General features: G+C 67.1%; 48 protein-coding genes and 1 other RNA gene (2 of these 49 cut by a window edge). 33 read left to right on the top strand and 16 right to left on the bottom strand.

Annotated elements, in window-relative coordinates:
• The 7 genes from AC1KVE_RS18470 to AC1KVE_RS18500 form a co-directional block, all read left to right on the top strand.
• Positions 1-1125, top strand: the 3' portion of a protein-coding gene (locus AC1KVE_RS18470; RefSeq protein ID WP_481092866.1) for a DcaP family trimeric outer membrane transporter. 258 nt of this gene lie to the left of the window's left edge; only the last 1125 of its 1383 coding nucleotides appear in the window; its start codon lies off the left edge, out of view; the stop codon is at positions 1123-1125.
• A gap of 84 nt (positions 1126-1209) precedes the next feature.
• A complete protein-coding gene (locus tag AC1KVE_RS18475) occupies positions 1210-1527 on the top strand; it encodes a DUF485 domain-containing protein (protein ID WP_039524562.1) in 318 nt (105 codons plus the stop codon).
• Entirely contained in the window at positions 1524-3251 is a 1728-nt protein-coding gene (locus AC1KVE_RS18480; RefSeq protein WP_024937572.1) for a cation acetate symporter, read from the top strand. The genes AC1KVE_RS18475 and AC1KVE_RS18480 overlap by 4 nt, the downstream gene beginning before the upstream one ends.
• 627 nt (positions 3252-3878) lie before the next feature.
• Complete coding sequence (locus tag AC1KVE_RS18485; RefSeq protein ID WP_184633048.1) at positions 3879-4886, top strand: glycerophosphodiester phosphodiesterase family protein; 1008 nt, start codon at positions 3879-3881, stop codon at positions 4884-4886.
• A 61-nt stretch (positions 4887-4947) separates the two neighbouring features.
• Positions 4948-5023, top strand: a non-coding RNA gene (locus AC1KVE_RS18490) — sX9 sRNA.
• A 90-nt stretch (positions 5024-5113) separates the two neighbouring features.
• Positions 5114-6004, top strand: a complete 891-nt coding sequence (locus AC1KVE_RS18495; RefSeq protein ID WP_481092867.1) for a peptidylprolyl isomerase — start codon at positions 5114-5116, stop codon at positions 6002-6004.
• A gap of 92 nt (positions 6005-6096) precedes the next feature.
• Complete coding sequence (locus AC1KVE_RS18500) at positions 6097-6810, top strand: hypothetical protein (protein ID WP_481092868.1); 714 nt, start codon at positions 6097-6099, stop codon at positions 6808-6810.
• 85 nt (positions 6811-6895) lie between these two features.
• On the opposite strand, the gene AC1KVE_RS18505 is transcribed toward AC1KVE_RS18500, so the two are convergent.
• Positions 6896-8044 carry an ROK family protein gene (locus AC1KVE_RS18505; RefSeq protein ID WP_481092869.1) on the bottom strand — a complete coding sequence of 383 codons (1149 nt, stop codon included), beginning with the start codon at positions 8042-8044 and terminating at the stop codon, positions 6896-6898.
• Positions 8045-8330: 286 nt separating this feature from the next.
• On the opposite strand from AC1KVE_RS18505, the gene AC1KVE_RS18510 reads away from it, so the two are divergent.
• Genes AC1KVE_RS18510 through AC1KVE_RS18520 form a run of 3 tightly spaced genes read left to right on the top strand, consistent with a single transcriptional unit; the run spans position 8331 to position 9750 of the window.
• Positions 8331-8480, top strand: coding sequence for a hypothetical protein (locus AC1KVE_RS18510; RefSeq protein WP_481092870.1), 150 nt, complete (start codon positions 8331-8333; stop codon positions 8478-8480).
• A 56-nt stretch (positions 8481-8536) separates the two neighbouring features.
• A complete protein-coding gene (gene xth, locus AC1KVE_RS18515) occupies positions 8537-9316 on the top strand; it encodes an exodeoxyribonuclease III (protein WP_054591821.1) in 780 nt (259 codons plus the stop codon).
• A complete protein-coding gene (locus AC1KVE_RS18520; protein WP_054591822.1) occupies positions 9313-9750 on the top strand; it encodes a GFA family protein in 438 nt (145 codons plus the stop codon). Before xth ends, AC1KVE_RS18520 begins: the two co-directional genes overlap by 4 nt.
• Positions 9751-9805: 55 nt before the next feature.
• Here AC1KVE_RS18520 and AC1KVE_RS18525 read toward each other — a convergent pair whose 3' ends face one another.
• On the bottom strand, positions 9806-10057 hold the full coding sequence (locus AC1KVE_RS18525) for a GlsB/YeaQ/YmgE family stress response membrane protein (RefSeq protein ID WP_016901812.1): 252 nt from the start codon (positions 10055-10057) through the stop codon (positions 9806-9808).
• 126 nt (positions 10058-10183) lie between these two features.
• On the opposite strand from AC1KVE_RS18525, the gene AC1KVE_RS18530 reads away from it, so the two are divergent.
• Positions 10184-10780, top strand: coding sequence for a 4'-phosphopantetheinyl transferase family protein (locus tag AC1KVE_RS18530; RefSeq protein ID WP_024937565.1), 597 nt, complete (start codon positions 10184-10186; stop codon positions 10778-10780).
• A gap of 111 nt (positions 10781-10891) precedes the next feature.
• Here AC1KVE_RS18530 and AC1KVE_RS18535 read toward each other — a convergent pair whose 3' ends face one another.
• On the bottom strand, positions 10892-12478 hold the full coding sequence (locus AC1KVE_RS18535; RefSeq protein ID WP_481092871.1) for an alkaline phosphatase D family protein: 1587 nt from the start codon (positions 12476-12478) through the stop codon (positions 10892-10894).
• A gap of 262 nt (positions 12479-12740) precedes the next feature.
• Positions 12741-14369 (bottom strand): alkaline phosphatase D family protein, encoded by a 1629-nt coding sequence (locus AC1KVE_RS18540; protein WP_481092880.1) that lies wholly within the window; start codon positions 14367-14369, stop codon positions 12741-12743.
• A gap of 345 nt (positions 14370-14714) precedes the next feature.
• Here AC1KVE_RS18540 and rsmG point away from each other — a divergent pair, with 345 nt between their 5' ends.
• From rsmG to rpmG, 8 genes are all read left to right on the top strand, one after another.
• Positions 14715-15356 carry a 16S rRNA (guanine(527)-N(7))-methyltransferase RsmG gene (gene rsmG, locus AC1KVE_RS18545; RefSeq protein ID WP_016901826.1) on the top strand — a complete coding sequence of 214 codons (642 nt, stop codon included), beginning with the start codon at positions 14715-14717 and terminating at the stop codon, positions 15354-15356.
• Between the two features lie 139 nt (positions 15357-15495).
• On the top strand, positions 15496-17316 hold the full coding sequence (locus AC1KVE_RS18550; protein WP_481092872.1) for a DUF885 domain-containing protein: 1821 nt from the start codon (positions 15496-15498) through the stop codon (positions 17314-17316).
• 772 nt (positions 17317-18088) lie between these two features.
• On the top strand, positions 18089-18472 hold the full coding sequence (locus AC1KVE_RS18555; RefSeq protein WP_016902720.1) for a hypothetical protein: 384 nt from the start codon (positions 18089-18091) through the stop codon (positions 18470-18472).
• Between the two features lie 55 nt (positions 18473-18527).
• On the top strand, positions 18528-19799 hold the full coding sequence (locus tag AC1KVE_RS18560) for a TolC family protein (protein WP_481092873.1): 1272 nt from the start codon (positions 18528-18530) through the stop codon (positions 19797-19799).
• A 218-nt stretch (positions 19800-20017) separates the two neighbouring features.
• Positions 20018-21280, top strand: a complete 1263-nt coding sequence (locus tag AC1KVE_RS18565) for an efflux RND transporter periplasmic adaptor subunit (RefSeq protein WP_481092874.1) — start codon at positions 20018-20020, stop codon at positions 21278-21280.
• A gap of 323 nt (positions 21281-21603) precedes the next feature.
• Positions 21604-24783 carry an efflux RND transporter permease subunit gene (locus tag AC1KVE_RS18570; RefSeq protein ID WP_481092875.1) on the top strand — a complete coding sequence of 1060 codons (3180 nt, stop codon included), beginning with the start codon at positions 21604-21606 and terminating at the stop codon, positions 24781-24783.
• A gap of 202 nt (positions 24784-24985) precedes the next feature.
• Complete coding sequence (rpmB, locus tag AC1KVE_RS18575; protein WP_002809459.1) at positions 24986-25222, top strand: 50S ribosomal protein L28; 237 nt, start codon at positions 24986-24988, stop codon at positions 25220-25222.
• Positions 25223-25235: 13 nt separating this feature from the next.
• Entirely contained in the window at positions 25236-25403 is a 168-nt protein-coding gene (gene rpmG, locus AC1KVE_RS18580; RefSeq protein ID WP_002809462.1) for a 50S ribosomal protein L33, read from the top strand.
• Positions 25404-25744: 341 nt separating this feature from the next.
• On the opposite strand, the gene AC1KVE_RS18585 is transcribed toward rpmG, so the two are convergent.
• The 3 genes from AC1KVE_RS18585 to AC1KVE_RS18595 all read right to left on the bottom strand — a co-directional run bounded on the left by AC1KVE_RS18585 (position 25745) and on the right by AC1KVE_RS18595 (position 28853).
• Entirely contained in the window at positions 25745-26767 is a 1023-nt protein-coding gene (locus AC1KVE_RS18585; RefSeq protein ID WP_481092876.1) for an amidohydrolase family protein, read from the bottom strand.
• Positions 26768-27133: 366 nt separating this feature from the next.
• Positions 27134-28189: a 4-oxalomesaconate tautomerase gene (locus tag AC1KVE_RS18590; RefSeq protein WP_481092877.1), complete on the bottom strand. Its 1056-nt coding sequence runs from the start codon at positions 28187-28189 to the stop codon at positions 27134-27136.
• Positions 28182-28853, bottom strand: coding sequence for a 4-carboxy-4-hydroxy-2-oxoadipate aldolase/oxaloacetate decarboxylase (locus tag AC1KVE_RS18595; protein WP_481092878.1), 672 nt, complete (start codon positions 28851-28853; stop codon positions 28182-28184). Before AC1KVE_RS18595 ends, AC1KVE_RS18590 begins: the two co-directional genes overlap by 8 nt.
• 101 nt (positions 28854-28954) lie before the next feature.
• On the opposite strand from AC1KVE_RS18595, the gene AC1KVE_RS18600 reads away from it, so the two are divergent.
• The 6 genes from AC1KVE_RS18600 to AC1KVE_RS18625 all read left to right on the top strand — a co-directional run bounded on the left by AC1KVE_RS18600 (position 28955) and on the right by AC1KVE_RS18625 (position 37097).
• Complete coding sequence (locus AC1KVE_RS18600) at positions 28955-30265, top strand: LysR family transcriptional regulator (protein ID WP_184458353.1); 1311 nt, start codon at positions 28955-28957, stop codon at positions 30263-30265.
• 13 nt (positions 30266-30278) lie between these two features.
• Positions 30279-31697: a cardiolipin synthase gene (gene cls / locus AC1KVE_RS18605; protein ID WP_184381456.1), complete on the top strand. Its 1419-nt coding sequence runs from the start codon at positions 30279-30281 to the stop codon at positions 31695-31697.
• Between the two features lie 262 nt (positions 31698-31959).
• Positions 31960-33351 (top strand): FAD/NAD(P)-binding protein, encoded by a 1392-nt coding sequence (locus AC1KVE_RS18610; protein WP_184458355.1) that lies wholly within the window; start codon positions 31960-31962, stop codon positions 33349-33351.
• A gap of 239 nt (positions 33352-33590) precedes the next feature.
• Positions 33591-35777, top strand: coding sequence for a DNA helicase II (gene uvrD / locus AC1KVE_RS18615; RefSeq protein ID WP_184458357.1), 2187 nt, complete (start codon positions 33591-33593; stop codon positions 35775-35777).
• Positions 35778-35959: 182 nt separating this feature from the next.
• Positions 35960-36541: a sugar O-acetyltransferase gene (locus AC1KVE_RS18620; RefSeq protein WP_126966205.1), complete on the top strand. Its 582-nt coding sequence runs from the start codon at positions 35960-35962 to the stop codon at positions 36539-36541.
• Between the two features lie 109 nt (positions 36542-36650).
• A complete protein-coding gene (locus AC1KVE_RS18625; protein WP_016902734.1) occupies positions 36651-37097 on the top strand; it encodes a universal stress protein in 447 nt (148 codons plus the stop codon).
• Between the two features lie 154 nt (positions 37098-37251).
• Here the strand turns inward: AC1KVE_RS18625 and tagK are convergent, their stop codons facing one another.
• Complete coding sequence (tagK, locus tag AC1KVE_RS18630) at positions 37252-37878, bottom strand: transcriptional regulator TagK (RefSeq protein ID WP_481093083.1); 627 nt, start codon at positions 37876-37878, stop codon at positions 37252-37254.
• Between the two features lie 515 nt (positions 37879-38393).
• Here tagK and AC1KVE_RS18635 point away from each other — a divergent pair.
• Positions 38394-39431, top strand: a complete 1038-nt coding sequence (locus AC1KVE_RS18635; RefSeq protein ID WP_481093084.1) for a patatin-like phospholipase family protein — start codon at positions 38394-38396, stop codon at positions 39429-39431.
• Positions 39432-39509: 78 nt separating this feature from the next.
• On the opposite strand, the gene AC1KVE_RS18640 is transcribed toward AC1KVE_RS18635, so the two are convergent.
• Positions 39510-39683, bottom strand: coding sequence for a hypothetical protein (locus tag AC1KVE_RS18640; protein WP_167709991.1), 174 nt, complete (start codon positions 39681-39683; stop codon positions 39510-39512).
• Here AC1KVE_RS18640 and AC1KVE_RS18645 point away from each other — a divergent pair.
• The 5 genes from AC1KVE_RS18645 to AC1KVE_RS18665 all read left to right on the top strand — a co-directional run bounded on the left by AC1KVE_RS18645 (position 39676) and on the right by AC1KVE_RS18665 (position 44678).
• Positions 39676-40101, top strand: a complete 426-nt coding sequence (locus AC1KVE_RS18645; protein ID WP_024937547.1) for a hypothetical protein — start codon at positions 39676-39678, stop codon at positions 40099-40101. The two genes, AC1KVE_RS18640 and AC1KVE_RS18645, sit on opposite strands and share 8 nt — an antisense overlap.
• A 463-nt stretch (positions 40102-40564) precedes the next feature.
• Positions 40565-41092 (top strand): hypothetical protein, encoded by a 528-nt coding sequence (locus tag AC1KVE_RS18650; RefSeq protein ID WP_481093085.1) that lies wholly within the window; start codon positions 40565-40567, stop codon positions 41090-41092.
• A gap of 259 nt (positions 41093-41351) precedes the next feature.
• Positions 41352-41486 carry a DUF2147 domain-containing protein gene (locus tag AC1KVE_RS18655; protein ID WP_228960521.1) on the top strand — a complete coding sequence of 45 codons (135 nt, stop codon included), beginning with the start codon at positions 41352-41354 and terminating at the stop codon, positions 41484-41486.
• A 145-nt stretch (positions 41487-41631) separates the two neighbouring features.
• The gene (gene ecfK / locus AC1KVE_RS18660) at positions 41632-42171 is read left to right on the top strand and encodes an ECF-type sigma factor EcfK (RefSeq protein WP_046346102.1); all 540 of its coding nucleotides are present in this window, start codon (positions 41632-41634) and stop codon (positions 42169-42171) included.
• Positions 42150-44678, top strand: a complete 2529-nt coding sequence (locus AC1KVE_RS18665) for a serine/threonine-protein kinase (RefSeq protein ID WP_481093086.1) — start codon at positions 42150-42152, stop codon at positions 44676-44678. The genes ecfK and AC1KVE_RS18665 overlap by 22 nt, the downstream gene beginning before the upstream one ends.
• Before the next feature lie 183 nt (positions 44679-44861).
• On the opposite strand, the gene AC1KVE_RS18670 is transcribed toward AC1KVE_RS18665, so the two are convergent.
• The gene (locus AC1KVE_RS18670) at positions 44862-45152 is read right to left on the bottom strand and encodes a DUF2782 domain-containing protein (protein ID WP_026064381.1); all 291 of its coding nucleotides are present in this window, start codon (positions 45150-45152) and stop codon (positions 44862-44864) included.
• Between the two features lie 77 nt (positions 45153-45229).
• On the opposite strand from AC1KVE_RS18670, the gene polA reads away from it, so the two are divergent.
• Positions 45230-48031 carry a DNA polymerase I gene (gene polA, locus AC1KVE_RS18675; RefSeq protein WP_184458364.1) on the top strand — a complete coding sequence of 934 codons (2802 nt, stop codon included), beginning with the start codon at positions 45230-45232 and terminating at the stop codon, positions 48029-48031.
• 429 nt (positions 48032-48460) lie between these two features.
• Here polA and hemF read toward each other — a convergent pair whose 3' ends face one another.
• From hemF to AC1KVE_RS18695, 4 genes are all read right to left on the bottom strand, one after another.
• Positions 48461-49360: an oxygen-dependent coproporphyrinogen oxidase gene (gene hemF, locus AC1KVE_RS18680; protein ID WP_046345059.1), complete on the bottom strand. Its 900-nt coding sequence runs from the start codon at positions 49358-49360 to the stop codon at positions 48461-48463.
• A gap of 594 nt (positions 49361-49954) precedes the next feature.
• The gene (locus tag AC1KVE_RS18685) at positions 49955-50533 is read right to left on the bottom strand and encodes a hypothetical protein (RefSeq protein WP_481093087.1); all 579 of its coding nucleotides are present in this window, start codon (positions 50531-50533) and stop codon (positions 49955-49957) included.
• Positions 50530-51246 carry a hypothetical protein gene (locus tag AC1KVE_RS18690; protein WP_435015189.1) on the bottom strand — a complete coding sequence of 239 codons (717 nt, stop codon included), beginning with the start codon at positions 51244-51246 and terminating at the stop codon, positions 50530-50532. The genes AC1KVE_RS18685 and AC1KVE_RS18690 overlap by 4 nt, the downstream gene beginning before the upstream one ends.
• 310 nt (positions 51247-51556) lie before the next feature.
• Complete coding sequence (locus AC1KVE_RS18695; RefSeq protein ID WP_184611909.1) at positions 51557-53917, bottom strand: S9 family peptidase; 2361 nt, start codon at positions 53915-53917, stop codon at positions 51557-51559.
• A 353-nt stretch (positions 53918-54270) separates the two neighbouring features.
• Here AC1KVE_RS18695 and AC1KVE_RS18700 point away from each other — a divergent pair, with 353 nt between their 5' ends.
• The gene (locus AC1KVE_RS18700) at positions 54271-55614 is read left to right on the top strand and encodes an AMP-binding protein (protein WP_039521168.1); all 1344 of its coding nucleotides are present in this window, start codon (positions 54271-54273) and stop codon (positions 55612-55614) included.
• A 71-nt stretch (positions 55615-55685) separates the two neighbouring features.
• Here the strand turns inward: AC1KVE_RS18700 and AC1KVE_RS18705 are convergent, their stop codons facing one another.
• Together AC1KVE_RS18705 and AC1KVE_RS18710 are read right to left on the bottom strand one after the other, a co-directional pair.
• Positions 55686-56693 carry a chorismate transformation FkbO/Hyg5 family protein gene (locus tag AC1KVE_RS18705; RefSeq protein ID WP_181140995.1) on the bottom strand — a complete coding sequence of 336 codons (1008 nt, stop codon included), beginning with the start codon at positions 56691-56693 and terminating at the stop codon, positions 55686-55688.
• A protein-coding gene (locus tag AC1KVE_RS18710; protein ID WP_481093088.1) for an NAD(P)/FAD-dependent oxidoreductase crosses the window boundary here: on the bottom strand, positions 56690-57671 show its 3' portion. Its footprint extends 401 nt past the window's final position; the window shows 982 of its 1383 coding nt (coding positions 402-1383); the start codon falls outside the window, past its right edge; the stop codon is at positions 56690-56692. The genes AC1KVE_RS18705 and AC1KVE_RS18710 overlap by 4 nt, the downstream gene beginning before the upstream one ends.

The following is a 57671-nucleotide window of genomic DNA, read 5'->3' on the forward strand; positions in this document are numbered from 1 at the left end:
GCCGGCAAGCGGCCGATCCAGCTGACCAGCATCACACCGAACGCAGCGGCGGGGACAACGTTCCGTTACGGTGGTTTCATCAAGGCCGACTTCATGACCACCCGCACCTCCGACGGCGCGTTGCCCGAAGGCGCGGTGGGCCGTTACCTGTACATCCCGACCCAGACCCCGGTCGGTGGCCAGGCCTCGAGCACCGATACCGACTTCCATGCCAAGTTCTCGCGCTTCAACCTGGGCGTGGACACCGTCACCGAAAACGGCGACAAGATCACCGGCTTCATCGAACTGGATTTCTTCGGCAACGCGCTGGCCAACCAGGTCAACAATCTGTACGGCGGCACCTTGCGCCACGCCTACGTGAGCTGGAACAACTGGCTGGCCGGCCAGACCTGGTCCAACTTCATCGATTCCACGATCCTGCCCGAGGCCGCCGACATCGTCGGGCCGACCGACGGCGCGCTGTTCAGCCGTCAGACCCAGATCCGCTACACCCGTGGCGCCTTCAGCGTGTCGGCGGAAAACCCCGAGACGCTGACCACGCCCTACCAGGGCGGCAACACCATCCTGGCCTCCGACCACGGTGCGATGCCGGACCTGACCGCGCGCTACAACTGGAAGGGCACCTGGGGCACGTTCGGCCTGTCGGCGATCGCGCGCCAGTACCGTACGCGCAGTGCGCTGACCAACGACACCGACTTCGGCGGCGCGATTGCCGGCGGCGGCCGCTGGATCATCAATTCCAACAACGATCTGCGCTACCAGCTCAGCTACGGCGAGGGCCTGGGGCGCTATCTGGGCCTGGGCAACGGCTCGGATGTGGAGATCGACATGGACGGCAATATCCAGACCGTCAGCACGATCGCCGGCTGGGTGGCCTGGCGCCACGACTACAACGCCAAGCTGCGCAGCACGGTCATGTACTCGCGCGTGAACTACGACCACGACATCGCCAATACCGGCGCGCTTGCGAGCAAATCGCAGCAGAGCATCCGCGCCAACGTGTTCTATTCGCCGCTGCCCAAGGTCGATGTGGGCGCGGAGCTGATGTATGGCCGTCGCGAAGCCGAGAACGGCGACAGCGGCGACATTTCGCGCCTGCAATTCACCACCAAGTACAGCTTCTAGTTTCTGCCACCGGCGGCTCGTTCCACTGCGGTGGGACGGGCAAGGCCACCGTCGTTTTACCCGCGCTCTACCAGGAGACAGACAATGACCGTCTCGAATGACGCACTGATCGCCAAGATCGATGCCAATCCGAAGTATCACGCACTCAAGCGCCAGCGCAACACGCTGGGCTGGACCCTCACCGTGCTGATGTTGCTTGCCTATTACGGCTACATCGGCCTGATCGCCTTCGACAAGGAATTCCTCGCCAAGCCGATCGGTGCCGGCGTGACCTCGATCGGCATCCCGATCGCGATCGGGGTGATGGTGTTCACCATCGTCATCACCGCCATCTACGTGCGCCGCGCCAACAACACCTACGACCAGCTGACCGCGCAGATCCTCGAGGACGCACGCAAATGAGCAAGTATTCGCGCCTTCTCCTGATCCTGGCCGGGCTGATGCCGGCCGGCATCGCGCTGGCCGCCGGCGGCGACATGGGCCAGGTCGACAAGCAGCCCACCAACTGGGTGGCGATCGGCATGTTCGGCTTCTTCGTGCTGGGCACCTTGTGGATCACCAAGTGGGCGGCGGCCAAGACCAAGTCGGCCTCCGACTTCTATACCGCCGGCGGTGGCATCACCGGCTTCCAGAACGGCCTGGCGATCGCCGGCGACTTCATGTCGGCGGCCTCGTTCCTGGGCATCACCGCGGCGGTGATGGCCAATGGCTACGACGGCCTGATCTATGCGATCGGATTTCTGGTCGGCTGGCCGATCCTGACCTTCCTGATGGCGGAACGGCTGCGCAACCTCGGCAAGTACACCTTCGCCGACGTGGCCGGCTATCGCTTTGCGCCGACCGCCATCCGCAGCTTTGCTGCGTCGGGCACGCTGGTGGTGGTGCTGTTCTATCTGATCGCACAGATGGTCGGTGCCGGCGCCTTGATCAAGCTGCTGTTCGGCCTGGACTACTGGGTGGCGGTGACCCTGGTCGGCGTGCTGATGATGGTCTACGTGCTGTTCGGCGGCATGACCGCCACGACGTGGGTGCAGATCATCAAGGCGGTGCTGCTGCTGACCGGCGTGACCTTCATGGCGGTGGCGATCATGTGGCACTTCAACTTCAGCTTCGAGGCGCTGTTTGCCGAGGGCGTGCGGGTGAAGACCGCGATCGCGGCCAATGGCGGTGCATCGCCGGAGGACGCGGCCAAGGCCGGTCTGTCGATCATGGGCCCGGGCGGCTTCGTGAAGGACCCGATCTCGGCGATCTCGTTCGGCATGGCGCTGATGTTCGGCACCGCCGGCCTGCCGCACATCCTGATGCGCTTCTTCACCGTTCCCGATGCCAAGCAGGCGCGCAAGTCGGTGCTGTGGGCCACCACCTGGATCGGCTACTTCTACATCCTGATCTTCATCATCGGCTTCGGTGCGATCGCGCTGGTGCTGACCAACCCGCAGTTTGCGGACGTCACCACCGGCACCATCCACGGCGGCAAGGGCGCGGCCAACATGGCGGCGGTGCTGGTCGGCAATGCGGTCGGCGGCAACGTGTTCATGGGCTTCATCTCGGCGGTGGCCTTCGCCACCATCCTGGCGGTGGTCGCAGGCCTGACCCTGTCCGGCGCCTCGGCGGTGTCGCATGACCTGTACGCCACGGTGATCAAGAAGGGCAATCCGGCGCCGGGTTCGGAGCTGAAGGTCTCGCGTGCCACCACCCTGGTGCTGGGCGTGATCGCGGTGCTGCTGGGCATCGTGTTCGAGAAGCAGAACGTGGCCTTCATGGTGTCGCTGGCGTTTGCGATCGCGGCCTCGGCCAACTTCCCGGTGCTGATCCTGTCGTTGTTGTGGAAGAACTGCACCACCCGCGGTGCGGTGGTCGGCGGTTTCCTGGGCCTGGTCTCCTCGCTGGTGCTCACCATCCTGTCGCCGTCGGTGTGGGTGGACACGCTGGGCAATGCAGCCGGTTCGGCGCCGTTCCCGTACACCTCGCCGGCGCTGTTCTCGATGACCATTGGTTTTGTCGGCATCTGGCTGTTCTCGATCCTGGATCACAGCCCGCAGGCCGCCAACGAACGTGCCGCGTTCAAGGCCCAGCAGATCCGCGCCGAAACCGGCCTGGGTGCCAGCGGTGCGTCGGGTCACTGACGTACAGTCACTGCGCAGTCGCAGAACGCCGGCCTTGTGCCGGCGTTTTGCGTTTTAGCCAAGGCTGACAGCGGGCAGCGTCTGTGTTGCCACGTCCCTACGATCGTCTTCTGACGCGAAGGCCGAGGGGGTATCGGTCGAGCGCGCGCACCGCGCGGGTGCCGACAGCGATCCAGCATCGTGACGGCCCGGGCGCAACGCCCCATCAGACCTCGGTGCGCGGGCGTGCGACGCGCTGCGCGCGCATGCACGACAGCGCTGCGTCCTTGCGTGGCATCGATGCGATCGCATCGCCCGCTTCGTTTTGCACGCAATGCCTGCGCGATCGCGAACAACCGCAACACCAGCGAAGAAATTAAGTCATCTAGGGTGACTAAATTGGCCGCAAGCCGAACGCTGATCACGCCCGGCTTGGCCTCTCCCCCGGTATCGACCGGTTGGCGAGTGCGCTGCAAGCGAGTCCGCCGATTGCGTCGACCCGTCGGCTCTCGTCCACCTCTTGCCCTTCCTGTACCTACGAACCGGGACACCGAGACCATGCCTATCCTCCTCGCTCCACATCCGCTGGCCCGCGCCTGCCGCCTGTTCGGCGCCTTGGCCCTGCTGGCTGCACTGCCGCAGCTGGCGATGGCCGCCTGCAACGACAGCTCCGATATCAAGATGCAACGCATCCTGTTCAACTCCTCCAATACCGTTGTGCTGGCGCACCGTGGCTTATGGGGCAAATACGCCGGCATCGCCGATATGCCGGAAAACTCGCGCGGCTCGCTGCAGATCGCCAACGACCAGTGCATGGATGGCGTGGAACTGGACGTCAAGCTCACCAGCGATGGCGTGCCGGTATTGCTGCACGACTACAACCTGGGCCGCACCACCACCGTGTGGCAGCAACATCCCGGAGTGAAGTACGACCCGATCACCAACCAGGGCGTCAACCCGTCGATTCTGGTCACCCCGTGGTCGCAGGTCAGCCAGTTGTTCCTGCTGACGCCTGATCGTCGTACCACCACCGGCTATCACGTACCGCGTGTGGATGAGCTGTTTGCCTATTACAAGCAGCACAATCTGCGTACGCCGATGGTGTTCGACATCAAGGATGCGGCCACGGTACGCGCAGTGCGCAAGGCCGCCGAAAGCCAGTTCGGCGCGGCATCGGGCAGCTATGTGGCCGCCAAGGTCAATGCAACGCTGTACACCAGTCGCGATGCCTACCGTGCAGATGGCAGCGGCATGGTCGGCATACCGGTGTTCACCACCAACATGCTGGGCAAGATCAATGTGCGCCAGACGATCTCGGCATGGATGAACAACGGTCACCAGACGATGGAGATCAACGTCAAGCAACTCGGTGGCCTGCTGCAGAGCGATGCCGATTTCATTCGCGAGCGTGGGTATCGCGTGGGCGTCTTCCAGGCGATTCCGGATGGCCCGTCTGCCGGCAAGTTCTATCAAAACAGCGGCGCCTGTTGCTACGCGCTGTCGGATCTGTATTTCGCCTACGGCGGTGGCCGCGACACGGCCGACAATCGCGGCAATCTGGATTTCATCGTACGCGACGAGGCCTTTGGCCTGATCACCAGCGACGACCCGAAAGCGGCCATCGCCTACCTGCGTGCGCGCGGCAAGCACGACTAAGAGCAACTGACAAAACTACTGCGCAGCCGCCAGGCGGGCGCGGCCGGTGCTCGGAGTCCTCATGTACCACTCGTACACGCCGGTCCCTCCGCGTCGCCCACGCCCACCTGACGACTGCTCGCTACGTTTCGTTAGCCGCTCTCAGCAGCTGTTGCCGGCCCGTGCGGGCCGGCGGTCCCGGCGGCGGCACCTGCCGCCGCCGGTTCATGCCATGACGGAGATTGCCCATGTTTTCCACACCGCATTGTTTCAGGCTGCTTTGGTTGAGCCTTGCCTGCTCCACACCGCTGGCGCAGGCCGCCACGCCCGATGCACACCTGCACACTGGCCCGGCTTCCGGAAAGGTGCTGCAGATTGGACACCGGACCTTCAGTGCGCCGGAATATCGCGCGCTGGCCCTGGCCGACCTGCCGCAGAACGCCAATCCGGCCATTGCGGCCGACCCGAGTTTCGTACGCGAATTTGCCGACCGGCTGCTGCTGGTGGACCAGGCCCGTCAGGCGCATCTGCAAGACGACCCGGTGGTGGCCGCGCACATCCGTCAGGCCACCGATGCCATTCTTGCCGAGGCAATGCAGCGGCGCGCGCGCGATGCCGCGTCTATCGACGCCACGCAGGTGCAGGCCCAGTTCGACGCGCATCCGCACGATTACGACGAGGTTCGCCTCAGCCATCTATTCGTGGCGCTGCAGCCCCAAGGCGATGCCCGGCGCGGCACACCGTTGACCGATGCGCAGGCGCTCGCACGCGCACAGCGGCTCAAGCAGCAGCTGGATGGCGGCACGCCCTTCGAAGAACTGGCAATGCGCGAATCCGACGATGCTAGCACTGCGGCCGAGGGCGGCCAGCTGTCATCGATCTTCCTGCGCAACGTGGCCGATGTCTTTGCTGAGCCCGTGCAGGGGCTGGGCGTGGGGCAGGTTTCGGGCCCCGTCCGCGGGCCGGAGGGATATCACCTGATCCGTGTGGATGCGCGCATACCCGCCACGCTGGAGACAGCGCGCGGACAGATCGAAGTGCAATTGCGCGACCAGGCGGCCACCGCTGCGCTGGAACGTCTGCGCCAGGACAACCCGTTGCAGTTCGATCGCGCCGCACTGGAAGCGGCGCTGCGTTGATGCCGGCGCCTGCGCTGAACGCTGGCGCGCGGCCATGGCATCGGAGGCGGTCGCGCTGGCCGGTGGCAGGCGCGGTGTGCGTGGCCGTAGCGATGTCGGCCGCCGGAATGTGGAGCCTGCGCACGCCTGCTGCGTTGCACCCGCAGAGCAGCGTCGCTGCGCGCCCTGCGGTGCATGCCGGCGTTGCATCGACGCAGCTGCCGGCGCGCGTCGGTCAGGGCCTGTTCGACAGCGCCATGCAACAGCTGGCCTGTCGTCAACAGGGTGAGGAGCGAGCCGCGCAGATCGCGCACGGCGGTGCACACGTGCCGCCGTTGAAGGGCCGTCGCTGCGTCGCCGGCACACAGCTGCAGATCGAGGCGCTGCTACGCACGGCCGCGGCGCACGGCGATACCGATGCGCAACGCTATCTACTTGCGCAGCGTGCGGCCGAGTTGCTGCAACGTGCGGTGGCCGGCGCACCTGCCGGCATGCCTGCGCAACTGTCGGCGAGCGACGAACAGGAGATGGCCGCGATTGTGGCCGAGTTGGAAGCGCTGGCATTGGCGGGCCATCGCGATGCCATCGACACCTTGGCGCAGGTGGTGGAATCGCCGCTGTTGCATGCGCCCGACCCGGTGTATGCGGCGGCGTGGCGGCTGGCATCGCGCCAACCGCCGGCCCACGCGCTGGATCCATCGGCACCGTTGCAGGCAGAAGACGAATTGCTGGAGTCGCTCACCCAACAACAGCAGCAACAGGCACGTGAGCTGGCGGTTGAGTTGTTCGGCTATTGCTGCCGTGGGCGCGCTGCCACCGCAGATTGACGCCGGTTCTGCGACGCACGAACCAGCGCCCATCCAACGGCAACGCAGACTGTCAGCACCCGCGACAGGGGCGGGGCACCTTCAGTCAACGGAAGTAGCGCGCCTTCAACGGCAGCGTCGCCGCACCGATCGCGCAGGCGTCGGCCGGTGCCTCGGCCGGCAGCAGTAGCGGCATCGGCCTGCCCTGACCGCGACGCGGCAGGTTGTCGATCTGCACGGCGGCGATCAGGCGTCGGGCCAGATCGGCCGGCAGGCGGCCGCCGAACACGATCGCTTCCGGGTCGCACACCGCGGTGATTGCCGAGACGATCAACGACACCCCCAGCGCGCTGCGCGCGATCCAGCGCTCGATCGCCGGCCAGGTCGGGTCGTAGGCGGCCAGCAGGCTGCGCACGTCGGCAAACGCCACGCCGTCGTCGGCCAGCAGTTCGCGCAGCAGTTCCAGCGTGGCGCGTTCGAGCTTCTGCGCCGGCAGCATGCCGGCGAATTCACCCGCATTGCCGCGCGCACCGCGCATGACCTGGCCGTCGATGACCAGGCCGCCGCCGAACCCGTAGCTGAGATAGAGGTAGGCAAAGTCGCGATGTCGACGGCCCACGCCCAGCATCGCTTCGCCGGCGGCGGCCACGCTGCCGTCGTTGTCCATCCACACCGGCTGCGCGCAGGCCTGCGCCAGCCACGGCGCCAGGGCGAACTCGCCAAGCGCACGCAGCGGCTCGGGCGGATTGATGCGCCCGTCCTCGCCGGTAAAGAACCCGCTCATCGCCAACCCGATCCCCAGCCGCGGCCCCACCGCGTGGTCCAGGCCTGCCAGCAGCGCTGCGTCGCCGGCCTGCAACTGCAGCAACACCGCGTCGGCACTGCGCGCGTCCAGCGGCAGCTCGCTGACCGCCAGTACCTGGCCGGCGAAATCCACCAGCGCCAGGCTCAGCGCGTCGGTGGCGATGGAGACGCCCAAGGTGTGGCCGTGCGCCGGGTTCAACGACACCGCCACCCCCGGCTTGCCGCGGCCGGCACGTGCCACGCCGCTGCCCATGTGGACCATGCCGCGCGCCTGCAGGCCTTCGATCAGGCGCACCGCAGTCTGCACTGTCAGCCCGGTGCCGCGGCTGAGGTCGGCGCGGGTGAGCACGCCGGCCAGGCGCAGGCGGTCGAGCATGTCGCGCTCGTTGCGGCTCAGGCCGGGGAAATTCGGCGCATCCGGCGGCAATGCGACAGCGGCAGTGGACGGCATGGCGAGCTGTGGCGCGGGGGAGGGGCCAGCTTACCCGGTCCGGTCGAAATAATTAATTTACAGTAAGTTATTGAATTGCCGGCCTCTGTCATCACCGGTCATCCCGCCTCACGCCTGCGCACCTGTCCGTGTTCCCGGCCGCGGCCTGCTGCCCCTGCTCGACCTGCACCGCCGAGCTGCAGATGGCCGACGGCAAGCGCCAGCCACGCGAGGCCAGCCACGCCGACTACGACGAGGCGCCCAACCGCGCTGCGCACTGGCCTGGATCGCGCGCAAGTAGCGATGGATGCTGGTCGCCGACTGCGGCTCCAGCACCCTGACCGTGCGCGTGGACGGTGCGCCTGCGCGCGCTCAATCGTCTCATCCATACCGGCATTCCGAGCGCGAGCGCCCGGTCGCCAACCAGCTCGGCGTGCGCATCGCCCCACGGCCCTGAGCACACTCCGGCGGCGCGGTACCATTGGTGGTTTGAACCACGGTCCGCGCCACGCCATGAAGATTGCCTCCTGGAACGTCAACTCGCTCAATGTGCGCCTGCCGCACCTGCAACAGTGGCTGGGCACGTTCGCACCCGACGTGGTCGGCATCCAGGAAACCAAGCTGGAAGACCACAAGTTTCCGGATGCGGCGCTGGCCGCTGCCGGCTATCGCAGCGTGTTCTGCGGGCAGAAGACCTACAACGGCGTGGCGATCCTGTCGCGCTCGCCGGCGCTGGACGTGCAGATGGGCATCCCCGGTTTCGACGACGTGCAGCAGCGCGTGATCGCCGCCACCGTCGACGGCGTGCGCATCGTCAACCTGTATGTGGTCAACGGCCAGGACGTGGGCACCGACAAGTACGCCTACAAGCTGCGCTGGCTGGCCGCGGTGCACGACTGGCTGGCGCAGGAACTGCACAAGTATCCGCAGCTGGTGGTGCTGGGCGACTTCAACATCGCCCCGGATGCGCGCGATGTGCACGATCCGGCAGTGTGGAACGAGCACCACATCCTCACCTCCAGCGCCGAGCGCGCCGCGCTGGAACAACTGCTGGCGCTGGGCCTGCACGATGCGTTCCGGCTGCATCATGAGGAGGCCGAGCAGTTCAGCTGGTGGGATTACCGCCAGGCCGGATTCCGCCGCAATCTGGGCCTGCGCATCGATCTGACCCTGGTCTCGGAGGCCTTGCGCGCGCGCGCGGTGGACGCGGGCATCGATCGCGAACCGCGCACCTGGGAGCGCCCCAGCGACCACGCACCGGCCTGGGTACGCCTGGCCGAGGCGGGCGCATGAGCGAGCGGCATCTGCGGCGTAGCACATACAAGGTTGGCGAGGTCACGATCAGCCCGGTGCATCGGCTGAGTTGCCACTGCGGCGCGGTGCAGATCGATCTGGATCTGCCGCACGGCCTGCTCGATCCGCGCCGTTGCGACTGCTCGATGTGCCGCCGCCGTGGTGCCATCGTCGCCTCGGTGACGCTGGACGGCCTGCACGTGCTGCAGGGCGAGGACGTGCTGCGGCTGTATCAGTTCAACACGCACGTGGCGGCGCATTACTTCTGCGGCGTGTGTGGCATCTACACGCATCACCGGCGGCGCTCCAATCCCAACGAGTACGGCTACAACGTCGGCTGCCTGGAAGGCGTCAATCCCTATGCGTTGAACATCGCCGTGCCGGTGGAAGATGGAGTGCACCATCCGTTGGATCGTGCTCCGGTCGATGGCTGAAACGACAACGCCCGGGCAAGCCCGGGCGTTGAATGTTCCATCAGTGGATGCGTGCTTAGCGCACGCGGCCACGGGTGAACAGATTGACGATTGCCAGCAGGATCACCGCACCCACCAGCGACCACACGAAGGTCCACAGCGTGATCGCCTGATTGATACCGCCACCGAACAGGAACCCGGCGATCAGCGCGCCGACGATGCCGACCACGATATTGAGAATGATGCCCTGCTGCGCATCGCGACGCATGATGATGCTGGCCAGCCAACCCACGATGCCGCCGACGATCAACCAGATGATGATGCCCATGTTGCCGAACTCCTCATGCGATTGCACCGGAAGTAGTGCATGGGCGCCATTCAACGCAGACCGGCGTGAAGTGACTGTCGAGCGTGGTCGCACGCGCATGCGGCTGTTGTGCTTGGTGCACGCAGCGTGACAGCGCACGCAAGCTGGCATATCGGCCCGGTGCAACTGTGGTTGCGTCCGCATCGGCATGGCGAGCGTGGCGAACCGCAGGCGCGCGAGTTGCTGGGCCAGGCCCTGGCGCTGGAACCCGCCCAGGTGCCGCTGCGGCGCGACGAGCGCGGGCGGCCGTCGCTGCAGCCGGCCCTGCCCGACCGGGACACCGGCTGGAGCCATAGCGGCGATTATCTGCTGGTCGGCCTGGGGCAGGGCGTGCGGCTGGGCGTGGATCTGGAGCGCATCCGCGCGCGCCCACGTCTGCTGGAAATCGCGCAACGATTCTTCCATGCCGACGAAATCGCAGTGCTGGCCGGACTGCAGCCAGACGCGCAACAGGCGCTGTTTTTCCGCCTGTGGTGCGCCAAGGAAGCGCTGCTCAAGGCGTACGGGCATGGCCTGTCGTTTGGCCTGCATCGGCTTGCCTACGCAGTGGCACCCGACGGCGCATTGCAGTTGCAGTGGTGCGATCCCGCGCTCGGCCAGGCCACGCAATGGCAGTTGCACGAATGGTGGGCCGCACCGGATTGCCGCGCTGCGCTGGCGTTCTACCCGTTGCCGGCCGAATAGGCGCGGCGATCGCTTCACTGCGTGGCTGCAGCGCAGGTGTGCGTTGCGTCCTGGACCGTGATGCAGCATGTGCCGGACATGGATGCTTGCGTTGCTGGTCCGACCGACGTCTCAAGCATGTTCCGGCCGCGTCGCAGCGTGCGGCAAAATCGGCTGACGGAACTGCGCCACCCCATCCAGATTGCGCAAGGTCACCGTCAGCACGCCGGTGCGTGCATCGATCTCCACTTCGCCAAAGAACTGAAATCCGGCCAGCGGCGACAGGTTGGGCGCCGGCGGGGCTTTCTGGAAGATCACCGTCGGGCCGAAGGTGGCATCGAGTGCATTCGGGCCGAAGCTGCCGGCATTGAGCGGGCCGGCCACGAATTCCCAGAACGGTTCGAATTGCTGAAACGCCGCGCGATCCGGGTGGTAGTAATGCGCCGCGCAATAATGCACATCGGCGGTCAGCCACAGCGTGTTGCGAATGCGCGCTGTGCTGATGAAACGCAGCAGCGTGGCGATCTCCTGTTCACGCCCGCGCGGCACACCCGGATCGCCGTTGGCGATCGCCTCCCAGCGCGCGCGGCCTGCGGCGTCCTGCCCATCGGGCACCTGCAGGCCGATCGGCATGTCGGCGGCAATCACCTTCCATTGCGCACGTGAGCCGGCCAGTTCGTGCTGCAGCCAGGCCAGTTGCTGCGGGCCCAGAAAGGCCGTGTCCGCGCCCGGTTGCGGCTGCAGGTTGTCGCTGTTGGCGCCGCGATAGCTGCGCATGTCCAGCACGAATACATCCAGCAGCGGGCCATAACTGATCTTGCGGTAGATGCGCCCGTTGCCATCGGCATGCACGCCGCGCATCGGTGCGTATTCCAGAAATGCCTGACGTGCACGACCGGCCAGCACCCCGATATCGCGCACCTGATAGCGCTCGTCCAGCTGCTTGCCGGGCGACCAGTTGTTGGTGGTTTCGTGGTCGTCCCACTGCCAGACCTGCGCCACCTCGGCATTGAAGCGACGCACATGCTCATCCAGCAGGTTGTAGCGGTAGTTGCCGCGAAATTCGTCCAGCGTTTCGGCCACCTTGCTCTTGGCCGCGGTGGTGAGGTTGCGCCAGCGCTTGCCTTCTTCCACGATCAGCTCGGCCGGGATCGGGCCGTCGGCATAGATGGTGTCGCCGCTGTGCAGGAAGAAATCCGGGTTGCGCTCGCGCATCGCGCTGTAGATGCGCATGCCGCCGATGTCCGGATTGATGCCGAAGCCCTGGCCGACGGTGTCACCACTCCAGACAAAGCGCACATCGCCACGCGCCTGCGGCGCACTGCGCAGATGGCCGTGCACCGGCGCGCTCAACACACCGCTGTCGGCATCTTCGAAGCGCACCCGGTAGAAGATGTCCTGATCGCGCGGCAATGCGCCCAGATCCACCCGCGCAGTGAAATCGTGCGCTGGCGAAGCCACCGGGCCATCCACGCGACGCGCCTGACGCAGGCTCGGGCGCGTATCCCATTCCACCCGCAGCCGCGCCGGCCGATCGCAGCGGCTCCACAGCAACGCCCGGCCATCCACGACATCGCCGCTCTGCACCCCATCGGTGATCAGCGGCCGCCCGGACGGCGCAGCCAGACCGCGCGCGGACCAACCGGCAGTGGCCGGCAACAACAGGCCGGCACCCAGCCCTTGCAACACGCGGCGGCGGGCGGGATCGGAGGCGGTCATGGCATCCTCGAACGTCTGGCAGCGGCGCCCAGATATAACGCCGCCTTCTTACCGGCGCGTGTCCATTGCGCTGCACGACGCGCCCGGCCCGTGGGGATGGATGCAGTCACCGCGTTGTGCAGCACGCACCGCAAGCTCTGCGCGGCAAGGTCGTGGCAAGGCGGTTTACGCGTGCTGCGACAGTCGTGGAGATCGGCAAAGGCAAGTTGTGGTGGATGGTGAGGCAGGAGGTCGCCACCACCCGCGGCAGCGCAGCGCAGGCTCACGCATCTACCGCACCGGCCTTGCCGTCTTCGACCACAAAGCGCTTCAACGTCGAGACGGTGGCATCGCGGTCGCGGCGGTCGGAGATGCCTTGCAGGCGCGTGTCCATCCGGCCCGGTGTCAGCGTCACCGAGACATAGCCGCGGGTTTCGCCTTCGGCGTAGTGCACATGCGGATTGAGCGCCATGGTCTGTTGCAGCTCGGCGTTGCTCTGGCCGTCGGAGGTGATCGAGGTGCCGACGAATTCGGTGGCCAGCGTCGGCGAGTCGGGGTTGGCCGGATCGGCCTTCAGATCGGTGACCCAGTACGAGTGGATGTCGCCGCCCCAGAACACCGGGTTGCGCAGCCGGGTCTTGGTAATTGCATCGAGCATGCGCGTGCGCGTGGCCGGGTAGCCGTCCCAGCCGTCGGTCCAGTGTCCGAACACGCCGTCGCGGCCGTGCTGGTTCATCGGTGCCACCAATAGATCCTGCGCAATCACGTTCCAGCGCGCGGCCGACTGCGCGAAGGCGCCATGCAGCCAGCGCTCCTGTTCCCAGCCGAGCATGCTGCGGCGTGGGTCGGTGCGTTCGCGGCAGCTGTCGTCCACCACATGCCCGCCGCGCCAGCCGTTGGCCTGCGGGCACGGTTGTTCGCTGCGGTATTGGCGCCCGTCGAGCACGTAGAAGCGCGCCAGCTGGCCGTAGTCCAGCGAGCGGTAGATGCGCATGTCGGCGCCGTGTGGGCGACTGCGTGCGCGCAGCGGGAAGTGTTCGTAGAAGGCACGGTAGGCGGCCGCGCGCCGGGCCAGGAACGTGTCGACTGCAATCGATGGGTCCTGCGACCAGCGGTTGGCGTAATCGTTCTGCACCTCGTGGTCGTCCCAGGTCGCCACGCAGGCACTGCCGGCGTGCAGCGCCTGCAGGTCGGGGTCGGTGCGGTACAGCGCATAGCGGTTGCGGTAGCCGGCCAGATCCAGGCACTCGCCGCTGCCGTGCGGGCGCACGATCTTGGTCGCCGCCTCGCCGTGGTTGCTGTATTCGTAGATGTAATCGCCGAGGAAGAACACCAGGTCCGGCTGTTCGGCGGCCAGGTGGCGGTAGGCGCTGAAATAGCCCAGCTCCCAGTGCGAGCAGGACACAAAGCCCAGCCGTGCGGCATCCGGCAACTGGTGCGGCGCCGGCAAGGTGCGTGCGCTGCCGATGGCGCTACGCGCGCCCAGCGCCTGGAAGCAGTACCAGTACGGGCGATCGGCGGACAGGCCGGCGACCTCCACATGCACCGCATGGCCCCAGGCCGGGCTGGCAACGGTCTGACCCTGGCGCACGATGTGGCGCATGCCCGGGTCGCTGGCCACCTGCCAGCGCACCTGCACCGGGGCGGTCAGCCCGCCGCGTCCATCCGGCTCCAGCGGGCGTGGCGCCAGCCGGGTCCAGATGACAAAGCCGTCGGCCAGCGGGTCGCCCGCGGCCACGCCCAGGGTAAACGGGTCCGGGCTGCCGCTGGCACGCGCGAACGGGCTAAGCAGCCCGGCGGCCGCCAGCCCGGCACCGGCGACGAGAAGACGGCGGCGGCCGTGATCCACGGCGGCAGCTGCGTTGTCGGGGCCAGGCAGGGGCGATGCGGAAGACGGGTCGATCGAGGACATGGGCATACAGGCGATCTGGCGAACGCGACCATAGTGCGACGGGCGCATGTCCGTTCAATGGCAGCGGCAGTGGTGTCGCTGTCGGCGCAGGCTTGCCTGCGTCATCGACTGCGGGTGGATACGGAGACGGGTGTTCCACCGCGGCGGGTGACCCTGCCCACAGCGATGCCCGCACGCCGGTGCAGCGGCGGCTGTGGTGGGTGGCAGGCCTTGCGGCACCGCAGGCCGGGACCTTGTGCTGGGCAAGTTCACGTACGTCGGCTTGCGGCCCACGCGCTCACGCGCCACGCATCGCCAACCTGCGCGGCACGCACCTGCACGCCAGCCAGCTGCGATAATCGCGGCATGAACGATGCCGCACTTCCCCCCGATGTAGCCGCTGCGCTGGCCAACGGCCTGCAGGCCCAATCCCTGGATGCGGCCTTCGCCGCGCCGTTGTTGCGCTATCTGACGCTGCTGGTGCGTTGGAACAAGACCTACAACCTCACCGCCGTGCGCGACCCGCGCGAGATGGTCACCCGCCATCTGCTCGATTCGCTGGCCATGCAGCCCTACATCGCCAGCGGCACGCTGGCCGATCTGGGCACCGGCCCCGGCCTGCCCGGCATCCCGCTGGCAATCACCCGTCCGCAGCTGCAGGTGACCTTGGTGGAAAGCAACGGCAAGAAGGCCCGCTTCATGCGCGAGGCGCTGCGCCAGCTGGCGCTGGGCAACGCACGCGTGGCCGAGTCGCGCGCCGAGGCGCTGGACGAGCCGGCCGCCTACGACCATCTCACCGCGCGGGCGCTGGACACGCTGGCCGGCATCATTGACGTCGGCGGCCACCTGCTGCGCCCGGGCGGCAGCCTGCTGGCGATGAAGGGCGTCTACCCGCACGACGAGATCGCCGCACTGCCCGCTGGCTGGACGGTGGGCGAGGTGCATCCGCTGCAGGTGCCGGGCCTGGACGGCGAGCGGCATCTGGTGGTGGTGCGCAAGGCAGGCTGAAGCGGCCGGCCTGTCCGGTCGCGCGCATTCACTCCCCACTCCCCAACCCCCAATCCCCGCGCTGGGACTTCCGGCCCATGGCAGCTGCGGCCTGGGCTGCCATGATCGAACGTTCGATCCGAACGCAGGCCGCCCGCACGTGACATCTCCTCTCGCCGCCGCACTTTCGCTCGCCCTGCTGGGCGCAAGCTTCGCCGCCACCTCGGCGCAGGCCGCCGCACCGGCACCAGTGGCGCCTGCCACGCTGACCGCCGAGCGCCCCGCCGATGCGCGCTTCCGCGCCATCTACGAAAAAGAGTGGAACTGGCGCCAGGCCGAGACCGGCCAGGCCGACGAAGACAGCGACACCACCGGCGACAACACCCATCTGCCCGATGTCGGCCCGGCCGCGCAGCAGGCGCGCCTGGCGGTATGGGACGGCGTGCTCAAGCAGCTCGACGGCATCGACCCGAAACAGCTCTCGCCCGCCAACCAGGTCAACTACGCCATCTACCGCCCGCAGGTGGAAAACCTCGCCGCCGAGGTGCGCCTGCGCCTGTACGAGATGCCGTTCAATTCGGACAGCTCGTTCTGGTCCAATCTCGGCTTCATGGCGCAGCGGCCGATGAAGACCGCTGCCGAGTACCGCGCCTATATCGCGCGCCTCAACGATGTGCCGCGCTACTTCGAGCAGCAGACCGCCAACATGCGCACCGGCCTGGCGCGCGGGTTCAGCGTGCCGCGCGCGGTGCTGGATGGCCGCGACGTTTCCATCGCCACCGTGGCCGATGTCAAGGATCCCACCGCGTCCAGCTTCTACGCGCCGTTCAAGCAGCTGCCGGCGCAGATCCCTGCCGCCGAACAGGCGCAGTTGCGCGAACAGGCCAAGGCCGCGCTGAGCAATGCAGTGCTGCCGGCCTACAGCAAGTTGCTGAGCTTTTTCCGCGACGAGTACATGCCCAAGGCGCGCACCACGCTGGCGGCCGAAGCGCTGCCCGACGGCAAGGCGTTCTATCGCCAGCAGATCCGCGAATACACCACGCTGGACCTGACCCCGGAGCAGATCCACAAGATCGGCCTGGACGAGGTGGCGCGCATCCAGGCGCAAATGGACGCGATCATCAAGCAGGTCGGTTTCAAGGGCAGCTTCGCGCAGTTCCTGACCTTCCTGCGCACCGACCCGCAGTTCTATGCCAAGACCCCGCAGGAACTGCTCGATCGCGCTGCGTGGATTTCCAAGCGGGTGGACGGGCAGGTCGGCAGGTTCATCGGCACGCTGCCGCGCGGGCGCTTCACCATCAAGCCGGTGCCGGACGATATCGCCCCGTTCTGGACTGCCGGCCGCGGCGGCGCCACCACCTACTGGGTCAATACCTACAACCTGCCGTCGCGGCCGTTGTACAACCTGCCGGCGCTGACCCTGCACGAATCCTCGCCCGGGCATTCGCTGCAGGGCTCGCTGGCGCTGGAGCAGGGCGACCAGCCGGCGTTCCGCCGCGAAAACTATATCTCCGCCTACGGCGAAGGCTGGGCGCTGTACACCGAAAAGCTCGGCCAGGAGATGGGCATCTACGAGACCCCGTACGAGGAATTCGGCCGACTCACCTACGAAATGTGGCGCGCCTGCCGGCTGGTGATCGACACCGGCGTGCACCACGACGGCTGGAGCCGCGAGCAGGCGCTGGCCTACCTGCGCGAGCGCACCGCGCTGAGCGAGCACGAGGTCACCACCGAGGTGGACCGCTACATCTCCTGGCCCGGCCAGGCGCTGAGCTACAAGCTGGGCGAGATCAGCATCGTCAAGCTGCGCGCCGAGGCCGAACAGCAGCTGGGCGACCGCTTCGACATCAAGGCCTTCCACGACGCGGTGCTGAAGCAGGGCTCGGTCACCTTGCCGGTGCTGGAGCAGCAGGTGCGCGCCTTCATCGCCGAGAGCAAGGCGCGCCCGGCAACGTCCAAGCCCAGCGCTGCCGCGCCCTGACCCTGGCCACCGGTCCGCTCCACGTAGGAGCGGACCCGGCCGCGACGCTGTCCCCGGCCCCGGCCCCGTCCTGGCCTCGATCCCAGTTCCAGGTAATCGTCGGCAGCTTCTCGCCCTTCCGGGCGCTGTCTGTGATCAACCAGCATGTAGGCGAAGTGCCATCGCGCTGACCATGACGGCGTCGCGGCCAGGTCCGCTCCTACGACCGCCCGTGTTGCTGCGTCGCGCCCGCCTGTTGCGCCTGATGGCGCCGCCGCGCCCTGACCCTGGCGAACGGTCCGCTCCACGTAGGAGCGGACCCGGCCGCGACGCCGTCCCCGACCCCGGCGCCGTCGTGGCCTCGATCCCAGGTCCAGGTAATCGTCGGCAGCTTCTGGCCCTCCCGGACGCTGTCTGCGATCAACCAGCATGTAGGCGGAGTGCCATCGCGCTGACCAGGACGGCGTCGCGGCCAGGTCCGCTCCTACGACCGCCCCGTGTTGCTGCGTCGCGCCCGCCTGTTGCGTCTGATGGCGCTGGCCAAACGGTCCGCTCCACGTAGGAGCGGACCCGGCCGCGACGCTGTCCCCGGCCCCGGCGCCGTCATGGCCTCGATCCCAGTTTCAGGTAATCGTCGGCAGCTTCTCGCCCTCCCGGGCGCTGTCTGCGACCAACCAGCATGTAGGCGGAGTGCCATCGCGCTGACCAGGACGGCGTCGCGGCCAGGTCCGCTCCGATGCTGCGCGGCAGGCATGCGATTGTGTAACTGCCCTGGCCCCGATAGGCTGCGCCCATGCTGCTGCGTCGCGCCCGCCTGTTGCACCCCTTGCTGCGCCTGATGGCGCTGGCGGTGCTGGCCATGGGCGTGCTGGTCGCACCGGTGGCCTGCGCGCTGGGCGATGTGCATGCGCTGGCGCACGACCAGATGCATCTGGAAGACACCGCGCCGCACGGCCATGACGGCGCCGACGAAGGCGATGCCGGCGAGCGCGATGGGGCCGGCCTGATGCACGCCCTGATGCATAGCGGCTACTGCCACGGCCAGAATCCGGCCGTCTTGCCGGCGCTGGCCTGGCTGCCGTTGTCCACGCACACGCAGGCCCAGCCCGTGGCCGTGCTCGCGTACTACCGCTCGCACCTGAGCGAGACCGGATTGCGTCCCCCGATCGCGGCCTGATGCATCGCCGGCAGCTGCCGGCCTGTCCATCGATCCCGATTCCGGAGACACCCTCATGTGGTTGCAACTGACGGCACTTGCCGTCTTCGCGGTCGTGCCGTGCGCCATGGCGCAGGACGTACCGCCCAAGCCCGTGCTGACCCTGGACGACGCCATCGCGCGCGTCGCCCGGCAGCACCCCGACCTGCGCCTGGCCGATGGTCAGCGCGCGGTCCTCACTGCCGACGCCGAGCGCGACGCGCTGCGTCCGCCGTTGCGCATCGGCGCCGAACTGGAAAACGTGTTCGGCAGCGGCCCGACCCGCGCGCTGGACCAGGCCGAACTCACCGTCACCCTGGCCGGCGTGCTGGAACGGGGCGGCAAGCTGGACGCGCGCCGCACCCTGGCCCAGGCACGCATCGACGCACTCGCCCCGCAGCGGGCGCTGGCGCGGCTGGACGTGCTGGCCGAAGTCGCCCGGCGCTATCTGGCCATCGGCATGGCCGCGCAACGGCATGCGGCCGCGCTGGAAACCCTGGCCCAGCGCCAACGCACCGTCAGTGCCGCGCGCCAGCGTCTGCAGGCCGGCGCATCGCCCGAATCGGTGCTGCTGACCGCCCAGGCCCTGCAGGCGCGCGCGGAACTGGAGCGCGATCGCGCGCAGCAGGAACTGCTGGCCGCGCGCCGCCAGCTGGCGGTGTTGTGGGGGCAGCGCACGCCGGACTTCGGCGATGTCACCGGCGACCCATTGCAGCTGCCGGCGGTTCCCGAGTTCGAGGTGCTGGCGCAGCTGCTCGATGCCACCCCCGAACTGGCGCGCTTGAACGGTGAGCAGCGCGTGCGCGAGGCGCGGGTGCGGCTGGCACGCAGCCAGGCGCGCCCCGACCTGGACTGGCAGGTGGGCGTGCGCCGGCTCGAAGCCAACGACGCCACCGCACTGCTGGGCAGCGTTTCGCTGGCGCTGGGCAGCGCCGCGCGTGCTCAACCGGAGATCCGCGCCGCCGAAGCGGAGCTGTCGTTGCTGGAGATCGAACGCCAATCGCAGGCACTGGCGCTTTACGCCACGCTGGCCGACGCGCATGGCCGCTACCGCACCGCGCAGCTGGAAGTGGCGCGCATGCGCAGCGATGTGCTGCCCGCACTTGCGCGCGCCGATGCCGCCGCCGAGCGCGCGTACCGCGCCGGCGCCACCAGTTATCTGGACTGGGCACAGCTGCAGGCACAGCGCAGCGATGCACGCCAGCAGCAACTGGCCGCCGCATTGGAAGCGCAGACCGCATTGATCGAAATCCAGCGCCTGACCGGGCAGCCGTTCGTGGCCGACAGCACTGCGCAGGTGGGGCCATGAGCGCTACCTCCGCTGCGCGTTTTCGCCCCGCCTGCCTGCGTCCGCCTGGATCTGCTGCGTCGGTACCGGCCTCGACGCTTGCAACCGCATCGGCATCCAGCAGTCGCCAAGCGCTGCGCGCGCCTACCGCGCGTACTGCGCATCCAAGGCATCCGGCGCACACCATCTTCGTTCGTTCGCCCGACGCACAGCGTCGGCGCCAACCAGGATTTTCTTCGATGACACGTTTTCTGCTCGCGCCGCTGTTGCTGGCGCTGCTGCTGGGTGGCTGCGGCCGCAACGGCGAACAATCGCATGACCACGCAACGCCCGGCGCCGAGGGCGACGCCGACGCACATGGCGAGGAAGCCGAAAAAGGCACGCACGGCGGGCGCCTGCTGCGCCAGGACGGCGACAGCGTGGAGCTGGCGATTGCCGAAGACGGCACACCGCCGACCTATCGCGCCTGGCTGTACCGCGACGGCAAGCCGTTGCCGCCCAGCGCCGGCAGTGTCGAAGTCCGCCTGACCCGGCTCGGCGGCGCCAACGAAGTGCATCGACTGCGCGCACGCGACGATGGCAGCCTGTTGGCCGACAGCACGGTCGGCGAGCCGCATTCGTTCGATGTGGAAGTACGCGCCACCGTGCAGGGCAAGTCGCATCGCTGGGCCTATCCCAGCTATGAAGGGCGCACCACCATCGCAGCGAAGATTGCGCAGGACGCCGGCATCCGGGTCGCGCCGGTCGGTCCCGGCAGCATCGCCGACCAGCACGAAGTGCAAGGCCTGCTGACGCCGGCAGAAGGTGCGCAGGCGCAGGCCACCGCACGCTTCCCCGGGCCGGTGCGCAGCCTGCGCGTCAATGTCGGCGACCAGGTGCGCGCCGGCCAGGTGCTGGCCACGGTGGAGAGCAACCTGAGCCTGACCACGTATTCGGTCAGCGCGCCGATCAGCGGCACCGTGCTCGCCCGCAACGCCAGCCTGGGCAGCAACGCCAGCGAAGGCCAGGCGTTGTTCGAGATTGCCGACCTGTCGAGCCTGTGGGTGGATCTGCACATCTTCGGCGCCGATGCCGGGCACATCACCGCCGGCGCACCGGTGACGGTGACCCGCATCAGCGATGGCGTGGTGGCGCAGACCACATTGGAGCGCGTGTTGCCGGGCACGGCCACCGCGAGTCAGAGCACGGTGGCGCGCGCGGTGTTGCGCAACGACGACGGCTTGTGGCGGCCAGGCTCGGCGGTGAAGGCGCGGGTGACGGTGGCGCAGCAGCCGGCGGCGATGGTGGTGCCGGTGGGGGCCTTGCAGCAGTTTCGCGACTGGGAGGTGGTGTTCGTGCGGGTGGGGGATGTGTACGAGGTGCGGCCGGTGAAGTTGGGCGCGCGCGATGCGCAGCAGGTGCAGGTGGTGTCGGGTCTGATCGCGGGTGACGCGGTGGTGGTGGAGCAGAGTTATCTGGTGAAGGCGGATATCGAGAAGTCGGGGGCGTCGCATGATCATTGACCGCTGCGCTTCCGGTTTGCGTCTGCCTCGACCGCAAGCGCGTGCTTGCGACCGGCTCGTCCATTCTTCGGTGAAACGTTTTTTACGTCGTCCACGCACTCACTGCGCAGGCGATCACGCCTGCAACAGCGTGAGAATCTGTACTGCAAAGGTTCGACGTGTTGGGGTCGATCGCGATAGCGGCGAGGGTCGGGATCCTGGTTGCAGTGCCGCCGGCCGACGGCAGCACGCTGCGATTGCACAGGCGTCGTGCGTGTGTACGCATGCGTTGATCGACGTGGCTGCGCACGCCGTTGCGCCGAGTGTGCGCGGAGGTGCGCGTCATGCTCACTAACATCATTCGGTTCGCGATCGCGCAGCGGTGGTTGATGCTGGCGTTGACGGCGGTGTTGATTGCGATCGGGGCGTGGAGTTTTTCGCGCCTGCCGATCGATGCCACCCCGGACATCACCAATGTGCAGGTGCAGGTCAATACGGCCGCGCCGGGGTACTCGCCGTTGGAGTCGGAGCAGCGGGTGACGTTTCCGCTGGAGACGGTGCTGGCGGGCTTGCCAGGGCTGGAATCTACACGCTCGTTGTCGCGCTACGGCTTGTCGCAGGTGACGGCGGTCTTTGCCGATGGCACGGACCTGTATTTTGCGCGGCAGCAGGTGGCCGAGCGGCTGCAGCAGGTCAAGTCGCAACTACCGGCCGAGTTGGAGCCGCAGCTGGGGCCGATCGCGACCGGGCTTGGCGAGATCTTCATGTACACGGTCGAAGCCAAACCGAATGCGCGCAAGCCCGATGGCAGTGCGTGGACGGCCACCGACCTGCGCACCCTGCAGGACTGGGTGGTGCGCCCGCAGTTGCGCAATGTGCCCGGCGTCACCGAGGTCAATACCATCGGCGGCTACGCGCGGCAGATCCACATCACCCCGGATCCGGCACGCCTGGTCGCCCTGGGTTTCACGCTGGACGATGTGGCGCGCGCGGTGGAGGCGAACAACCGCAACATCGGTGCCGGCTATATCGAACGTAACGGCCAGCAGTTCCTGGTGCGGGTGCCGGGGCAGGTGGACGATATCGCGCAGATCGGGGCGATCGTGCTGGATCGGCGCCAAGGCGTGCCGATCCGGGTGCGCGATGTGGCGCAGGTCGGCGAGGGACGCGAGTTGCGCACCGGTGCGGCCACCCAGGACGGCACCGAGGTGGTGCTGGGCACGGTGTTCATGCTGGTCGGCGCGAATAGCCGCACCGTGGCGCAGGCCGCCGCGCAGCGCCTGGAAGTGGCCAATGCCAGTTTGCCGGCCGGCGTGCAGGCGGTGCCGGTCTACGACCGCACCGCGCTGGTGGACCGCACCATCGTCACCGTTGCCAAGAACCTGATCGAAGGTGCGTTGCTGGTGATCGTGGTGCTGTTCCTGCTGCTGGGCAATGTGCGTGCGGCCCTGATCACCGCGGCGGTGATTCCGCTGGCGATGTTGTTCACCCTCACCGGCATGGTGCGCGGTGGCGTGTCCGGCAACCTGATGAGTCTGGGGGCGCTGGATTTCGGCTTGATCGTCGATGGCGCGGTGATCATCGTGGAGAACTGCCTGCGCCGCTTCGGGCAAGCGCAATTGCGCCTGGGTCGGGTGCTCGAGCGCGACGAGCGTTTCGAACTGACCGCCGAAGCCACGGCAGAGGTGATCCGGCCGAGCCTGTTCGGTCTGGGCATCATCACGGCGGTGTATCTGCCGGTGTTCGCACTCACCGGCATCGAAGGCAAGATGTTCCATCCGATGGCGATCACCGTGGTGCTGGCGCTGAGCGGTGCGATGCTGCTGTCGCTCACTTTTGTCCCCGCAGCGATCGCCTTGTTGCTCGGCGGCAAGGTGGCCGAGCACGAAAACCGCGCGATGCGCTGGGCGCGCGGCGTGTATGCGCCCTTGCTGGATCGCGCGCTGCGTCACGGCCGCTGGGTCGGTCTCGGTGCGGTGGTGGCGGTGGCGCTGTGCGCGGTATTGGCCACGCGCCTGGGCAGCGAATTCATCCCGAACCTGGACGAAGGCGACATCGCGCTGCACGCCTTGCGCATTCCCGGCACCAGCCTGGAACAGGCCATCACCATGCAGTCCACGCTGGAAAAACGCATCAAGCAGTTTCCGGAGGTGGCGCATGTGTTCGGCAAGCTCGGGACTGCCGAAGTGGCGACCGATCCGATGCCGCCGTCGGTGGCCGATACGTTCTTGATCATGCATCCGCGCGCGCGGTGGCCGGACCCGCGCAAACCCAAGGCGCAGTTGGTGGCCGAGATCGAGGAAGCGGTGAAGCAGCTGCCCGGCAACAACTACGAGTTCACCCAGCCGATCCAGATGCGCATGAACGAGCTGATTTCCGGCGTGCGTGCGGATGTGGCGATCAAGGTCTACGGCGATGACCTGGACACGCTGGTCAAGCTGGGGCAGCGCGTGCAGGAAGTCGCCAGCACGGTGCCGGGTGCGGCCGACGTGAGCCTGGAACAGGCCACCGGCCTGCCGATGCTGGCGGTGGTGCCCGATCGCGCCGCGCTGGCCGGGTACGGGCTCAATCCCGGCGTGGTGCAGGACACGGTGTCGGCGGCGGTGGGCGGGCAGGCGGCCGGGCAGTTGTTCGAAGGCGACCGCCGGTTCGACATCGTGGTGCGCCTGCCCGAAGGCCTGCGGCAGGACCCGACGGCATTGGCCGATCTGCCGATCCCGCTGCGTGGCGATGGCGAGCGCGCCGATGTCGACGAGTCCAGCCGCGCGGCGGGCTGGCGCAGTGGCGAACCGACCACGGTGCCGCTGCGCGAGGTGGCAAAGGTACAAACCGTGCTCGGGCCCAACCAGATCAATCGCGAAGACGGCAAGCGCCGCATCGTGATCACCGCCAATGTGCGCGACCGCGACCTGGGCGGGTTCGTCGCCGAGGTGCAGCAGCGTGTGCAGGCCGAGGTCGTGCTGCCCACCGGCTACTGGATCGGCTACGGCGGCACCTTCGAGCAACTGATCTCCGCCGGCCAGCGCCTGGCCTGGGTGGTGCCGGGCACCTTGCTGCTGATCTTCGCGCTGCTGTACTGGTCGTTCGGTTCGCTGCGCGACGCGCTGGTGGTGTTCAGCGGCGTGCCGCTGGCGCTGACCGGCGGCGTGGTGGCGCTGGCGCTGCGCGGCCTGGCGTTGTCGATCTCCGCCGGTGTCGGCTTTATCGCGCTGTCGGGGGTGGCGGTGCTCAACGGCCTGGTGATGATCGCCTTTGTGCGCAGCCTGCGGGCCGGGGGCATGTCGCTGGAGCAGGCCTTGCGCGAAGGCGCGCTGAGCCGCCTGCGCCCGGTGTTGATGACGGCGTTGGTGGCCGCACTGGGCTTTGTGCCGATGGCCTTCAATGTCGGCGCCGGGGCCGAGGTGCAGCGTCCCCTGGCCACGGTGGTGATCGGCGGCATCGTCTCGTCGACCTTGCTGACCCTGCTGGTGCTGCCGGTGCTGTATCGCTGGCTGCACCGCGAGCGGGCGGGAAGTGCAGGCTAAGTGCTTGCGGCACATAGGAAAGCCGTGCATAATGCGCGGCTCGCTGTGCCCGGATCGCTCCGGATGGCGGCACCCAGCGCGATGGGGTTGCCGGCTTGTTCCCAGCGTAAGTTCTTGATTCCCAACGTTGCGTGGCAGCTTGACGCTGTCGGGGCCGCCGCTCCCCAGGCTATGGGTGGCAATTCATTTATCGAGGTGCGTAATGTCCCGCGTATGCCAAGTGTCCGGCAAGCGTGTGCAGACGGGTAACAACGTCTCCCACGCAAACAACAGAACCCGTCGTCGCTTCCTGCCCAACCTGCACGAGCGCCGCTTCTGGGTCGCCAGCGAGAACCGTTGGGTGAAGCTCCGTGTCTCCGCGCATGCATTGCGCACCATCGACAAGAACGGGATTGATGCCGTTCTGAAAGAGCTGCGTGCGCGCGGCGAAAAGGTCTGAGGAGTAAGCAGTCATGGCAAAAGGCAAGCGTGACAAGATTCGTATGATTTCCTCGGCCGCTACCGGCCACTTCTACACCACGGACAAGAACAAGAAGAACACTCCGGGGAAGATGGAAATGATGAAATACGACCCGGTCGTGCGTAAGCACGTGATGTACAAGGAAGGCAAGATCAAGTAATCCACCGATTACCCGATCTGCATCCAAGCAAACACCCGCCGCAAGGCGGGTGTTTGCGTTTGGGGAGTGTTGCGGGGGTGATCGCAACAATGGTCGGCGTGCACTCCTCTTTCCCTTCGGGAGAGGGGTAGGGGTGAGGGTACGGGCCGAAGCCACTTGCAAGCGAGACGTCGTTTTTCCGATTGCACGCACCGGTAGTCGTTGGCAGTTCGAGGCGAAGCAGCCGGCGTTTCACTTCCGAAGGCGCGTGGCGACGCGTTTGACATCGCAGACGGTGACCGCTCTCCGAGGCGCCCCTTATCCGCCCCTGTGGGGCAGCTTCTCCGGCAGGTAAGAAAGAGTTACAGCCCGCGCGCACGCAATTGCGCATCCAGGCGTGGATACACCCGTCGCGCATTGCCTTCGAATACCTTGCGCTTGTCCGCGTCGGAAATCGCCAAGGCATCGATGTAGCGCTTGGTGTCGTCGAAATACTGGCCGGTCTGCGGGTCGATGCCGCGCACCGCACCGACCATCTCCGAGCCGAACAGGATGTTGTCGATGTCGATGACCTCGAACAGCAGATCGATGCCGGGCTGGTGATACACGCAGGTGTCGAAGAACACATTGCGCATCACATGCGTGGACAGCGGCGGCTTGCCGAGCATGTCGGCCAGGCCGCGGAAGCGGCCCCAGTGATACGGCACCGCGCCGCCGCCGTGCGGGATGATGAAGCGCAAGTCCGGGAAATCAGCGAACAGATCGCCTTCCAGAAACTGCATGAACGCGGCGGTATCGGCATTGAGATAATGCGCGCCGGTGGCGTGGAAGTTGGCGTTGCAGCTGCCCGACACATGCACCATCGCCGGCGCGTCGAGCTCGACCATCTTTTCGAAGAACGGATACCAGGCGCGATCGGTCAATGGCACCCCGTTCCAGTGCCCGCCGGACGGGTCGGGATTGAGATTGCAGCCGACAAACCCGAGTTCGGTGACACAACGTTCCAGCTCGGCGATCGACTGGGCGATCGGCACGCCCGGCGACTGCGGCAACTGGCACACGCCGATGAAGCTCTGCGGATACAGCTGCACCACGCGCGCGATCAGGTCGTTGCAGTGGCGCGTCCACACCTGGCTGACTGCTTCGTCGCCGATGTGGTGCGCCATGGTGCTGGCGCGTGGCGAAAAGATCGTCATGTCGGCACCGCGCTCGCGCAACAGGCGCAGCTGGTGCTGTTCGATGCTTTCGCGCAATGCGTCGTCGGAAATATGCGGATACACCGGCGCGGGCAGGCTCGGGTCGTCGTACTGCGCGATCTGCGCCTTGCGGAAGGCATCGTGCGCCGCGGGCGCGGTGGTGTAGTGGCCGTGGCAGTCGATGATCATGGGAATGCTCATTAAGGTGCGCAGAGCGCGCTGCGTATCCGACCGAAAGATGTGCAGTGCGCATGTGGGCGGACGTCTGGATTCAGATGCATGGATTTGGCAGCCATGCAGCTGCGCGTATGCATTGCCATCGGTGTGCAGTTGTCGGCGAAGCAACGCATCGCACCCGAGCAAGCGGGAATGCCGTGCTGATATCCGGCCAGTGTGCCGAAGAGCCTGTTGCGTTGCTCGAGTGGGTGGAGAACGCGCGGCGCGCGGTCGGTAGTAGCAGATGCATAGACTGCAGGATGCAGCAAACCACGCGTCGACGACCCGGATTCAGGCCAGCGCGATGCCGACTGCCGCATCGCATGCCGGCGGCCGTACTCAAGCAAACAGCTCACCATCGAACAATTTGCGTGCGGTACGTAGCACTGCAGCGCGCACCACCTTACCGTGCGCATCCAGCGTAATGACGCAACTGCTCGCGCCGCTGGGATGCTCGACCTCCAGCTGCTGGGTGGTGCCGCCAGGCAGCTGCGCCAGGGCATGCGCGGGCGAGCCGGGCAGCAGGCAGGCAGTGGCCACGGTGACGGCGCCGAGCACGCCGATCGAGGCGTGGCACCGGTGCGGAATGAACGAGCGCACGCTGATCGCGCCGCCATGGCGCGGGGCGGCGACCAGCATCATCTTGGGCACGGTGGCCTCGGCAACATCGCCCAGCTGCATCAACGGGCCGGCCTGCAAACGAAGCGATTCCAGGCGGGTCTTCAGTGCCGCATCTGCATCGAGGGTGTTGCGGTCTTCGTAACCGCTGATGCCCAGATCGCTGGCGCGCAGCACCACGCAGGGCATGCCGTTGTCGATCAGCGTGACCTCCACGCCCTCCAGGATATCGACGCTATTGCCGGTCGGCAGCAAGGCGCCGCACGAGGAGCCGGCGATGTCGGCAAATGCCAGCGCAATCGGCGCAGCGGTGCCGGGCACGCCGTCGATGCGGGCGTCGCCGTCGTAGCGCACCTGGCCACCGGGCGTCTGCACGCTGGCGGTGGCCAGCGTGCCGGTGTTGCGCATGAAGATGCGCACCTCAGTTTCGCCATCGCGTGCCGGCAACAAGCCCCGCTCCAACGCGAAGGGGGCAACGCCGGCCAGCATGTTGCCGCAGTTCTGCGCGTCGCTGACCTGGGCTTGGTCCACCGACACCTGCAGGAACAGATAGTCCACGTCGGCATCGGCGCGTGCCGAGCGCGACACGATCGCGACCTTGGAAGTCAGCGGGTCGGCGCCGCCCATGCCGTCGATCTGGCGGACATCCGGCGAGCCGTAGGCGCGCAGCAGGAAGGCATCGCGTGCGGCGCGTTCGCCTGGCAACTCGTCGGCCAGGAAAAAGCCGCCCTTGGAGGTGCCGCCGCGCATCCACATCGCGCGGACGTGCTCAGACATAGCGCAGGCCCTTGGCCGCCAGCCGCTCGCGCATGGCGTAGATGTCCAGGCCCAGTTCGCCGCGTGCCAGGCGCTCGCGTTTGCGCAGTTCGCGCGCTTCGCGTGCCTGCGCTTCGGCCAGCACCGCGGCGGCGCTGGCGCGCGGTACCACGCACACGCCATCGTCGTCGGCTACCACCACATCGCCCGGCTGCACCAGCGCGTCGGCGCAGACCAGCGGCACATTGACCGAGCCCAGCGTCTCCTTGATGGTGCCCTGCGCGCAGATGGCGCGGCTCCAGGCGGGGAACTGCATCGCCGTGAGGTCACGCACATCGCGTACCCCGGCATCGATGATCAGCCCGCGGCAGCCGCGCGCCTGCGCCGAGGTGGCGAGCAGGTCGCCGAAATAGCCATCGCAGCAGGCGCTGGTGGGGGCGACCACCAGCACATCGCCGGGATGCAGTTGCTCGATGGCCACATGCATCATCCAGTTGTCGCCGGGCGGGATCGACACGGTGACGGCGGTGCCGGCGATGCGGCAGCCGTTATAGATCGGGCGCAGGCGATGGTGCAGCAGGCCGCTGCGCCCCTGCGCCTCGTGCACGGTGGCTACGCCGGCCTGCGCAAGCCCGTCGACGACGGCCAACGGGGTGCGCGCGATCCGGGTGACGACCTGGCTCATCCATCCATCCTCGTTAGGCGTGCACCGAGTCTGTGCGGCGAGCGCCTGCTGGCTCAAGATTCATTTGAGGTATGCATATTGGTTTTGCTTATAGTTAGAGCATGCCGCCGACTCCCGAGCCAAACCTTCGCCATCTTTACGCCCTGGTGGTGGTGCACCGGCTGGGCAGCATCAGCGCGGCCGCGCCGCAGGTGAATCTGTCGCAACCGGCATTGACCCAGGCGGTGGCGCGGTTGGAACAGCAGCTCGGCGTGCGCCTGTTCGAGCGGCATCCGGGCGGCATGGTCGCCACCGAGGCCACCCAGTTGCTGGTGCCGCGCATCGCACGGGCGTTGGAGCAACTGGGTCGCGGCATCCGGGTGGCGCGGCGGGCGTTGCGGCTGCCGGCCCACCCCGGCCTGGAGCGACGGGTCTCGCTGGGGCAACTGCAGGCGCTGGTCGCGGTGGATGTGGCCGGGAGTTATTCGCTGGCGGCGGCGCGCGCCGGGGTCTCGCAACCGGCCATCTACCGCGCGGTGCAGTCGCTGGCCGATGTGATCGAGGTGCCGCTGACGGTGCGCCGCGGCAAGACCATGCAGGCCACGCCGGTGGCCACGCGGCTGCTGCGGCAGGTGCGCCTGGCGCTGGCCGAATTGCGCGCTGGGCTGGACGAAGTGAGCGCGTTGCGCTCGCAGCACGCCGGCCGGATCGCACTGGGAGTGATGCCGCTGGCGCGGGCGATCCTGCTGCCGCAGGTACTGGCGCGGTTTGCGCGCGCGCATCCCGGTGCCAGCGTCAACGTGGTCGAAGGCCCGTATGACGAATTGCTGGCGCATCTGCGCGAGGGCGGGCTGGACCTGCTGATCGGTGCGCTGCGCGAGCCGTTGCCGGTGCGCGATGTGCTGCAGGAGCCGTTGTTCGACGACGAGCCGGTGATCGTGGCGCGCAGTGGGCACCCGCTGGCCGGGCGCGCCTACGCGTTCGCGCAGTTGCTGGAGTACCCCTGGGTGATCGCCACCACCGGCACGCCGGTGCGCGCACGCTGGGAGCAGATGTTTCGCGATCAGCAGATCGAGCCACCGGCGCTGCGCATCGAATGCGGCGCGGAGCTGACCATCCGGGGGCTGTTGCTGGAAGGCGACTGGCTCACGCTGATGTCGCGCGACCAGTTCCTGTTCGAGCGCCGCGCCGGCTTGCTGTGCGAGGTCGGCCGCGCCGGGCCGCAGCTGCGCCGCCAGATCGGCATGACGCTGCGCAGCGACTGGCATCCCACCCGCGCGCAGTCGGCATTCGTGCAGACGCTGCGGCAGGTCTGTGCCGAGCGCGTGCAGCCGGCCGATGCGCAGGGCGGGCCGTTTCGCTATTGCGCGCCGATCGACGCGCCCGCCCCGTTGCGTTCACGCACCGGGCGGTCAGAATCGGAGCCTTCTTGAGAACGGATCGCTGATGCTGCCTGACTGGTTGCAAGGGACCTGGCTGTTGGCACTGGACTGGGCGATTCGCCTGGCCGCGCTGTTGTGGATTCCGGCCCGCACCACGCCGGGTGCGGCGCGCAGCTGGTTGCTGCTGATCGGCTTCGTGCCGGTGGTCGGCCTGCCGCTGTATCTGCTGTTCGGGCATCCGTGGCTATCGCGGGTGCGGGTGGAACGCCAGGCCACTGCCTCGCAGGTGATCCGCGAGCAGCAACTGCCGCTGCATGCCTTGCGCTGGACCCCGCAGGCGGACACCAGCAGCGCCGAGGTGGTACCGCTGATCGAACGCCAGGGCGATTTCATGCCCACGCTGGGCAATGCGGTGGACTTGCTGGACGACTACACGCAGTCGCTGCAGGCCTTGATCACCGCGATCGACATGGCGGAAAAGCGCGTGCATCTGCTGTATTACCTGATGTTCGACGATGCGGTGGGCGATGCGGTGGTCGCCGCGCTGCTGCGTGCCGGTGCGCGCGGCGTGCGCTGCCGCGTGCTGCTGGATGCGGTGGGCGCCAAGCGCGGTCTGCGCCATTACCGCAAGCAGCTGCAGGCTGGCGGGGTGGAGGTGCTGGCGGTGTTGCCCGGTGGCCTGCGCTGGCGCCGCAGCGGGCGCATGGATCTGCGTAACCACCGCAAGATTGCGGTGATCGACAACCAGGTGGGCTTTGTCGGCTCGCAGAACCTGGCCGAGGCCGGGTTCATCAATGGGGTGCCCAACCGCGAGCTGGTGGCGCGCGTGCGCGGGCCGGTGGTCAATCATCTGGAAGCGGTGTTCGCCAGCGACTGGTTCACCGAAACCGGGCAGCGCCTGGACGTATGGCCGGACGCGCCGGTGTGCGAGGCCAATATCGCCACGCAGCTCCTGCCCAGCGGGCCGGCGTATCCGTTCGAGAATGCGCGCGATGCGATCAACGCGGTGATCCATCTGGCGCGGCGCAAGGTGGTGCTGGTGACACCGTATTTCGTCCCCGACGAAGCCTTGCTCAGTGCCTTGCGCATTGCCGCGGTGTCGGGCGTGGATGTGCAGCTGATCCTGTCGGAGAGCAACAACCAGATCCTGGCGGCCTGGGCGCAGGAGGCGTATTTCGAGGAGCTGCTGCGTTGCGGGGTCAAGATCGCGCTGTATCGCCCGCACTTCCTGCATGCCAAGCACCTGAGCATGGACGAGGACATCGCGCTGGTCGGCTCGATCAACCTGGACATCCGCTCTTTCGCGCTCAATGCCGAGATCGGCATGCTCTGCTACGACCAGGGCGTGGTGCAGCGCCTGCGTGTGATCGAGCAGGATTACCTGGCCAACGCACGCCAGCTGGAGCTGGAGCAGTGGCGCACGCGCCCGGCCTGGCGCCGCAGTCGCGAGGGCATTGCGCGCCTGGCCGATGCGTTGATGTAGTCCGTGCGCGGTCCATGCGCGCGCAGTGCCGGTTGTGGCGCAGCGCGATGCCTGCGGTGGCAGGTGAAGTGGGAGGGGGCGCGTCTGGGGCGGCAAGATTGCGCCGCATGCAAACGCGCCCGCGCTCGAATGGACGCGTCCGGCGACCGCTTTGTTGGACGGGTGCGTCGCGTCGGCACGTACGCGCGGGGCTATCCCGGCCATCGCGGCGGGCATGGCCGCTGTCATCGGTGCGACGCGACGCATCGCCTACAATTGCCGGATGAATGAATTGCGTGATCCCGGCGATGCAGTGATCGCCATCGTTGGCGGTGGCGCATCCGGGGTGCTGGTGGCGCTGCAGCTGTTGCGTCAGGCCGTGGCGCCGGTGCAGATCGTGCTGATCGAGCCGCACCCGGTGCTGGGCGAGGGCGTGGCCTACTCCACCGCGCGTCCCGAACATCTGCTCAATGTGCCCGCCGCGCGGATGAGTGCGCTGGTGGAGGCGCCGCAGGATTTCGTCGATTACCTGCGTGCGCACGCCTGCTGCCCGGAGCTGGAAGACGCACGGCTGCCGCAGGCTTTCGTCGGGCGCCGACACTACGCGCCCTACCTGTGCGAACGCCTGCAGGCCGCGCGCGCGCAGAGCCCGGCGACGCTCACCGTGCACAGCGCCCGTGTGCAGACGCTGCAAGCCGATGCCGATGGCGCGCGGTTGCAGCTCGACGATGGGCAGACCCTGCACGCCAGCAGCATGGTGCTGGCGGTAGGCAATGCGTTGCGGCCGTTGCCGCTGCGCGGGGCCACCGGCCTGTCGGCAACCCAGCGGGTGGAAGCCTGGGATACCGAGGCGGTCGCCGCGTTGCCGCAGGACGCGGCGGTGTGCATCGTCGGCTCGGGATTGAGCATGGCCGACACGGTGGTGACGCTGGCCGCGCAGGCGCATCGCGGGGCGGTGCACGTGGTGTCGCGGCATGGGCTGCTGCCGTTGCCGCAGGCGCACTGCGTTGCGGCGGACTTCGATCCGCAGCCGTTGCTGGCGCTGTCGCTGCGTGCGCGCATGCGCAGCTTGCGGCAGCATGCGCGGGTGGCGATGGCGCAAGGCCTGCCCTGGCAGAGCGTGATGGAGCGTGTGCGCCCGCTGAGTCAGGCTCTGTGGCAAACGCTGTCGGCTGCCGACCAACGCCGCTTCCTGCGCCACGTGGTGCGCTATTGGGATGTGCATCGTCACCGCATCGCCGCGCCGGTGCATGCGCAACTGCAGGCGATGCGGGCGCGCGGACAGTTGCAGCTGCATCGCGCGCGGCTGGAGGTGGCGTTCCAGGCCGGCGCCTGCGTGCGGCTCAGTGCCGGCGCCAGTGCCGGGCATGCCTTGCAGCTGGATGTGCAGACGCTGGTCAACGCCACCGGCGTGGAAATGCGCGTGCAGGCGATGCGCAACCCGCTGCTGCAGCAGCTGCTGGGGCAGGGCATTGCGGTGGCCGGGCCGCATGGGATCGGGGTGGATACCGCTGCCGATGGCTGTCTGATCGACGCCGAGGGGCGCGCCAATCCGCGGTTGCGGGTGATCGGCAGCCTGCGGATCGGGTCGTTGTGGGAGAGCCTGGCAGTGCCGGAGCTGCGTGAGCAGGCAGCGGCGATTGCGCGGGATGTGTTGGCATTGCCGGGGCGGTGAGGGGCCATTTTTCCCTTCTGCCGCCGTGAGAAGGCGGCGCGTAGCGCCGGATGAGGGCGCCTCAGACATCTACCAGTGCCTGCAGTGACAAACGCGTCGCCACGCGCTTTCGGAAGTGATGCACCGACTGCTTCGCCCCGTACCCTCACTCCAACCCCTCTGCCGATGCAAGAGCGGCTTACCCAACCGCTTCATCGCAATCTCAGCCGCAGCGACGCCACAACCGGTAAAATACGGCGGTGGATGTCTCTCATTTGCTCGATCATTTAAACCCCGCCCAGCGCGAGGCCGTTTCCGCGCCGCCGGGGCACTACCTCGTGCTGGCCGGCGCCGGCTCCGGCAAGACGCGCGTGCTGATCCATCGCATTGCCTGGCTCAACGAAGTCCAGGGCGTGCCCAACCACGGCATCTTCGCGGTGACCTTCACCAACAAGGCCGCCGGCGAAATGCGCCACCGCACCGACCTGCAGCTGCGCAACGGCAGCCGCGGGATGTGGATCGGCACCTTCCATGGGCTGGCGCACCGGTTGTTGCGCCTGCACTGGCAGGATGCGCGGCTGCCGGAAGGCTTCCAGGTCATGGACAGCGACGACCAGCTGCGGCTGGTCAAGCGCGTGGTGCAGGCGCTGGAGCTGGACGAGGGCAAGTATCCGCCCAAGCAGATGAGCTGGTGGATCAACGAACAGAAGGATGAAGGCCGCCGTCCGCAGCATATCCAGCCCGAGCCCAACGACGACTGGACCGAGGTGCGCCGGCAGGTCTACGCCGCCTACCAGGAACGTTGCGACCGCTCCGGCCTGCTCGATTTCGCCGAGTTGCTGCTGCGCGCGCACGAACTGCTGCGCGACACCCCGGCCTTGCTGGCGCATTACCGTGCGCGCTTCCGCGAGATCCTGGTCGACGAATTCCAGGACACCAACGCCATCCAGTACGCCTTCGTGCGCGTGCTGGCTGGCGAGACCGGCCACGTGTTCGTGGTCGGCGACGACGACCAGGCCATCTACGGCTGGCGCGGCGCCAAGGTCGAGAACGTCCAGCGCTTCCTGAAGGATTTCCCCGGCGCGCGGACCGTGCGGCTGGAGCAGAACTACCGCTCCAGCGCCAATATCCTGGGCGCGGCCAATGCGGTCATCGCGCATAACCCGGACCGGATCGGCAAGCAGCTGTGGACCGATTCCGGCGACGGCGATCCGATCGACCTGTATGCGGCCTACAACGAGGTCGACGAGGCGCGCTATGTGGTCGAGCGCGCGCGCCAGTGGGTGCGCGACGGCGGCAGTTATGGCGAAGTGGCGGTGCTGTATCGCAGCAACGCGCAGTCGCGCGCGCTGGAAGAAGCGCTGATTTCCGAGCAGCTGCCGTACCGTGTGTATGGCGGCATGCGCTTCTTCGAGCGTGCCGAAATCAAGGATGCGTTGGCGTACCTGCGCCTGCTCACTAACCGCAGCGACGATGCTGCGTTCGAGCGCGCGGTCAATACGCCCACGCGCGGCATCGGCGATCGCACGCTGGATGAAGTGCGCCGCCTGGCACGCGCCAACGCCTTGTCGCTGTGGGAAGCGGCGATGCTGTCCACGCAGGAAAACACCCTGGCCGCGCGCGCCCGCAATGCGCTGGCCACGTTCCTGAGCCTGGTCGGCCAGCTGCATGCCGAAACCGGCGACATGGAACTGGCCGAACGCATCGACCATGTGCTGATGCGCTCGGGCCTGCGCGAGCATTGGGCCAAGGAAAGCCGCAGCGGGCTGGATTCGGAATCGCGTACCGAGAACCTGGACGAACTGGTGTCGGTGGCCTCGCGCTTCACCCGCCCGGACGATGAAGACAGCCAGGGCATGACCGAGCTGGTGGCCTTCCTGGCCTACGCCTCGCTGGAAGCCGGCGAAGGCCAGGCCCAGGCCGGCGAAGAAGGCGTGCAGCTGATGACGCTGCATTCGGCCAAGGGCCTGGAATTCCCCATCGTGTTCCTGGTCGGCCTGGAAGACGGCCTGTTCCCGAGTGCACGCTCGCTGGAAGAAAGCGGCCGGCTGGAAGAAGAGCGCCGCCTGGCCTATGTGGGCATCACCCGCGCGCGCCAGAAGCTGGTGCTGTGCTACGCCGAATCGCGGCGCATCCACGGCCAGGACAATTACAACGTGCCCTCGCGCTTCCTGCGCGAGATTCCGCGCGAATTGCTGCACGAGGTACGCCCGAAAGTGCAGGTCTCGCGCACCGCCTCGCTGGGCGCGGCCCGCGGCGGACCGGTGCATGGCGTGGTCGAAGCTGCGCCGATCAAGCTCGGCGCCAATGTCCAACATCCCAAGTTCGGCGGCGGCGTGGTCGTGGACTACGAGGGCGCCGGTGCACATGCGCGCGTGCAGGTGCAATTCGACGACGTCGGCGCCAAGTGGCTGGTGATGGCATACGCCAATCTGACGGTGGTGTAGGCCGGCAACCGCGTCGCATCGCCGGGCAATGCGCGGCAGGGATTACGCGCCCGGATCCGGCCGGGGCGGCGTGTTCGTCGCCAACACGCCGCTGGCCAGTATTGGTGCATCGCCCGATGCATTCCCCGCGGCATCCGTGACACCCTTGCGTTCGAATCGAACGTCCAGAGATCCACGGCCCGATGCGCACCGAAAAACACAAGATGCTGGCAGGCGAGCTCTATAACGCTGCCGATGACGAATTGCAGGCCGACCAGGCTGCAGCCGCCGACTGGATGGCGCGCTACAACGCCTGTGCCGCGCAGCCGCCCGCCCAACGGCACGCGCTGCTGGTCGAGCGGTTGGCCGAGGTGGGCGAAGGCGCGGTGATCCGCCCGCCGTTCCACTGCGACTACGGCTACAACATTCGTCTGGGCGCGGGCGTGTTCCTCAACTTCAATTGCGTGATCCTGGATGTCTGCGAGGTCAGCATCGGCGAGGGCACGCAGGTGGGCCCTGCGGTGCAGTTCTATGCCGCCGACCATCCGCGCGACGCGGCAGGCCGCGCCAGCGGGCTGGAGTTCGGGCGGCCGATCCGCATCGGGCGCAACGTGTGGATCGGTGGCGGTGCGATCATCCTGCCGGGCGTGTGCATCGGCGACGGCGCGGTGATCGGCGCCGGTGCGGTGGTCACCCGCGACGTGCCGGCCGGCGCGATCGCGCTGGGCAATCCGGCGCGCGTACGCGCAAGCCGCGACGCTGCCGATGCCGCGCCAACCGACTGAGTGTTGCAGCACGCCGCGTGGCCGCATTGATGCGCATCAATGCGTGTACCGCAGCGCACTGTCAGGCTGAGTGCGCCGGCAGCCAGGCCGGTCATCCAAGGAGGTCACCATGTACAAACGTATCCTGATCGCCATCGATGCGTCCGAGTTGTCGCATCGCGGTTTGTTCCAAGGCCTGGAATTGGCCAAGGCCACCGGTGCCAAGGTGGATATCGTCACCGTGTCCGAGCCGTGGGCGATGGGCATGTACGACGCGATGGGCTGGAGCGTGGGCTACGAGGCAAGTCCGGAGTACCGCAAGGAACGCGAAGCTGCCGCAGAGAAGATCCTGCGCCCGGCGCTGGAGCTGGCGGCCGCGGCCAATATCAAGGCCACGTCGCGCCACGTGCTGGACCGCTTCGCCGCCGAAGGCATCGTGCAGACCGCCAAGGAGTGCAACAGCGATCTGATCATCATGACCTCGCACGGCCGCCGTGGCATGCGCCGCATGCTGCTCGGCAGCCAGACGGTGGAGGTGCTGACGCACAGTTCGATCCCGGTGCTGGTGATCCGCTGATCGTCGGATGTTTTGCTGCGCCAGAGCAGATGCAAAGCGTCCTACGTTCCAAGTCGCACAATCTCTCGTAGGAGCGCGCCTGAGCGCGACGGGGCGTTATCGGTAAAGCCTCATCGCGCTCAGGCGCGCTCCTACGCGGATTGCGGATTGGAGGTCAGTTTTCCATTGGTGCCGGCCGTGCAAGATGCCGTAACGCGTCGGTATGCAAGGGAGCGGGGCGCACCGGTGGCAGGCCGGCACGCACCGGCGCGTCATCCCGGTGTATGTGCTGGTTGAGCTCACGCAGGAAGCGCCCCACCGGAATGTAGTGTCCGCGGCGTGGCGCATGCGTCGGCGGTGCGGCGCGGCACTGGCGGCGCCAGTGCATCGGCGGCATGCCGAAACGCTGCTGGAAACAGCGTTGGAACTGTCGCTCCGACGCAAAGCCCATCTCATATAGCAGCCAGGTCAGGCTGCACTCCGGGTAGGCCTGCAGGTAACGGTACGCGGCGTACAGGCGCTGCTCGCGGATATAGCTGGCCACGCCCCCGCGCGACTGGAACAGCCGGTACAACGACGCACGCGACAGCCCGAACGCCTGCTGCAGGGACTCGGTACCGAGCTCGGCCTCGCCGATGTGCTGCTCGATGTAGGCCAGCAGACCGCTCATCAGCGGCGCATGCGCCTGCACCGCTGCCTGCGGGACGATGGCGCCGTAATAGTTGGTGTTGCTCATGCGGGTGCTGCCTGCGGCCCACTCCCCGGGGCCTGTCATCTGGTCAACCGAGAAAAGCGGCGCCAACCCATCATTGCCTGTCGTGAACCCGGTGCTGCGTCACGCATTGGTGCGATCGACCGCAGTCCAGATCGATCGTCCGGTCCTTTCCTCGCTGCACCGCGATACTGGAAGCGCCTGGCCCGGCCTACGCGTCGGTGTGGTGGCTGATGCGGAGCCAATGGCATCGCATCGAGATCGGGGCTGGCAACGGCCGGCACGGGGTTGCGTGGGGGCGCACTGATTCGCCGCGTCGAACGGACAGGTCCTGCAGCGCGATGCCGGTCGCCAAGCGAATACCGAGGGCACCACGGCCCGACGACCCGCAGCAAAAGCGGTCGCAGATCACATGCTCGATGTCGCGAGACGATTTGTCGGGTGGTGGGCGGAGCCGCTTCTAAGGTGGTGCAACGGTAGACGCAACAGCCGTCGCAATCACTTCCGCACACCTGCGATTGATCCCGACAGCCATCGGTATCGCGCGCTGGACGGGCAGTCGGACAGCTTGTTCTTGGCGCCTTTGCCGCACACGTTTCAAGCCAGTGCCCGCTCTGCAGGAGACTTCAATGTCGTTCAATATCATCAGTTGCGATGGCGGCGGAATTCGCGGCCTGATCACCGCGATCCTCATCCAGGACCTGGATCAACACAGCAGTATCCTCAGCCACGCCAATTGCTTTGCCGGCACTTCCACTGGCGGCCTGCTTGCGTTGGCATTGGTGAAAAACGTCCCGATCGGCACGATCATCGAGATGTACATGACCAAGGGCGCCAGCATTTTCGAACCCAATGGGTGGTTGCTCGATCAACAGGCGCAGGTGCAACGGCAAGGGGTGGATGCGGCACTGGGCAGCGGGCCGGGCTTCTTCAGCAGTCAGTACAAGAATGATGGCTTGATCCAGATCGCAAGCGGTCTCTTGGGTACAACGCAACTTGCACAAGCGCAGCGCCTCGTCGTCGTCAACGCCGCACGCCTGTGGGATGCGAGCAGTGCAAACTGGATGCCTGCCACGTTCTCCAACGGCGCCAACAATGCGTACAGGCAGATCAGCATGGTCGATGCCGCATTGGCGACGTCTGCCGCGCCAACCTACTTTCCGCCTTATCGGATCGCCGGCACGAACGAGGATTACGGTTTCTTCGCCGACGGCGGCGTGTTCGCCAACAATCCGGCCATGACCGCAGTGGCCGAGGCCATCGCCAGCGGCCAGGTGACCAACATCGGCGATATCCAACTGCTGTCGCTTGGAATCGGCAGTAGCCCGCAAGGAATTCCGGCCGCCGCGATCGGTAATCCGCTGGGCTGGGGCGCAACGTCCTGGCTGCATCCCTGGGCCAGCGGCCCGGTCCCGGCCATGCCGTTGCTGAATCTGACCATGGACGCGACGGCTGAGCTTGCAAGCATCCAGGCCGAGCAGGTGCTGGCCGGCAACTTCAGGCGCGCCAATGTCGAGCTGCAACATCCCTACGCACTGGATGACTGGAAGCATGTCGCCGATCTGGCCAGCCAGACCCAGGCTTACCTGCAGACAGATGCCTGGAAACAGACGCGTGACTGGGTTGCCAGCCGCTGGACATAGGGCGGCTAGCGGATCTGTGCGCACGCGCAGCGTGGAGCTTCCGTGCGTGCAGCCGCGTCGGCAGCCCGCTCGCGGCATTCAATCGTTTTGCCCGCAGCCACCAGGCAGCTCGCCGTGCGTGGCGTGCCGGCCCGGCGTTGACCCGGAATCCGGACGCGTTGGCCGCGCCAGCGTCGTCGTTTCCAGGTCGTAGCTGTGTTCCAGCCGGAACACATTGTGTTGGTTTGCCACCAGGAGAAAAAGAATGAGCATTGCATCGCCACATCTGCAGGATGAATCCGGCATCGAATGGACCGACGCCGTCAGTGACAAGGGCATTCCCTATCAGGTCGGGTTTCGCGGCAGCAACCAGGAGACGGTGCCAGCCGATGCTGCAGGTGAAGAAGCGAAGAAAGATTTCGGCATTGCGGTCGCTTGGCCGCTGACCGGAAACAACTGGACCGATACCACCGCAGAGGTCAAATCGATTGCTGCGATTCCCCGCTACAGTCTCGGAGCCTACGGCGGAACCTGGGCCTACATCCTGTATTTCAGCAACACCGAGCACTACGACTACTATTTCTACGACAAGACAGGCGATAGCTATCAGGTCAACACCTATCGCAACGGCGATCACTACGTCCGCTACAACTCGAGTGATCCGGCGATTGCCTTTATCAAAGGCAGCTGATTGCCGGACGTCGGCCAGGCGCCGGCCGCAACGCCGCGATTGCGGCCGGCGTCAATGCATCTCGATCCCGGCAAGGACCTGAAATGTTGTCTCGGTGGGCGTGTCCATCTGCTCCCTGATGTCGAGCGAACGTGGCAGAGGTTGGAAGCGGCATGAGTGCAGGCGCCGTCTCAAGTGGCGTGCATGCTCTGACGACATTCACGACTGCGGCGTCCAGCGACTCAGGGTTGTTTGCCACTGCAGGAGCCGCTAGACCGCAACCGGGTGCGTTGTGCGTCAGTCCCACGTCTGTTGCCACCACCCGCGTCACGATGTCCTGGAAACCCGATGAAGAATGCGGAGTTGCGCATCCAGGGTCGCTGCAGGCTGCGTCAATGGTGTGCCAGGGTGCCGGGTGACCGGCAGCCCATGGCGAGAGGCGAGTCGGGGCAGCCTTCCCAGCCCCGAAAAAAGGGCACTTATCATGGCGATCACGATCCTTTCCGCTGTATACGGTACCGGCAATGCAGGAGTCGATGTCACCCAGCTATGCCAGAGTAGCGTCGATACAGGCAATGACGATATCACCGCAAGCAATAGCTTCTTCGGGACCGATCCCGATCCGGGCACAGTCAAAAGCTTTGCGATTCTTTACAAGAATCCGGCGTTGAACAATGGGAATCCCATTGCGCTCGGTTGTGCGGAAAATGGCCAGATCGATCTGGTGCCTAATCCGCCTACTGCCAGTACGCCCGTTCCGGTGCCTAGCAATCCCAGTTTTACCGTCGTGCGTGGAATGTACGGGACCGGCAACAACGGTTACGACGTCACCTCGATCTGCCAGTGGCTGCTCAACAACGGCGGCACAGCGATCCCGGTGAGCAACGCGACGTTCGGCGGGGACCCAGATCCCAACGTCAAGAAGAGTTTTGCCATCGTCTACACCGCCGTGGGCGGCGGCGCGCAGCAGTTCCGTGCCGGTGCAGAAGGTTCGACATTGAACTTGAGCTAGTCTTCTTTGAGCGGGGATCTACAGAGCTCACATGCCGCACATCAAGCGGACTGTTGGATCCGTGACAATCCAGTAACTTCTCCCATCAGCGGGGAAGGACTGGAAGGCATGCAGCGCAGGAGACGCTGCCGGAAGAGCGCAATACCGGGTCGTGAGGAGCAAAACCCTGTAGCGCAAGGAGCGATATCGTCAATCCGTATCCGGGCAAGCGCAACAACCCGATGGAAGGCACGCTATCCGCAGCGAACTGGTGGATGCCGTGGCTCTGTGGAAAGGCAGGATCTACGGCCCGGCATCCGGCAAGACCGGCAATGCCACGCTCACGCATGGGGCGGATGGCTTCTTGACGGTGGCGGGCTGCGTGGCCTTCTTCCGTCAGGGGCCGACCTGGTAGCCCGCACCGTGGTGGCTGTCCGACCCGGGCGGCCCGACGCGCGTGGTCGGGGGACCAGGCAGGCGAGCTAAACCGTTTGGTTTTGAAGTGCCTGCCCGGTCGCCAATGCGGGATACTGCGCTCCCACGCAGGCGAGATGGACCGGATGTCCGAGCTGCCGATCACCGAGTTGTTGCAGGCCTGGCAGCGCGACGAGCCCGGCGCGGGCGACGCATTGGCGCGGCAGGTCTACGAGGTGCTGCGCGCCACCGCGTTGCGCGAGCTGCGGCGCGATGTGCGTGCCGGCCTGCAGGCGACCGAGGTGGTGCACGAGGCGTGGATGCGGCTGGAGCAGGGCCAGCAGGCGTTTCGCTCGCGCGCGCATTTCTATGCGGTGGCGGCGCTGCAGATGCGCCATTTGCTGGTGGATCTGGCGCGCCACCATGCCAGCGCCAAGCGGCTGGGGCAGGCAGTGACCTTGACGATCAGCCTGTCCGACGGTACGCCACGGCCGGAGGCCTTGATGGTGGTCGCCGATGCCTTCGACAAGCTGGCGCGCGTGGACGAGCGCAAGGCCAAGGCCTTCGCGCTGACCGAGCTGGTGGGTTTCAGCGTGGCCGAGGCGGCCGAGCAACTGGAGGTGTCGGTGCCGACGCTGGAGCGCGATCTGCGCTTCGCGCGCGTATGGCTGGCGGCGCAGCTGTGAGCGGCGCCGCCACCTCCTGGCAGCGCTTGGAGGCCTTGTTCCATCAGGCCTGTCAGCTGCCGGTAGAGGCGCGCGAGGCATTCGCGCGTGCGCAGGCCGGCGACGATGCGGTCCTGCGCGATGAGTTGCTGGCGATGCTGGCGGTGGAATCGCAGGCCACGCTGCGCGTGCGTGCGCCGTTGCAACAGGCCGCCGCGGCACTGCGCGCGCCGCTGCCGGAACTGCCGGCCGGCACGCGCTTTGGTGCCTGGGCGATCGACCGCCTGATCGGCGCCGGCGGCATGGGCCAGGTCTATCTGGGCCATCGCGCCGACGGTGCCTACGAGCGCGAGGTGGCGATCAAGCTGGTGGCCGCCGAAGCCCTGGATGTGCAGGGCCGGGCCTTGTTCGAATTCGAATGCCGGCTGCTGGCGCAGATGGTGCACCCGGCGATCGCGCAGATCCACGACGTGGGCACCGATGCGCACGGCCGTCCGTATCTGGTGATGGAGTATCTGCGCGGCGAGCCGATCACCTGGTGGTGCGATGCGCACCTGCTATCGCTGCAGGCGCGTGTGCTGCTGATGCTGCGGGTGGGCGAGGCGGTGCAGCACGCGCACCAGAAAGGCGTGATCCATCGTGATCTCAAACCGAGCAATGTGTTGGTCAGCGCGGTCGACGGGCGACCGATGCCGGGCGTGATCGATTTCGGCATCGCCGTCGATGCGTCCAACCCCGGCATAACCTCCGCGCATGGCCGCGGCACGCCCGGCTACATGAGCCCGGAACAGGCGCGCGGCGCGCCGGAGGTGGACGCACGCAGCGACATCTATGCGCTGGGCGCGATGTTCTACGAACTGAGTTGCGGGCTGGCCCCGGTGGCAGACCGCGACGGCGTGCCGCAGCCGCCATCGCAGCGGGTGGCTGCGGTGCCGGCCGATGCGCGCGCGCGGATCTGCGCGGCGCGTGCGACCAGCCACGGCAAGCTGCAGGATCAGCTGCGCGATGGCCTGGATGCGATCGTGCTGCGCGCGCTGGCGCCGGAACCGGGCGCGCGCTACGCGTCGGTGTCGGCCTTGCTGGAGGATCTGCACCGTTGGCTGGATGGTTATCCGCCAGGCGCGTTGCAGGCCGGCGGCTGGTTGCGGCTACGCAAGTTCACCCAGCGCCATCGCAGCGGCGTGCTGGCTGCTGCACTTGTTTCGATCGCGCTGGTTGCCGGCCTGGGTGCAACACTGTGGTCGCTGCAACACGCTGCGCGCGATGCGCAGCGCGCGCAGGTCACCGGCGACTTCATGGGTTCGGTGCTGTCCAGCGTGGACCCGGGCATTGCGCAGGATCTGGACAAGACGCTGATGCTGCGCGTGCTGCAGCAGGCCTCGCAGCGTGCCGCGCGTGAGTTGGCCGATCAGCCGGATGCTCGTACGCAGGTGGAGCTGACCCTGGGCCGCACGCTGATCGCGCTGGGCGACTATCCGCAGGCGGTGCTGCATCTGCGCATCGCCCAGACCTTGGCGCGGCAGCACATGGGCGCGGCCAGCGTGCCGGCCCTGAAAGCGGCCTCGATGCTTGGCCAGGCGCTGACCGGCGCCGGCAAGGCCAGCGAGTCCGAGCACGTGCTGCGCCAGAGCATCGCGCTGGCGGCAGGCGGCGATGCAGAACAGCAGGCGCTGGGCAACGAGATGCGCGCGCGCTTGGCCTGGGCGTTGCGCGACCAGGGCCGCATGGCCGATGCCATGGCAGAGAGCCGGCATGCCTATGTCGCCGCGCTGGCCAACGGCGCCAGCACCGCCGATCAACGCATCGATGCCGGCAATGTCTATGCCGGCCTGCTGGCCGACGTCGGCCAGCTGCTGCCGGCAATCGCCCTGCAGCGCAGCCTCCTGCGCGAGCGTATCGCCATGCGCGGGCCGGAGCACCCGCTGGTGCTGTCGATGCGCAACAGCCTGGCGGTGTTCCTGCTGATGCAACGCGACTTTGCCGCTGCCGAAACCGAACTGGCCTCGTTGCTGCGCCTCACCCGCAAGCTGTACGGCGACAACGCCGCCGACACCTTGATGGTGGAAAGCAACCTGGCCCACGCATTGCGGCAGCAGGGCAAGCTGGCCGACGCCGGCCCGCATTACCGCGCCGTCCTGGAGCGCGCGCGCACCCTGTTCGGCGACGATGCGCCGGCCACCATCGGCTATCGCAGCAACCATGCGTTGTGGCTCTTGGACAGTGGTCAGCTGGATGCCTCGCTGGCCGAACAGCGCGCGTCGCTGGCGTCGTCCATGCGGGTACTGGGCCGCACGCATCCACAGACCGCCGAGATCCTGCGCGGCCTGTCCGAAGCCGAGCGCAGGCTCGGCCAGCTGGCCGCCGCGCGCGACCACGCACAGCAGGCATTGCAGATTCTGACCGGCATCTATGGCGATGCCGAGCAACCCTTGCGCGCCGCACGCCAGACCTTGGCACTGGTCGCCCCGGCCAAGGCGCTTGCCGCAACCTCCAGCGCAGAAACCATGGAGTCGGTGGCGCAACGCTGAGATGAAGTATCGGGCCGGCCAAGTGCCGCCGGCCGACAGCACAGGCAATCCCTGTCGCCATGCGGCAGCGTACCGAGACCATCGGCCATCTAGCCCGGCACTAGGCTGTCACCGAAACCAGCGCCGCAAGACCCGCGAGGCTTACGCTCTCCGATTCCCGACTCCCGACTCCCGACTCCCGAATCACCAGCTATACAGCTTCCAATACACCTTATTGACCTTGTCCTTCTCCGCATCGGTATGCCCGTCGTGGTCGCGGTCGTACAGGAAGTAGGGCGCACCACGGGCAGGCGTCACCCGCACCATTTCCAGCTGGCCGTTGACCCGGTACTCGTCGACCTTGTCGCCGTTGCCCATGGTCTTGCTGGTGACATCGGCACCGGCGGGGATACCGTCGCCGGCAGTACCGCCGGAGGTGGTGGCGCAGCCGCCGAGCAGCAGTAACGGCAGCAGCAAAAGACTCGCTCTCTTCATCGTCGTCATCCGTTCTAGGTCGTCGGCAAGTATGCGCCGGCACGATGTGGCGTGAGCGTGCAGCGTAGAATTGGCGCATGAGCAGATTAGTCCTGATCGACGGGTCCAGTTACCTGTATCGCGCGTTCCACGCGCTTCCGCCGCTGACCAATGCCCAGGGCGAGCCCACCGGTGCCTTGTTCGGCGTGGTCAACATGCTGCGCGCCACCCTGAAGGAACGCCCGGCCTATGTCGCGTTCGTGGTGGATGCGCCGGGCAAGACCTTCCGTGACGATCTGTATGCCGACTACAAGGCCAATCGTCCGTCGATGCCCGACGACCTGCGCGCGCAGGTGCAGCCGATGTGCGACATCGTGCATGCGCTGGGCATCGACATCCTGCGCATCGACGGCGTGGAAGCCGACGATGTGATCGGCACGCTGGCCCTGCAGGCCGCCGCCGACGGCCTGAGCGTGACCATCTCCACCGGCGACAAGGACTTTGCCCAGCTGGTCCGCCCGGGCATCGAACTGGTCAACACCATGAGCGGCAGCCGCATGGATTCGGACGAGGCGGTGATCGCCAAGTTCGGCGTGCGCCCCGACCAGATCGTCGACCTGCTGGCGCTGATGGGCGACACCGTGGACAACGTGCCCGGCGTGGAGAAGTGCGGCCCCAAGACCGCCGCCAAATGGCTGGCCGAATACGACTCCCTCGATGGGGTGATCGCCAACGCCGACAAGATCAAGGGCAAGATCGGCGACAACCTGCGCGCCGCGCTGCCGCGGCTGCCGCTCAACCGCGAACTGGTCACCATCAAGACCGACGTGACCCTGGCCAGCGGCCCGCGCGCGCTGGACCTGCGCGAGCCCAACGCCGAAACGCTGGCGGTGCTGTACGCACGCTACGGCTTCACCCAGGCGCTGCGCGAACTCGGCGGTGCAGCCGCCCAGGCCGGCCTGTCGACCGAACCGATGCCGTTGGGAGCCGCCGCAGCCAGCGCCCGTACCGAACCCGGACGCGCGCGCGGCACCGGCTTCGTGTCCGGCCCGGCCAGCGCCCCGGTGGACCTGGACCCCGCGTTGTCGGCGCCCGGCCAGTACGAGACCATCCTGACCCAGGAACAGCTCGACAGCTGGATCGCGCGCCTGCGCGCCGCCGGCCAGTTCGCCTTCGATACCGAAACCGACAGCCTGGACCCGCTGCAGGCCGACCTGATCGGCCTGAGCGTGGCCGCCGAGCCCGGCCAGGCGGCATATCTGCCGTTCGGCCACAACTTCCCCGGCGCCCCGGCCCAGCTCGACCGTGCCCAGGCGCTGGCGCAGCTGGCGCCGCTGCTCACCGACCCTGCGGTGCGCAAGCTCGGCCAGCACGGCAAGTACGACCTGCACGTGATGCGCCGCCACGGCATCGCCCTGGCCGGCTACAGCGACGACACCTTGCTGGAAAGCTTCGTGCTCAATTCCGGCAGCGCCCGCCATGATATGGACAGCCTGGCCAAGCGCTACCTGGGCTATGACACGGTCAAGTACGAGGACGTCTGCGGCAAGGGCGCCAAGCAGATCCCGTTTGCCCAGATCAGCCTGGACGACGCCACCCGCTACGCCGCCGAAGATGCCGACATCACCCTGCGCCTGCACCAGGTGCTCGGCCCCAGGCTGGCGGCCGAGCCGGGCCTGGAGCAGGTCTACCGCGACATCGAGATGCCGCTGGTGGAAGTACTGGCACGCATCGAAGCCAACGGCGTGTGCGTGGACGCGGCCGAACTGCGCCGCCAGAGCGCGGACCTGTCCAAGCGCATGCTCGCCGCCCAGCAGAAGGCCACCGAGCTGGCCGGGCGCAGCTTCAACCTGGATTCGCCCAAGCAGCTGCAGGCGCTGCTGTTCGACGAGCTCAAGCTGCCCGCCGTGGTCAAGACGCCCAAGGGCCAGCCTTCGACCAACGAAGAGGCGCTGGAAGCCATCGCCGACCAGCACGAGCTGCCGCGGGTGATCCTGGAATACCGCGGCCTGACCAAGCTGCGCAGCACTTACACCGACAAGCTGCCGGAAATGATCCACCCGCAGTCCGGGCGCGTGCACACCAGCTACCACCAGGCCGGCGCGGCCACCGGGCGGCTGTCCTCGTCCGATCCGAACCTGCAGAACATCCCGATCCGCACCGAAGACGGCCGCCGCATCCGCCGCGCCTTCGTCGCCCCGGCCGGGCGCAAGCTGATCGCCTGCGATTACTCGCAGATCGAACTGCGCATCATGGCGCACCTGTCCGGCGACCCGGGCCTGGTCGGTGCGTTCGAGTCCGGCGCCGACGTGCACCGCGCCACCGCCGCCGAGGTGTTCGGCCGCACCATCGACACCGTCAGCGCCGACGAGCGCCGCGCCGCCAAGGCGATCAACTTCGGCCTGATGTACGGCATGAGCGCGTTTGGTCTTGCCCGGCAGCTCGGCATCGGCCGCGGCGAGGCGCAGGACTACATCGCGTTGTACTTCAGCCGCTACCCGGGCGTACGCGACTTCATGGAAACCACCCGTCAGCAGGCACGTGACAAGGGCTACGTGGAGACGGTGTTCGGCCGCCGGCTGTATCTGGACTTCATCAACGCCGGCAGCCAGGGCCAGCGCGCCGGCGCCGAGCGCGCCGCCATCAACGCACCGATGCAGGGCACCGCCGCCGACATCATCAAGCGCGCCATGGTCAGCGTGGACGGCTGGATCGCCGACCACGCCGAGCGTGCGCTGATGATCCTGCAGGTGCACGACGAACTGGTGTTCGAAGCCGAGACCGATTTCGTCGACACGCTGCTGAGCGAAGTGACCACGCGCATGTCGGCCGCGGCCGAATTACGCGTGCCGCTGGTGGTCGATTCCGGGGTTGGCGATAACTGGGATGAGGCGCACTGACGCAGCAGATAAGGCTGATATGCTGAATGCGCAGACCAGACATAATACGAATCGAGCCTGCGCCGATGGAATGAATAACCGCTAAATTCTACATATTTTTAACAGTTATCTTCACGATCCATCAATGTAGAAAATGGTGTCATATCCCTCGACGGGCGCAACGCCTGTCGGCAGATCTCTCCCATCCCCTGGAGCAGATCTCGGAGCGGAAACTACTCCCCAAGTTTCCGTTCCCTGGCCCCGCCGACCTCCCCCTGGTCTGCGGGGCTTTTTATTTCCGGCCTGCAATTATTTTGCTACGCAACATAACCGGTTCATCGTATTGCACGCTCCACCGGCGTCGCGGGAAATCACAAATTTAAATAGGTCGAATTAACTCAATCGATCAACACAGCGTTTCATTAGCGCTGCGTTTTTTAATTGAGGGATTCAACCGAGCCAGTCGCGCGGGACCAGATAGTCCATCAGCCGCGCCTCGGCGCTGCCCGGTTCTGGCGTAAAGCCGTATTCCCAGCGCACCCGTGGGGGCAGGCTCATCAGGATGCTTTCGGCCCGCCCGCCACTTTGCAGGCCGAACAAGGTGCCGCGGTCGTAGACCAGGTTGAACTCCACGTAGCGACCGCGGCGGTAGAGCTGGAACTCGCGCTCACGCTCGCCGTAGGGCGTATCCTTGCGGCGCTCGACGATCGGCAGGTAGGCATCCAGGAAGCCGTCGCCAACCGCGCGCTGGTAGGCGAAGTCGCGTTCGAAATCCTGCCCCAGGTCGTCGAAGAACAGCCCGCCCACGCCACGCGTCTCGTTGCGGTGACGCAGGAAGAAGTATTCGTCGCACCAGCGCTTGTGCGCGGCATAGCGCTCCTCGCCGAATGGCGCGCACAGCGCCTGCGCGGTGCGGTGCCAGTGCAGCACGTCCTCGTCCACCGGATAGAACGGGGTCAGATCGAAGCCGCCACCGAACCAGGCCGCCACCATCTCGCCATCGCGCTCGGCACGGAAGTAGCGCACATTGGCGTGGGTGGTGGGGATGTGCGGGTTGTGCGGGTGGAACACCAGCGACACGCCGCAGGCGCGCCACGTCGCCCCTGCCAGCTCTGGCCGGTGCGCACTGGCCGAAGGCGGCAGGCGCGAGCCGGACACGTCCGAAAACCCGATGCCGGCCTGCTCGAACACCGCGCCATCGCGCAGGATGCGGGTGCGCCCGCCACCGCCCTCCTCGCGCTGCCACAGGTCTTCGGCAAAACGCGCGCTGCCATCGATGGCTTCCACGGCAGCGCAGATACGGTCCTGCAGGCCGGTCAAATAATCGCGTACACGGTCGAATTCGTTCATGCCACGATTCTAAGCGGTGCATCGCGCTTCATGCAGCCGGGCAAACGCGCCCGTTTGTCGCAGGGCGAGGCGCTGCGGCGTGTAGGTGTAGGCATCGGGTACTTGGCCAGGCAGGCTTTGCCGGCTCGTCCCACGCCAGGATTCATATGCCGGCTGTTTTCTAGTTGGGACCGGGCAGTGTGGGCGAGGCAGAAGCAGCAGAAGCGGAAGAGGAAGAGGAAGCAGAAGCAGGGCACGCGATCGGCGGTCTGGCTGCAGGGCCCTTGCCCGCCCACCATCGCAGGACACGCCGCAAGTACGTCCGTGTAGGCTCTTACGCGGCATCCATGCCGCGTAAGGTCCCGCGACGGTGGGCGGACAAGGACCCGTCGCGATGGTGGGTGTGCATGGTTTCGACAGAGCAACCGGTAACCGGTGCGGTGTCCTTACCGGTTCCGGGACCCTTGGCGGCATGGATGCTGCCAGGAAGCCTCCACAGACGGATTCACGGCGTGTCCCGGAAGTGGTGAGGGCATGCGCCCTCGACTCACCGGGCTTGTGATTCAAGCCTCGTGCCGTGTCTAACCGTCGCCACGGCTCGACGTCTCGATTCCCTCATGCGTTGCGCCCGCGCGAGGCGGCAAATTCGGCGCGCACTGCGGGCGTGCACAACCGCCATGCCAGCGCTGCGTGGAGACAGCCGATTGCCAGCACGCCCAGGCCTGTCAGCAGCAACGCCACCTGGCGGGTTGCCTGCAGGCGCGCCTGCAGCTGCGGCCACTCGGGGCTGTGCACGACATCGGCAGGCAGCATCGCCTGCACGCCCTCGAACAGCGGCCCGATCAACGCCAGGCCACCGACATTGAGCAGTGCGGTCACCAGCAACACCGCCACGAACCCGACCCGCGCCCACTCGCGTCGCTGCAGCAAGGCCCAGCTCAACCATGCGAAGGCCACCGACAGCACCACGCCTACGACGGACAATGACAACGCATGATCGATCAACCACTGCAACGAGGTGGGCAGGCTGATCCCTTCGGGCAAGCCCAGCGCCGCCGCGTCGGGCATCAGTACGATCATCACGATCTGCAGCAGGTTGGACATCGCACTGACGACACCCAACAGCAGGGACACCCATGCCAGCGGCGTGACAAAACCGCCGCGCGGTCGAGGGCGCGGTGTCGGCGCGCTCATTGCAGCGATGCGATATGGGCGGCCACGGCGGCCTGGCCATCCGGATCCAGGGCCGGCTGCAGTTGCGCGTACCAACCGGGCAGGGCGTCGGCCGGCAGGCACTGGCGCAACAACGGTGTGCTGCGCTCCAGGAAGGCCTCGAAGAAGGGCAGCCCGCGCACGTAGAGGAAGTGGCTGTCGGTGATCGACATGCCGGCGTAGGCCTCGCGCAACCACTCCAGATGCGGCAACGCGTGCGCGCCGTGACCGGCGCGGGTCAGCGCGGTGAGGAAGCTGGTGCGTGCGGTGGCCGGCGAGGTGGAGCGCTCCTGCGCATTCAGATCGTCGAAGGTCAGCAACCACTGTTCGCCACGATCGATCTCGTTGCACATCACCGAGGTGGTCGCCAACTGCAATGCGTTGTGCGCGGTAGGCTCCAGTTCGTACAGCGCCAGCCAGTGCGGGTATGCCTCGCGGTAGCGGTCCAGCGCGCTCAATGCCAACGCGCAAAGACGTTGCGCGTCGGCACCCAGGTGCAGCTGCGCTTGCGCAGCGTTGTAGGCGCCAAGCTGATCGCCGCGCTGGAACAGGCTCAGTGCGGGCTGCAGTGCCGGGTCGATCTGGACCTCGGTATCGGTGTCATCGGCTGCAGCTGCCGGCGCTGCGGTCGGTTCGGCTCGGGGCGTCTTCGCCACCGGGGTCTTGCGTCCAAACAAACGGTCCCACAGGCCCATCGCGATTACCTTCTGCGCGCCGCGAATCGGACACCGCTGCGGTGCCGGCGGCGCTCCGGTCGGGCGGCGGGCCGGCAAAGGGGAGCGCAATGCGCCAGCGGTCTGCCGATCCTGCGCCAAGCTTAGGGCCAGTTGCGTACGTGCAGGTGAGTGCCGGGCAGGGTGATGCATGGCGATGGCTAGCGTGGCAGCGCATCACGCGTGCAACCTGGGCGATCTGTCGCTTGCTGCAGCATGGGGATGCCGGCGCCGCGCGCCACGTCATCGACCGGGCGATGCAGCACGCATCGCCCGGCCGCAGCGGCATGGCTTACGGCTTCACCTGCTCATTGAACAGCTTGAGGATGCGCTTGTATTCGTCCAGCCACGAATCGGCACGCGTAAAGCCATGGCGTTCCAGCGGATACGGTGCCACCTGCCAGTTGTCCTTGTGCAGCTCCATCAACTTCTGGGTCATGTCGACCGAGTCCTTGAAGAACACGTTGTCGTCGATCATGCCGTGCGCGATCAGCAGATGGTCGCGCAGTCCGTCGGCGTAGTTGATCGGCGATGAGGTCTTATAGGCCTCGGGATCGAGCTCGGGCGTGTTGAGGATGTTGGAGGTGTACTCGTGGTTGTACTGCATCCAGTCGCCGACCGGACGCAGCGCCGCGCCGGCCTTGAAGGTGCCGGGGCTGCGGAACAGCGCCATGTAGGTCATGAAGCCGCCGTACGAGCCGCCGTAGATGCCGGCACGCGCGCGGTCGCCCTGCTTCTGCGTCACCAGCCACTCCAGCCCGTCCAGATAGTCTTCCAGCTCCGGGTGGCCCATGTTGCGGTAGATCGCGGTGCGCCAGTCGCGGCCGTAGCCTTCCGAGGCGCGGTAGTCCAGGTCCAGCACGATGTAGCCCTGCTGCACCAGCAGGTTGTGGAACATCTGCTCGCGGAAGTACGGCGTGTAGCGCTGCGAGACGTTCTGCAGATAGCCTGCGCCGTGCACGAACATCACGATCGGATACTGCTTGCCGGGCTCGGGGTTCTGCGGCCCGTAGTACTTGCCCCAGACCGTGCCGGCGCCATGCCTGGACGGTACCTGCACGTACTGCGGCGCGATCCACGGCTGCGCCTTGAACGCGGGCGTGCGGGTGTCGGTCAGCAGCGTGGCCTGGCCGCCTGCGGCCGGCACCACCGCCAGCTGCGGTGGCAGGTAGCTGCCTGAGTAACGCACCAGCAGTTGCTGCCCGTTCGGCGACAGGCTGAAGCCTTCCACGCCATTCAACGCAGTGACTTCGCTGAGCTGGTCGCTGCGCAGATCCAGCTTGCACACCTCGTAATCGCCCGGCCATTTCTGGTTGCACAGGAAGAACATGCTGCTGCCGTCGGCACTGGGCACCGGCATCGACACTTCCCACTTGCCGCGCGTGCGCTGGCGTGGCTTGCCGTTGCCTTCCACGGTGTACAGCTGCGAATAGCCGGATTCTTCCGACAGCAGCCACAGCGTGCGGTTGTCGGGCAGCCAGCCGAAATCGTTGAAGTCCCAGTTGATCCAGGCGCTGTCGCTCAGGCGGTGCCGCGGCTGCAACGTGGCGTTGGCCAGGTCCACGCTGGCGATCCAGCGGTCCTTGTTGTCCACCGCGCGAATCTCCACCGCCACATTGCGCCCGTCATCGCTCCAGTGCACCGCCGGCCCGCTGCCGTCGCCGTCGCTTTCCACACGGACGGCGCGGTTGCCCTTGAGCGCGTCGCGCTTGGCGGCCTTGCGCAGCGCGGCCAGCGGGTCGGTGGCGATGCCCGGCAGGGTGTCGAAGGACAGCGGTCTTGCAGTGCCGGCGCTGACATCGACCAACCACAGCGCATGCGCCACCGGTGCGTTGCGACCGACGCGGGTGCGCACTTCCTGGAATTCCTCGTAACCGGATTCGGTCACGTATTTGGGCATCTTGCCGGCCTGGCCCTCTTCGGCACCCTTGGCCTGGGTGACCACCAGCAGGTGGCGGCCGTCCGGCGACAACGCGCTGTCGACGATCTCCACCTCATCGCCCAGGTACACCGGTGCTGCCGCACGCGTGGCATCGGCGCGACGCCAGGCGTCTTCCTGGGTGCGTAACGCATCGCGCTGCTCACGGTCGCGCCGCAGCGTGGCCAGCGTGGCCAGCTGCTGCTCGCGCAACACATCGGCCTTGGGCGCAGCGTTGGGATCGCGCTCGGCCTTGACCACTGCAACCTGCGCCGTGCCGCCGTCGGCGCGCCAGTGGTACCAGTTGTTGCCCGCGCGCCAGATCGCGCCGCCATCGCTGGCAAATTGCGGCCGCGATTCGACCTCGTTGCTGCGGGTCAGCTGGGTCAGTGCGCCGGAACGCAAATCGCGCAGGAAGATGTCGCCATTGCGCGCGAACAGCATGCGCTGGCGGGTCGCGTCGTAGCTCGGGTTATCCGCATCCAGGCCGGCGCGTGCGTTGTCGGCCACGCGTTCGGCGCTGCCGCCGCCGGCGCCCTGGCGATAGGTGTCTCGCACCGGGGAACCGTTACGTTTGAGCAGGTATTGCACCTGTTTGCCGTCCCACTGCCACCAGGCCTGATCCACCGACGGCCCGATCCAGTCCGGATCGGCCATCACCTGTTCGATGGTGAGCGGTGTAACGGATTGCGCATGCGCGGTGACAGCCAGCAACAACAAGGACAGCGGCAACAATCTGGGCATCGGTAACAACTGGACGCAACGAGGAGCGGACAAGCCTAGCAGCTCGCTTCCGCCGGGGGCTTGGGCCACAGGTCATGTGCGCGGTGGGGCGAGTGCGTCATCGAACAGGCAAGGCATGGACGAGTGGCGGACGCGACCACAAGCGGTTATGCGCGCATTGGCTCGCACGGGCGTACGCGCTTGACGGCCAATGCACTCCAGCTGCAATGAGTTGGAATGTGCTTCGCGGACGGGCCTTGCCAAGGTTCCCGACCGCAGCCCTCGTGGCGCAGCCGGAAACCTCCCGACTTGCCAGCAGGGCAGGTGGCGGCCAAGCTAGCGCGCTTTTGCGATTGCCGGTTCTCATGTCCAGCCTGCCTGTTCCTGCCGTTTCCCACCCGATGGCCGTCGGCGCGCCCGGCCGGCCGCTGGCCTGGCGCGCGGGGCAGTCGGTCGATCTGGCCACCTTCATTGCACACGTGCATGGCCTGGCGCAGCAATTGCCGGACGGTCGCCACGCGGTGAATCTGTGCGAAGACCGCTATCGCTTCATGGTCGCGTTCTATGCGTGCGCATTGCGCGGTCAGGTGTCGCTGCTGCCGTCCTCGCGCGCGCCGGCCGTGGTCGGCGAAGTGCAGGCGCGGCATGCCGATGCCTACTGCCTGGGCGATCTGGCACTGGAGCTGGCACCGCCGCGCTATTGGCAGCTGCCGGCCGAGTTGCCGCAGGCCGCAGGCCCGATTCCGCAGCTGGCCGACGATGCCCTGGTGGCCATCGGCTTCACTTCCGGCAGCACCGGCAGCCCGCAGCCCAACCCCAAGACCTGGGGCAGCTTCCTGACCAGTACGCGTCAGGATCTGGTCGCGCTGGAAAGCCTGTGGGCGCACACCGATGCGGTGCCGCACGTGGTCGCCACGGTGCCGCCGCAACATATGTACGGCATGGAACTGTCGGTGCTGCTGCCGATGGTGACCGAGCTTGCGGTGCATGCGGGCCGCCCGTTCTTTCCGGACGATGTGGCGCGCGCGCTGTCGGACATTCCTGCCCCGCGCGTGCTGGTGACCACGCCGGTGCACCTGCGCGCGCTGGTCGAATCCGGCGTGGCGTTGCCGCCGCTGGTCGGCATCGTCTCGGCCACCGCGCCGTTGGCGCAGGACGTGGCCGCGGCCGCCGAAGCGCGGTTTGGCGGCGAGGTACGCGAGATGTTCGGTTCCACCGAAACCTGCGTGTTCGCGGTGCGCCGCACCGCGCTGGAGGCGGCGTGGACACCGCTGCCCGGTGTGCGCCTGGAAACGCAGGCGGCAGGCACCTTGGTGCACGCACCGCATCTGGCCACGCCGGTGCTGCTGGCCGACATGATGGACGTGGCTGCCGACGGCACCTTCCAGGTGCGCGGCCGGCAGGCCGATCTGCTGGAAATCGCCGGCAAACGCGCCTCGCTGGCCGATCTGACCCGTCGCCTGCTGGCCATCCCGGGCGTCGTCGACGGCACCATCGTGCAGCTCGCACCCGAGCCCGGTCAGGCGGTCGGCCGCATCGCCGCACTGGTGGTCGCCCCGACCCTGGACGAAGCGCAGATCCTCGCCGCCCTGCGCGTCAGCGTCGACCCGGTGTTCCTGCCGCGCCGCCTGCGCAAACTCGCCGCCCTGCCACGCAACGAAACCGGCAAGCTGCCACGCGATGTGGTGCTGGGTTTGCTCAACGGCTGATTGCAGGTGTCGCCACGGAGCATTGCTGCTGCGTGGCTGCAGCAGGTATCAGTACTGACGCCCGCAATCGCTCACCCATGCACCCCATCGATCTCCACCGCCAGCTCGTCGCGGCAGATCACCGCGTGCAGCAGCAGACGCGGTACCGCATCGCCGAAGCGGGCGTCCAGCGCCTGCGCCACCTTGGGCAGATCATCCTGCTCGCGCACGTAGACCTTCAGGCGGGTACCGGCGCCGAACTGCGTGGGCAGGGCGGGGGCATGCTGGCGGGCGGCACCCAGCAGGGCGTCGAAGTTGGCGAAGGTCTCTTCCAGCTGCGCCAGCAACTGGCCGGTGTGCATCGAGGCATGCCCGACCACCGCGGCGGTGCCTGACAGCAGCAGCGGCATGTCGCTGCCGGCCGGCGGCAGCATGGCGCGCGCGAAACTCGGCGGCTGCGGGCCGTACTGGCGCGGGTAGTTGTAGGCGCTGACCTGGCGCGGGTTTTCCAGCGGGGTGCCGGCGTCGCTGGCGGCCAGCCAGTAGATCTGGATGATGCGCTCGGCATCGCAGCGTCCCACCGCGGTGGCGGCCGGCAATTGCGCATTGTCGAAGGCGCCCAGGCCGCGCGCACGGCCCACGCAGAACTGCCGGTAGCGTTCGCGGTCGCCACTGCCCAGGGTGATGGCGTCCAGATAGTTCCAGATACGCAGCAGGCGCGGGGTCTGGCTGCGGGTGACGAAGGCGGTGATTTCCGCATAGGCCTTGGCGGCGGCGGCTTCGATATCGACATCCTGCTCGTCGATTTCGATCACGCCGAACTGCAGGCGGCCGTCGCTGGCCCAGGCGATGTTGCCATCGCGGCCGCTGTGCACCGCCGCGTCGGTCCGCCATACTTCCAGCACGTCGGCGTGGTACGGCTGCAGCGGCACGCGCAGGTAGCGGGGGTCGTCCAGGCGCGGCGCCGCCGTGCCGAAGCCGAACACAGCCAGCACCTGCGGGTCGGCCAGCAGTGCAGACGGGTCGGTCTGATCGACATAGTCGACCTGCAGGCGGGGATGGCGCACGGTGTGCGTGGTCTGGGCCGGGGAAGCGGTCATCGTGTGTCTCGTTGTTGCGTGTCGCGTTGCAAGGTGTCGCCATCGAAGCCGAGCGTGGCCTGACGTCGGCGTTGGCGCCAGGACTGCCAGGCGCGCGGCATCATCGACAAGGTGGTCAGTGCATAGATGGCGCGGAACGCGCGCAGACGCAGGCGCACCCTGGGGCTGTCGAACACGTCGCCGGCCAGCATCGCCACCACCGCTTCCTCGATCTGCCAGGTGTTCTGCGGTTGTGCGAACAGGGCGCGCATTGTCGGCGAGGTGAAGCGGTAGATGAACCACTTGAACTCGTCCACGCCGCGCTTGAGCTCGCGCTGCAAGGCGCGCTGCAGTCTTGCCTCGTGCTGCGGCATGCGCAGGGCCTGGTCCACCATCGCCGCACCGCGCTCGGCGCTGTGCATGGCCAGGAACACGCCGGACGAAAACATCGGGTCGACGAAGGTGTAGGCATCGCCCAGCATCAACCAGCGCGGGCCGGACATGCGCGTGCATTCGTAGGCGTAATTGCCGGTGGCATGCACCGGGGCCACGCGTTCGGCGCCGAGCATGCGCGTGCTGAGCTCGGTGTTGAGCGCAAGCGTGCGCATGAAAAAGCCCTCGCTGTCGCCTTTGCGGGTCTTCATGTATTCCGGGTAGCAGACCGCACCCACGCTCATGATGTCGTCCGGCAACGGGATCAGCCACATCCAGCCATGCGCATGGCGGTAGATGCTGATGTTGCCGGCATCCTCGCCCGGTCGGCGCGTCACGCCGCGGAAATGGCTGAACAATGCGGCCGATTGATGCCTGGCATTGGCGCGCTTGAGCTTGAGGCGGTTGCCCAGGAAGGTGTCGCGGCCGCTTGCATCGAGCAGGTAGCGCGGGCGGAACTGCTGCGCACCCGCCACGCCCTGCGCCTGCAGTACCGGCTGCTGCCCGTCGAACTCCACCGCGTCGACCTTGACCTGGTCGCGCGCATCCACGCCCACCGCGCGCGCG

The organism is Xanthomonas sp. NCPPB 2864 (genome assembly GCF_056675615.1).

Coding starts and splice junctions, on each gene's coding strand:
- AC1KVE_RS18475 (WP_039524562.1), top strand. CDS start 1,210: ATGACCGTCTCGAATGACGCACTGATCGCCAAGATCGATGCCAATCCG.
- AC1KVE_RS18480 (WP_024937572.1), top strand. CDS start 1,524: ATGAGCAAGTATTCGCGCCTTCTCCTGATCCTGGCCGGGCTGATGCCG.
- AC1KVE_RS18485 (WP_184633048.1), top strand. CDS start 3,879: ATGGCCGCCTGCAACGACAGCTCCGATATCAAGATGCAACGCATCCTG.
- AC1KVE_RS18495 (WP_481092867.1), top strand. CDS start 5,114: ATGTTTTCCACACCGCATTGTTTCAGGCTGCTTTGGTTGAGCCTTGCC.
- AC1KVE_RS18500 (WP_481092868.1), top strand. CDS start 6,097: ATGTCGGCCGCCGGAATGTGGAGCCTGCGCACGCCTGCTGCGTTGCAC.
- AC1KVE_RS18505 (WP_481092869.1), bottom strand. CDS start 8,044: ATGCCGTCCACTGCCGCTGTCGCATTGCCGCCGGATGCGCCGAATTTC.
- AC1KVE_RS18510 (WP_481092870.1), top strand. CDS start 8,331: ATGCTGGTCGCCGACTGCGGCTCCAGCACCCTGACCGTGCGCGTGGAC.
- xth (WP_054591821.1), top strand. CDS start 8,537: ATGAAGATTGCCTCCTGGAACGTCAACTCGCTCAATGTGCGCCTGCCG.
- AC1KVE_RS18520 (WP_054591822.1), top strand. CDS start 9,313: ATGAGCGAGCGGCATCTGCGGCGTAGCACATACAAGGTTGGCGAGGTC.
- AC1KVE_RS18525 (WP_016901812.1), bottom strand. CDS start 10,057: ATGGGCATCATCATCTGGTTGATCGTCGGCGGCATCGTGGGTTGGCTG.
- AC1KVE_RS18535 (WP_481092871.1), bottom strand. CDS start 12,478: ATGACCGCCTCCGATCCCGCCCGCCGCCGCGTGTTGCAAGGGCTGGGT.
- AC1KVE_RS18540 (WP_481092880.1), bottom strand. CDS start 14,369: ATGTCCTCGATCGACCCGTCTTCCGCATCGCCCCTGCCTGGCCCCGAC.
- rsmG (WP_016901826.1), top strand. CDS start 14,715: ATGAACGATGCCGCACTTCCCCCCGATGTAGCCGCTGCGCTGGCCAAC.
- AC1KVE_RS18555 (WP_016902720.1), top strand. CDS start 18,089: ATGCTGCTGCGTCGCGCCCGCCTGTTGCACCCCTTGCTGCGCCTGATG.
- AC1KVE_RS18560 (WP_481092873.1), top strand. CDS start 18,528: ATGTGGTTGCAACTGACGGCACTTGCCGTCTTCGCGGTCGTGCCGTGC.
- AC1KVE_RS18565 (WP_481092874.1), top strand. CDS start 20,018: ATGACACGTTTTCTGCTCGCGCCGCTGTTGCTGGCGCTGCTGCTGGGT.
- AC1KVE_RS18570 (WP_481092875.1), top strand. CDS start 21,604: ATGCTCACTAACATCATTCGGTTCGCGATCGCGCAGCGGTGGTTGATG.
- rpmB (WP_002809459.1), top strand. CDS start 24,986: ATGTCCCGCGTATGCCAAGTGTCCGGCAAGCGTGTGCAGACGGGTAAC.
- rpmG (WP_002809462.1), top strand. CDS start 25,236: ATGGCAAAAGGCAAGCGTGACAAGATTCGTATGATTTCCTCGGCCGCT.
- AC1KVE_RS18585 (WP_481092876.1), bottom strand. CDS start 26,767: ATGATCATCGACTGCCACGGCCACTACACCACCGCGCCCGCGGCGCAC.
- AC1KVE_RS18590 (WP_481092877.1), bottom strand. CDS start 28,189: ATGTCTGAGCACGTCCGCGCGATGTGGATGCGCGGCGGCACCTCCAAG.
- AC1KVE_RS18595 (WP_481092878.1), bottom strand. CDS start 28,853: ATGAGCCAGGTCGTCACCCGGATCGCGCGCACCCCGTTGGCCGTCGTC.
- AC1KVE_RS18600 (WP_184458353.1), top strand. CDS start 28,955: ATGCCGCCGACTCCCGAGCCAAACCTTCGCCATCTTTACGCCCTGGTG.
- cls (WP_184381456.1), top strand. CDS start 30,279: ATGCTGCCTGACTGGTTGCAAGGGACCTGGCTGTTGGCACTGGACTGG.
- AC1KVE_RS18610 (WP_184458355.1), top strand. CDS start 31,960: ATGAATGAATTGCGTGATCCCGGCGATGCAGTGATCGCCATCGTTGGC.
- AC1KVE_RS18620 (WP_126966205.1), top strand. CDS start 35,960: ATGCGCACCGAAAAACACAAGATGCTGGCAGGCGAGCTCTATAACGCT.
- AC1KVE_RS18625 (WP_016902734.1), top strand. CDS start 36,651: ATGTACAAACGTATCCTGATCGCCATCGATGCGTCCGAGTTGTCGCAT.
- AC1KVE_RS18645 (WP_024937547.1), top strand. CDS start 39,676: ATGAGCATTGCATCGCCACATCTGCAGGATGAATCCGGCATCGAATGG.
- AC1KVE_RS18640 (WP_167709991.1), bottom strand. CDS start 39,683: ATGCTCATTCTTTTTCTCCTGGTGGCAAACCAACACAATGTGTTCCGG.
- AC1KVE_RS18650 (WP_481093085.1), top strand. CDS start 40,565: ATGGCGATCACGATCCTTTCCGCTGTATACGGTACCGGCAATGCAGGA.
- ecfK (WP_046346102.1), top strand. CDS start 41,632: ATGTCCGAGCTGCCGATCACCGAGTTGTTGCAGGCCTGGCAGCGCGAC.
- AC1KVE_RS18665 (WP_481093086.1), top strand. CDS start 42,150: ATGGCTGGCGGCGCAGCTGTGAGCGGCGCCGCCACCTCCTGGCAGCGC.
- AC1KVE_RS18670 (WP_026064381.1), bottom strand. CDS start 45,152: ATGAAGAGAGCGAGTCTTTTGCTGCTGCCGTTACTGCTGCTCGGCGGC.
- polA (WP_184458364.1), top strand. CDS start 45,230: ATGAGCAGATTAGTCCTGATCGACGGGTCCAGTTACCTGTATCGCGCG.
- hemF (WP_046345059.1), bottom strand. CDS start 49,360: ATGAACGAATTCGACCGTGTACGCGATTATTTGACCGGCCTGCAGGAC.
- AC1KVE_RS18685 (WP_481093087.1), bottom strand. CDS start 50,533: ATGAGCGCGCCGACACCGCGCCCTCGACCGCGCGGCGGTTTTGTCACG.
- AC1KVE_RS18690 (WP_435015189.1), bottom strand. CDS start 51,246: ATGGGCCTGTGGGACCGTTTGTTTGGACGCAAGACCCCGGTGGCGAAG.
- AC1KVE_RS18700 (WP_039521168.1), top strand. CDS start 54,271: ATGTCCAGCCTGCCTGTTCCTGCCGTTTCCCACCCGATGGCCGTCGGC.
- AC1KVE_RS18705 (WP_181140995.1), bottom strand. CDS start 56,693: ATGACCGCTTCCCCGGCCCAGACCACGCACACCGTGCGCCATCCCCGC.